This is a genomic window from Plantactinospora sp. CA-294935 (genome assembly GCF_050936445.1).
Classification (GTDB): Bacteria; Actinomycetota; Actinomycetes; order Mycobacteriales; family Micromonosporaceae; genus Plantactinospora.
Genome location: NZ_JBNJMU010000001.1, coordinates 9,243,167 through 9,300,837 on the forward strand (window position 1 = coordinate 9,243,167; position 57,671 = coordinate 9,300,837).

At 72.1% G+C, this 57,671-nt stretch carries 45 protein-coding genes, 1 tRNA gene and 3 pseudogenes (2 of these 49 running past the window's edge); 24 read left to right on the plus strand and 25 right to left on the minus strand.

The features are described 5' to 3' along the window. The 5 genes and pseudogenes from ACQEVC_RS40125 to ACQEVC_RS40145 all read right to left on the minus strand — a co-directional run. Positions 1–1,914, minus strand: partial view of an alkaline phosphatase D family protein gene (locus ACQEVC_RS40125; RefSeq protein ID WP_432888875.1) — the 5' portion only. Its footprint begins 606 nt before the window's first position; only the first 1,914 of its 2,520 coding nucleotides appear in the window; the start codon lies at positions 1,912–1,914; its stop codon lies off the left edge, out of view. Positions 1,915–2,108: 194 nt separating this feature from the next. Continuing rightward, positions 2,109–4,226 (minus strand): annotated as a pseudogene (locus ACQEVC_RS40130) (DNA gyrase subunit A); the annotation flags it as partial. A 393-nt stretch (positions 4,227–4,619) separates the two neighbouring features. Further along, positions 4,620–5,501, minus strand: a pseudogene (locus tag ACQEVC_RS40135) (LAGLIDADG family homing endonuclease); the annotation flags it as partial. A gap of 12 nt (positions 5,502–5,513) precedes the next feature. Beyond that, positions 5,514–5,921, minus strand: a pseudogene (locus ACQEVC_RS40140) (DNA gyrase subunit A); the annotation flags it as partial. 77 nt (positions 5,922–5,998) lie between these two features. Beyond that, positions 5,999–8,056 carry a DNA gyrase/topoisomerase IV subunit B gene (locus ACQEVC_RS40145; RefSeq protein ID WP_432888877.1) on the minus strand — a complete coding sequence of 686 codons (2,058 nt, stop codon included), beginning with the start codon at positions 8,054–8,056 and terminating at the stop codon, positions 5,999–6,001. 282 nt (positions 8,057–8,338) lie between these two features. Here ACQEVC_RS40145 and ACQEVC_RS40150 point away from each other — a divergent pair, with 282 nt between their 5' ends. Beyond that, positions 8,339–9,280: a nucleotidyltransferase domain-containing protein gene (locus tag ACQEVC_RS40150; protein WP_432888879.1), complete on the plus strand. Its 942-nt coding sequence runs from the start codon at positions 8,339–8,341 to the stop codon at positions 9,278–9,280. Continuing rightward, a complete protein-coding gene (locus ACQEVC_RS40155) occupies positions 9,277–10,155 on the plus strand; it encodes a nucleotidyltransferase domain-containing protein (protein WP_432888881.1) in 879 nt (292 codons plus the stop codon). The genes ACQEVC_RS40150 and ACQEVC_RS40155 overlap by 4 nt, the downstream gene beginning before the upstream one ends. On the opposite strand, the gene ACQEVC_RS40160 is transcribed toward ACQEVC_RS40155, so the two are convergent. Further along, positions 10,152–11,171, minus strand: a complete 1,020-nt coding sequence (locus tag ACQEVC_RS40160; RefSeq protein WP_432891986.1) for an SDR family oxidoreductase — start codon at positions 11,169–11,171, stop codon at positions 10,152–10,154. The two genes, ACQEVC_RS40155 and ACQEVC_RS40160, sit on opposite strands and share 4 nt — an antisense overlap. Before the next feature lie 387 nt (positions 11,172–11,558). On the opposite strand from ACQEVC_RS40160, the gene ACQEVC_RS40165 reads away from it, so the two are divergent. The 4 genes from ACQEVC_RS40165 (at position 11,559) to ACQEVC_RS40180 (ending at position 16,597) form a co-directional block, all read left to right on the plus strand. Beyond that, on the plus strand, positions 11,559–12,605 hold the full coding sequence (locus ACQEVC_RS40165) for a helix-turn-helix domain-containing protein (protein WP_432888883.1): 1,047 nt from the start codon (positions 11,559–11,561) through the stop codon (positions 12,603–12,605). Between the two features lie 433 nt (positions 12,606–13,038). Beyond that, the gene (locus ACQEVC_RS40170; protein ID WP_432888885.1) at positions 13,039–14,286 is read left to right on the plus strand and encodes an SDR family oxidoreductase; all 1,248 of its coding nucleotides are present in this window, start codon (positions 13,039–13,041) and stop codon (positions 14,284–14,286) included. Further along, positions 14,283–15,692 (plus strand): condensation domain-containing protein, encoded by a 1,410-nt coding sequence (locus ACQEVC_RS40175; RefSeq protein WP_432888887.1) that lies wholly within the window; start codon positions 14,283–14,285, stop codon positions 15,690–15,692. Before ACQEVC_RS40170 ends, ACQEVC_RS40175 begins: the two co-directional genes overlap by 4 nt. A gap of 608 nt (positions 15,693–16,300) precedes the next feature. Then, a complete protein-coding gene (locus tag ACQEVC_RS40180; RefSeq protein WP_432888889.1) occupies positions 16,301–16,597 on the plus strand; it encodes a flavin reductase in 297 nt (98 codons plus the stop codon). 322 nt (positions 16,598–16,919) lie between these two features. On the opposite strand, the gene ACQEVC_RS40185 is transcribed toward ACQEVC_RS40180, so the two are convergent. From ACQEVC_RS40185 to ACQEVC_RS40205, 5 genes are all read right to left on the minus strand, one after another. Beyond that, positions 16,920–19,010, minus strand: a complete 2,091-nt coding sequence (locus ACQEVC_RS40185) for an NPCBM/NEW2 domain-containing protein (protein ID WP_432888891.1) — start codon at positions 19,008–19,010, stop codon at positions 16,920–16,922. A gap of 37 nt (positions 19,011–19,047) precedes the next feature. Continuing rightward, complete coding sequence (locus tag ACQEVC_RS40190; RefSeq protein ID WP_432888893.1) at positions 19,048–21,234, minus strand: alpha-galactosidase; 2,187 nt, start codon at positions 21,232–21,234, stop codon at positions 19,048–19,050. A gap of 89 nt (positions 21,235–21,323) precedes the next feature. Beyond that, positions 21,324–22,148: a carbohydrate ABC transporter permease gene (locus ACQEVC_RS40195; RefSeq protein ID WP_432888895.1), complete on the minus strand. Its 825-nt coding sequence runs from the start codon at positions 22,146–22,148 to the stop codon at positions 21,324–21,326. Further along, entirely contained in the window at positions 22,148–23,086 is a 939-nt protein-coding gene (locus ACQEVC_RS40200; protein WP_432888897.1) for a carbohydrate ABC transporter permease, read from the minus strand. The genes ACQEVC_RS40195 and ACQEVC_RS40200 overlap by 1 nt, the downstream gene beginning before the upstream one ends. Next, a complete protein-coding gene (locus ACQEVC_RS40205) occupies positions 23,086–24,381 on the minus strand; it encodes an ABC transporter substrate-binding protein (RefSeq protein ID WP_432888899.1) in 1,296 nt (431 codons plus the stop codon). The genes ACQEVC_RS40200 and ACQEVC_RS40205 overlap by 1 nt, the downstream gene beginning before the upstream one ends. A 159-nt stretch (positions 24,382–24,540) precedes the next feature. Here ACQEVC_RS40205 and ACQEVC_RS40210 point away from each other — a divergent pair, with 159 nt between their 5' ends. The 4 genes from ACQEVC_RS40210 to ACQEVC_RS40225 all read left to right on the plus strand — a co-directional run bounded on the left by ACQEVC_RS40210 (position 24,541) and on the right by ACQEVC_RS40225 (position 28,258). Continuing rightward, positions 24,541–25,287 (plus strand): SDR family NAD(P)-dependent oxidoreductase, encoded by a 747-nt coding sequence (locus ACQEVC_RS40210; protein ID WP_432888901.1) that lies wholly within the window; start codon positions 24,541–24,543, stop codon positions 25,285–25,287. A 40-nt stretch (positions 25,288–25,327) separates the two neighbouring features. Further along, positions 25,328–26,038, plus strand: coding sequence for a FadR/GntR family transcriptional regulator (locus ACQEVC_RS40215; RefSeq protein WP_432888903.1), 711 nt, complete (start codon positions 25,328–25,330; stop codon positions 26,036–26,038). Positions 26,039–26,175: 137 nt separating this feature from the next. Continuing rightward, the gene (gene dgoD, locus ACQEVC_RS40220) at positions 26,176–27,321 is read left to right on the plus strand and encodes a galactonate dehydratase (protein WP_318402273.1); all 1,146 of its coding nucleotides are present in this window, start codon (positions 26,176–26,178) and stop codon (positions 27,319–27,321) included. Between the two features lie 55 nt (positions 27,322–27,376). Beyond that, positions 27,377–28,258 (plus strand): hypothetical protein, encoded by an 882-nt coding sequence (locus ACQEVC_RS40225; protein ID WP_432888906.1) that lies wholly within the window; start codon positions 27,377–27,379, stop codon positions 28,256–28,258. A gap of 305 nt (positions 28,259–28,563) precedes the next feature. On the opposite strand, the gene ACQEVC_RS40230 is transcribed toward ACQEVC_RS40225, so the two are convergent. Beyond that, positions 28,564–30,291 carry a cellulose binding domain-containing protein gene (locus ACQEVC_RS40230; protein WP_432888908.1) on the minus strand — a complete coding sequence of 576 codons (1,728 nt, stop codon included), beginning with the start codon at positions 30,289–30,291 and terminating at the stop codon, positions 28,564–28,566. 232 nt (positions 30,292–30,523) lie between these two features. After that, positions 30,524–32,146, minus strand: a complete 1,623-nt coding sequence (locus ACQEVC_RS40235; protein ID WP_432888910.1) for a glucuronyl esterase domain-containing protein — start codon at positions 32,144–32,146, stop codon at positions 30,524–30,526. Positions 32,147–32,652: 506 nt separating this feature from the next. Here ACQEVC_RS40235 and ACQEVC_RS40240 point away from each other — a divergent pair. The 3 genes from ACQEVC_RS40240 (at position 32,653) to ACQEVC_RS40250 (ending at position 35,265) form a co-directional block, all read left to right on the plus strand. Continuing rightward, positions 32,653–33,792: a sensor histidine kinase gene (locus ACQEVC_RS40240; protein ID WP_432888912.1), complete on the plus strand. Its 1,140-nt coding sequence runs from the start codon at positions 32,653–32,655 to the stop codon at positions 33,790–33,792. After that, positions 33,789–34,451 (plus strand): response regulator, encoded by a 663-nt coding sequence (locus tag ACQEVC_RS40245; protein WP_432888914.1) that lies wholly within the window; start codon positions 33,789–33,791, stop codon positions 34,449–34,451. The genes ACQEVC_RS40240 and ACQEVC_RS40245 overlap by 4 nt, the downstream gene beginning before the upstream one ends. A 154-nt stretch (positions 34,452–34,605) precedes the next feature. After that, complete coding sequence (locus ACQEVC_RS40250; protein WP_432888916.1) at positions 34,606–35,265, plus strand: DUF2306 domain-containing protein; 660 nt, start codon at positions 34,606–34,608, stop codon at positions 35,263–35,265. 190 nt (positions 35,266–35,455) lie between these two features. Here ACQEVC_RS40250 and ACQEVC_RS40255 read toward each other — a convergent pair whose 3' ends face one another. The 4 genes from ACQEVC_RS40255 to ACQEVC_RS40270 form a co-directional block, all read right to left on the minus strand. Next, positions 35,456–36,082, minus strand: coding sequence for a TetR/AcrR family transcriptional regulator (locus tag ACQEVC_RS40255; RefSeq protein WP_432888918.1), 627 nt, complete (start codon positions 36,080–36,082; stop codon positions 35,456–35,458). Between the two features lie 83 nt (positions 36,083–36,165). Then, positions 36,166–36,354, minus strand: coding sequence for a hypothetical protein (locus ACQEVC_RS40260; protein ID WP_318402260.1), 189 nt, complete (start codon positions 36,352–36,354; stop codon positions 36,166–36,168). Between the two features lie 289 nt (positions 36,355–36,643). Further along, a tRNA-Val gene (locus tag ACQEVC_RS40265) sits at positions 36,644–36,718 on the minus strand. 50 nt (positions 36,719–36,768) lie between these two features. Beyond that, positions 36,769–37,350: a TIGR02611 family protein gene (locus ACQEVC_RS40270; protein ID WP_432891989.1), complete on the minus strand. Its 582-nt coding sequence runs from the start codon at positions 37,348–37,350 to the stop codon at positions 36,769–36,771. Positions 37,351–37,660: 310 nt separating this feature from the next. Here ACQEVC_RS40270 and ACQEVC_RS40275 point away from each other — a divergent pair, with 310 nt between their 5' ends. After that, complete coding sequence (locus ACQEVC_RS40275) at positions 37,661–38,092, plus strand: SsgA family sporulation/cell division regulator (RefSeq protein ID WP_101365276.1); 432 nt, start codon at positions 37,661–37,663, stop codon at positions 38,090–38,092. 108 nt (positions 38,093–38,200) lie between these two features. Here ACQEVC_RS40275 and ACQEVC_RS40280 read toward each other — a convergent pair whose 3' ends face one another. Both ACQEVC_RS40280 and ACQEVC_RS40285 read right to left on the minus strand, forming a co-directional pair. After that, entirely contained in the window at positions 38,201–38,977 is a 777-nt protein-coding gene (locus tag ACQEVC_RS40280; RefSeq protein WP_432888921.1) for a glucose 1-dehydrogenase, read from the minus strand. 140 nt (positions 38,978–39,117) lie between these two features. Then, positions 39,118–40,950 (minus strand): glycoside hydrolase family 44 protein, encoded by a 1,833-nt coding sequence (locus ACQEVC_RS40285; protein ID WP_432888923.1) that lies wholly within the window; start codon positions 40,948–40,950, stop codon positions 39,118–39,120. Between the two features lie 301 nt (positions 40,951–41,251). Between ACQEVC_RS40285 and ACQEVC_RS40290 the strand changes: the two genes are divergently transcribed. The 3 genes from ACQEVC_RS40290 (at position 41,252) to ACQEVC_RS40300 (ending at position 43,034) form a co-directional block, all read left to right on the plus strand. After that, a complete protein-coding gene (locus tag ACQEVC_RS40290; RefSeq protein ID WP_432888925.1) occupies positions 41,252–42,172 on the plus strand; it encodes an AraC family transcriptional regulator in 921 nt (306 codons plus the stop codon). 79 nt (positions 42,173–42,251) lie between these two features. Further along, positions 42,252–42,707 (plus strand): RrF2 family transcriptional regulator, encoded by a 456-nt coding sequence (locus tag ACQEVC_RS40295; RefSeq protein WP_432888927.1) that lies wholly within the window; start codon positions 42,252–42,254, stop codon positions 42,705–42,707. A gap of 147 nt (positions 42,708–42,854) precedes the next feature. Then, the gene (locus ACQEVC_RS40300; RefSeq protein WP_346261403.1) at positions 42,855–43,034 is read left to right on the plus strand and encodes a DUF4236 domain-containing protein; all 180 of its coding nucleotides are present in this window, start codon (positions 42,855–42,857) and stop codon (positions 43,032–43,034) included. Between the two features lie 107 nt (positions 43,035–43,141). Here ACQEVC_RS40300 and ACQEVC_RS40305 read toward each other — a convergent pair whose 3' ends face one another. Beyond that, a complete protein-coding gene (locus tag ACQEVC_RS40305; protein WP_432888930.1) occupies positions 43,142–44,059 on the minus strand; it encodes a hypothetical protein in 918 nt (305 codons plus the stop codon). A 145-nt stretch (positions 44,060–44,204) separates the two neighbouring features. Next, entirely contained in the window at positions 44,205–44,726 is a 522-nt protein-coding gene (locus tag ACQEVC_RS40310) for a VOC family protein (RefSeq protein WP_318402251.1), read from the minus strand. A 99-nt stretch (positions 44,727–44,825) separates the two neighbouring features. On the opposite strand from ACQEVC_RS40310, the gene ACQEVC_RS40315 reads away from it, so the two are divergent. Then, positions 44,826–46,913, plus strand: a complete 2,088-nt coding sequence (locus tag ACQEVC_RS40315) for a tetratricopeptide repeat protein (protein ID WP_432888932.1) — start codon at positions 44,826–44,828, stop codon at positions 46,911–46,913. Here ACQEVC_RS40315 and ACQEVC_RS40320 read toward each other — a convergent pair. Beyond that, entirely contained in the window at positions 46,838–48,382 is a 1,545-nt protein-coding gene (locus tag ACQEVC_RS40320) for a HAMP domain-containing sensor histidine kinase (protein WP_432888934.1), read from the minus strand. The genes ACQEVC_RS40315 and ACQEVC_RS40320 overlap by 76 nt on opposite strands. Before the next feature lie 97 nt (positions 48,383–48,479). Then, positions 48,480–49,136 carry a response regulator transcription factor gene (locus tag ACQEVC_RS40325; protein ID WP_432888936.1) on the minus strand — a complete coding sequence of 219 codons (657 nt, stop codon included), beginning with the start codon at positions 49,134–49,136 and terminating at the stop codon, positions 48,480–48,482. A 116-nt stretch (positions 49,137–49,252) separates the two neighbouring features. Here ACQEVC_RS40325 and ACQEVC_RS40330 point away from each other — a divergent pair, with 116 nt between their 5' ends. The 4 genes from ACQEVC_RS40330 (at position 49,253) to ACQEVC_RS40345 (ending at position 55,120) form a co-directional block, all read left to right on the plus strand. Beyond that, complete coding sequence (locus ACQEVC_RS40330) at positions 49,253–50,347, plus strand: LolA family protein (protein WP_432888938.1); 1,095 nt, start codon at positions 49,253–49,255, stop codon at positions 50,345–50,347. A gap of 226 nt (positions 50,348–50,573) precedes the next feature. Next, a complete protein-coding gene (locus tag ACQEVC_RS40335; protein ID WP_432888940.1) occupies positions 50,574–51,506 on the plus strand; it encodes an ABC transporter ATP-binding protein in 933 nt (310 codons plus the stop codon). Between the two features lie 50 nt (positions 51,507–51,556). Then, positions 51,557–52,498 carry an ABC transporter permease gene (locus ACQEVC_RS40340; RefSeq protein ID WP_432888942.1) on the plus strand — a complete coding sequence of 314 codons (942 nt, stop codon included), beginning with the start codon at positions 51,557–51,559 and terminating at the stop codon, positions 52,496–52,498. A gap of 396 nt (positions 52,499–52,894) precedes the next feature. After that, on the plus strand, positions 52,895–55,120 hold the full coding sequence (locus ACQEVC_RS40345) for a HelD family protein (RefSeq protein ID WP_432891992.1): 2,226 nt from the start codon (positions 52,895–52,897) through the stop codon (positions 55,118–55,120). Positions 55,121–55,264: 144 nt separating this feature from the next. Here ACQEVC_RS40345 and ACQEVC_RS40350 read toward each other — a convergent pair whose 3' ends face one another. Then, positions 55,265–55,666, minus strand: coding sequence for a hypothetical protein (locus ACQEVC_RS40350; protein WP_318402239.1), 402 nt, complete (start codon positions 55,664–55,666; stop codon positions 55,265–55,267). Between the two features lie 216 nt (positions 55,667–55,882). Between ACQEVC_RS40350 and ACQEVC_RS40355 the strand changes: the two genes are divergently transcribed. Beyond that, positions 55,883–56,281: a hypothetical protein gene (locus tag ACQEVC_RS40355; RefSeq protein WP_432888945.1), complete on the plus strand. Its 399-nt coding sequence runs from the start codon at positions 55,883–55,885 to the stop codon at positions 56,279–56,281. A gap of 114 nt (positions 56,282–56,395) precedes the next feature. Here ACQEVC_RS40355 and ACQEVC_RS40360 read toward each other — a convergent pair whose 3' ends face one another. Continuing rightward, on the minus strand, positions 56,396–57,334 hold the full coding sequence (locus ACQEVC_RS40360; protein WP_432888947.1) for a sporulation protein: 939 nt from the start codon (positions 57,332–57,334) through the stop codon (positions 56,396–56,398). Between the two features lie 252 nt (positions 57,335–57,586). Here ACQEVC_RS40360 and ACQEVC_RS40365 point away from each other — a divergent pair, with 252 nt between their 5' ends. Beyond that, positions 57,587–57,671: the beginning of an LLM class flavin-dependent oxidoreductase gene (locus tag ACQEVC_RS40365; RefSeq protein WP_432888949.1), read on the plus strand. 803 nt of this gene lie beyond the right edge of the window; the window shows 85 of its 888 coding nt (coding positions 1–85); it begins with the start codon at positions 57,587–57,589; the stop codon falls past the right edge of the window.

Here is a 57,671-nt window from a genome sequence, read left to right on the forward strand (position 1 = left end):
GACCGTCACCCCGGCAAGCTGCGGGTCGTCCGTACCGGCCGAGACGGCCAGCGCCACCAGGTCGTTGCCGAGCACCACGTCGGTCACGCCGGCCGAGGACTGCGGCCCGGGTACCGTCCGACCCGTTCCGGCCCGGGTCGCCGCCCGGGTCAGCCGCAGGTCGAGCCGGGTCGGCGTACCGGCCCGGACGGCGACCTGCCGGGTCAGCGGCTCGTAGCCGACCCCGTTGACGCTGACGGTGTAGTCGCCGGGCGGCGCGAAGGCCAGCACCTCGCCGGAGGGATCGGTCGTGCTGGCCACCAGCCGGCCGCCGTCGGCGCGGAAGACCGCCACCTCGACGTTCGGCAGCGGGTCGCCGGTGGCCTGGTCGGCGACCCGGCCGACGATCCCGTCCCCGGCGTCGATCCGGCGCGCCCCCGGCACCCCGTCGCGCACCTCGAACGCCGCGATCGTGTACGCCGGCGAGGCCGGGTCACGGGCGTCCAGCACGATCCGCAGGTCGGCCCGCCAGCGCCGCTCGGTGACGTCGCAGATCACGTACCCCCGGTAGCTGCCGTTGTAGAACCTGACGTGCGGGTTGGCGGCCAGCCCCGCCCGGACGTCCGCGTCCCAGCCGGCACCGGAGGAGATCGACGTGCCGACGAACTCGGTGGCGACGGTCCGGGACCGGGGGTCGGCGAAGTCGGTCTTCAGGTCGTTGACCCAGTGGGTGTGCCAGTCTCCACTCAGGACGACCGGATTCGAGATCTGGTGCCGGGCGACGAAGTCGAGGATCCGGGACCGGGCCGGCGGATAGCCGTCCCACTGGTCCAGGTTGACGATTCGGCCCGGCCCGAGGTCGTAGTCGAAGGCGGCCATGATGGTCTGCTGGGCGATCACGTTCCAGCGCGCCTTCGACCGGCGCAGCCCGTCCAGCAGCCAGCGCTCCTGCTCCGGGCCGGTCATCGTCCGGGTCGGGTCGAAGACCTCGCCGGTCGGCTCCTTACGGCCGTCGCCGAGGGCCTGGTCGCTGCGGTACTGCCGGGTGTCCAGCACGCTGAACCGGGCCAGCCGGCCGAAGTCGAACCGGCGGTAGAGCAGCATGTCCGGCCCGTCCGGCCGCTGCTCGGGGCGGAGCGGCAGGTGCTCGTGGTACGCCTGGTAGCCGTTCGCCCGGCGCTCCAGGAACGGCCGCCCGTCTCCGGCCGCCCCGGCGACCGGCCCGGCGTAGTTGTTCTGCACCTCGTGGTCGTCCCAGGTGAGGATGAACGGGAACCGGGCGTGCGCGGCCCGCAGGTCGGGCGAGGTCTTGTAGAGGGCGTGCAGCCGGCGGAACTCGGTCAGGCTGCCGTCGGTGGTCTCGTAGATGTAGTCGCCGAGGTGCACCACGAAGTCCAGCTCCTGCTCGGCCATGTCCCGGTAGGCCGGGTACGGGCCGCCGGCCCAGGACTGGCAGGAGGCGAAGGCGAACCGGAGGTGGTCGACCTTCGCGCCGGGTGCCGGCAACGTCCGGGTACGCCCGACCCGGCTGGTGGCCTCGCCGACCCGGAACCGGTACCAGTACCAGCGGTCCGGGCTCAGGTGCGGCACCACCACGTGCACCGAGTGCGCCGACTCGGGCAGCGCGGTCACCTCACCGGTCCGGACCAGGTGCCGGAACCCGGGGTCGCGGGCCACCTCCCAGCGCACCCGCACCGGCTCGGCCGGCATCCCGCCGTCGACCGCGTCCAGCGGGTCCGGGGCGAGCCGGGTCCAGAGCACCACGCTGTCGTGCCGAGGCTCGCCGGAGGCGACCCCGAGAGTGAACGGGGCGGCATCCAGCTCCGCCGCGTACGCCTCGGGCAGCTCGGCGACGAGCTGGCTCACCGCCACCACCGTGGCGGCGCCACCGGCGACCGTCAGGAACCGCCGCCTGCTGATCGGAAAGACGTCCATCACTGCCGCACCTGCCCTCACCACCGACGATGTCGTCGGCCAGTGTGGAGAGGGCGGTCGCCCGGCTCTTGAAGATCATGTGAAGCCCGGCGGTACGCCGGATGGCGGATCGGCCGTCGGCACACGTGCCCCGTCGGCACACGTGCCCGTCCCGGGTCTCGCTACGGCGAGACCCGGGACGGGAGTGCCACGGCTCAGCCGCGTTCGATCAGGTGGCCCACCTTGTCCGGGCCGAACATCGCCGCTCCGGAACCGTCCCGGCGCTGGTCCGGCTCGGGCAGCGCCATCGGCTCGCCACGCTTGCTGATGCCCACCGGTCGCGGCCCGATCCAGGCGACGACCAGCTTGGACTCGCCCTTGAGGAAGCGCTGGGCGCGTACCCCGCCGGTGGCCCGGCCCTTCGCCGGATAGAGCGCGAACGGGGTCACCTTCACGCCGCTGCCGCTGGAGGTGACCACCATCGGCTCGCCGTGCTCGGTCTCGTCGGTGCGGACCGCGCCGAAGAAGACCACCTCGGCACCGGAGCCGAGGTTGATCCCGGCCATGCCGCCACCCTTGACACCCTGCGGCCGGACCAGCGTGGCCGGGAAGCGCAGCAGCGAGGCATCCGAGGTGACGAAGGCGAGCGTCTCCGCGCCGTCGGTGAGCCAGGTCGCCCCGACCACCTCGTCACCGTCACGCAGCCCGATCACCTCGAACTCGTCGGACCGGACCGGCCAGTCGGGAGCGCAGACCTTGACCACACCCTGCCGGGTGCCGAGCGCCAGGCCGGGCGAACCGGCACCACGCTCACCGAGCGGCGCCAACCCGACGACCGTCTCCCCCGGCTCCAGCGGCACCAGCTCGGCGGTGGACATCCCGCCGGAGAGCGAGACCGTACCGGCCTGCTCCGGCAGCACCGGCAGCGGCAGTACGTCGGTCTTGAACGCCCGCCCCGCGCTGGTCACCAGCAGCACCTGGCCCCGCGCGGTGGTGTGCACGACCGCGCGTACCGCGTCGTGCTTGGTCCGGCCGTTGCGGCGCCGCCCCTCGGCGGCCTCCTCCGACTCGGCGGCGGTCCGGGCGACCAGCCCGGTGGCGGAGAGGATCACCTGGCACGGGTCGTCGGCGACCTCCAGCGGCCCGGCCGGCGCCGAGGCCGCCAGCACCTCCTTGAGGTCCCCGTCGATCAGCGTGGTACGCCGCTTCGCGGCGAACTCGTCCACCACCGCGGCCAGCTCGTCGGAGACGACCTTGCGGAGCACCCGGTCGTCCTCCAGGATCTCGGTCAGCGCGGCGATCTCGTCGCGCAGCCGCTCCCGCTCCACCTCCAGCTCGATCCGGTCGAACTTGGTCAGCCGGCGCAGCGGGGTGTCCAGGATGTAGGTCGCCTGGATCTCGGAGAGCCCGAACTGGCTCATCAGCCCGTCCTTGGCCGCCTGGGCGTTCTCGCTGGCCCGGATCAACCGCACCACCTCGTCGATGTCGAGCAGCGCCATCAGCAGGCCGTCGACCAGGTGCAGCCGGTCGGCCCGCTTCTGCCGGCGGAACGTCGTACGCCGGGTCACCACCTCGTAGCGGTGGGCCAGGAAGACCTCCAGCAGGCGCTTGAGCCCGAGGGTCTGCGGCTGGCCGTCCACCAGGACGAGGTTGTTGACCCCGAAGGACTGCTCCAGCGGGGTGAGCCGGTAGAGGTCGGCCAGCAGCGCCTGGGGGTTGACCCCGACCTTGCACTCGATCACCAGCCGGGTGCCGTTCTCCCGGTCGGTGAGGTCCTTGACGTCGGCGATGCCCTGGAGCCGGGCTGCCTGCCGCTGCCCCTTGCGCGGGCCGGAGGTGATCAGCTTGCCGCGTACCTCGTCGGTGATGGCCTCGATGATCTTCTCGGCGCCGACCCCGTACGGCAGCTCGACCACCGTGATCGCCTGCCGGCCCCGGCTCCCCTCCAGCGGACCGGTCTCCACCCGGGCCCGCATCCGCACCACGCCCCGGCCGGTCTCGTACGCCTTGCGCACCTCGTCCAGCCCGAGCAGCAGGCCACCGGTCGGCAGGTCCGGGCCGGGGACGAACTCCATCAGCTTGTCGAGGTCGGCGTCCGGGTGGTCGATCAGCCAACGCGCCGCCGCGACCACCTCGCCGAGGTTGTGCGGGATCATGTTGGTCGCCATCCCGACCGCGATCCCGGAGGTGCCGTTGACCAGCAGGTTCGGGAACGCGGCCGGCAGCACCGAGGGCTCGGTCAGCGAGCCGTCGTAGTTGGGCTTGAAGTCGACGGTCCCCTCGCCCAGCTCACCGACCAGCAGCATCGCCTCGCGGGACATCCGGGCCTCGGTGTTGTGGTTGACGAAGCCGCCCGCGAGGAAGGAATGATCCTCCGATTCCACCCGTACGGAGTACACCTCGGCCGGATCGCACGGTTCCACCCCGGTCACCGTCTCGAACCGGTATCCGGAATCCATGATCGGAAGGATGGTGGCGAGTACCTCGGGATCCTTGATCCGGTCGATGATCCGCAGCCGCTCCGTCTCCCAGCGCTCGGTCCGGTCGAAATTGTGGACCGTCAGCCACTTCCGTCCACTACCGCGGCGGTTGAAGTCGAGAGCGCTGCGCACATAGTCGGCGACGAACGGAGCGTGGTCCTGGGTGAGGCGGTGTGGACGTACCGGTGAATGCCTCAACAGGCGCTGCAATGCCGTCTGCTTGGTGCGCAGGAATCCGACTCGTTGCGCGTAGGCCCGAATGTTGTTCAGGCCGGAGATGAGCAGTCGATGTTCGACCGAGCCGCTCGGCCTGATGTAGTGCCGTCGGCATGCGATCACTCCGAACTCGGCCAGCAGCTCCTGAAGCTCCCGGGCAAGCCGCTCGCTGTAGGTCGAATACTGGATGGTGAAGCTTTCCTTGGCTATCCGTACCCCACCATCGCCCTCGAACGCGGCCATAAGGAAGGCTCGCTTGACGCCCCAGCCGCCGCACCAGACGAACTCGGGAACGAACTTGTCCCGCGACTGATAGCCGACCAGTTCCCCAAGTGGGCTACGGAGGAAGGCCTCCATTCCTCCGCCGTACGGCTGGATGTCCAGCTCGAAGATGCGCTTGCGGTCCCGCCGGGTCTGGCGTTCACTGACGTAACGGGCTCCACCCACGACCTGGTCGTACGCGTGCAGCACCTCTCCGAAGAAATGCTCGTCGGTGTTGTTGAAGCCGGCGCGCTTCTCGCTCGCCCATCCCTCCGAGACCCACGCGCCGGCGAGCACACCGCGCATGTACTCCCGGGCCGTCGGCGTCACCTGTGACCAGGCGTTGCGGGCCACACAGACAACCGCGCCCGGCTTGATCTCATCGAGACGACGCCACTGGAAGAGCGGCACCCCCATGGGCGACTCCAGGCAGAGCACGAGGTGATTCTCGCTGCCTCGCAGCGAGAATCCGGCGGCCGTCGTGACCCGGACGGTCGGATGGATTCCGGAGTTGAAGACGCGGTTGACCCGGACAGCCTTACCGTCCTTGTCCAGCACCTCGAAATCGACTTCCCGCTCCGCGTCGGCAGGCAGAGCGACGAGATCACCGATCCGCGGACTCGAACCATCGGCGAGCCGGATGCGAGTATCGCCGGTGACGCAGTACCTCGCCGCAGCCGGTCCGTCGTCCGGGGACCCGAAGTTTCCATGCCCGTCGATGAGTGGGGCGTTCAGCGAGAAGTCCTGGGCCAGCCGGACCATCGCGTCGTAGATGGCCCCGTCACCGTGAGGATGAAACTTGCCCATCACGTCGCCGATGACCCGGGCGGACTTCACGTGCGCCCGGTCGGGGCGGTGCCCCTGCTCGCTCATCGAGTAGAGGATCCGCCGGTGCACCGGCTTGAGGCCGTCCCGCGCGTCCGGGAGCGCGCGGGAGTGGATCACCGAGAAGGCGTACTCCAGGTAGGAGTCCTCGACCTCGGTGGCCAGTGGGTTGTCGAGGACCCGGGCCCCCGCCTGGTCGAAGGAGGACAGGTCGACCTTGGGTCCCTTACCCGTACGGCGTGCCATGACTTAGAGCGCTCTCTTCCCTCGCCCGGCCGGTGCCCCGGCCGCTGTCGGTTCCGCGTGCCTGTCCGCCCGGCGGATCAGGCGTCGATCGCCTCCTGGTCGACCCGGTTCGCCGAGTCGATCAGCCAGTTCTTCCGGGGCTCGACCTTCTCGCCCATCAGCAGTTCGAGGACCTGCTCGGCCGCCTCGGCGTCGTCCATGGTGATCCGCCGGACCATCCGGCTGGCCGGGTTCATGGTGGTGTCCCAGAGCTCGTCGGCGTCCATCTCGCCGAGACCCTTGAACCGGGGAATCGGGGTGACCACCTGCTTCTTGGCCTTCTCCAGCCGGCCGACGGTGGCGACCATCTCCGCCTGGGTGTAGGTGTAGTGGGTCTCCGGGTTCTTCCCCTTGGTGCTGATCTTGTGCAGCGGTGGCACGGCGGCGTAGAGCCGGCCCGCCTCGATCACCGGCCGCATGTACTTGGCGAAGAGCGTGATCAGCAGGGTACGGATGTGCGAGCCGTCCACGTCCGCGTCGGCCATGATCAGGATGCGGCCGTACCGGAGCGAGGCCAGGTCGAAGGTGCGCCCGGAGCCCGCACCGAGTACCTGGATGATCGCCGAGCACTCGGCGTTGTCCAGCACCTGTTGGAGGCTGGCCTTCTGGACATTGAGGATCTTGCCCCGGATCGGCAGCAACGCCTGGTATTCCGAGGAGCGGGCCAGCCGGGCGGTGCCGAGCGCGCTGTCCCCCTCGACGATGAACAACTCGCTGCGCTCGACCCCGGTGGAGCGGCAGTCGACCAGCTTCGGCGGCATCGCCGCGCCCTCCAGCGCGGTCTTGCGCCGGGCGGCGTCCTTCTGCTGCTTCTGGGTCAGCCGGACCCGGGCCGCGTCGACGATCTTCTGGAGCACCGTACGCGCCTCGGCCTTGGTCTTGCGGTCCTCCAGCCAGGCCTTGATGTGCTGCTCGACGACGGTCTGCACCACCTTGGTCACCGGGGCGGTGGAGAGCTCGTCCTTGGTCTGCGAGGTGAACTGCGGCTCCGGGATCCGGACGTGCACGACGGCGGTGAGGCCCTCGAGGATGTCGTCCAGGACCGGGGCGTCCTCCTTCGGCTTGAGCAGGCCACGGGCGTTGCGGATCGCGTCGACCAGCGCCCGGGTGGCGCCCCGCTCGAAGCCCCGGCGGTGGGTGCCGCCGTGCACGTTGCGGATGGTGTTGGTGAAGCACTCGACGGTCCGCTCGTAGCCGGTGCCCCAGCGGAACGCCACCTCGACCTCGGCCCGGCGTTCGACGTTGCTGCGCATCACGCCGTTGGCGTCGGCGGCGTTCTCCCGGTAGGTGCCCTCGCCGGTGACCAGCAGGGTGCCGGAGACCGGCTTGTCGGCGGCCGGCGCCAGGTAGTCGACCATGTCGGCCAGGCCGTTCGGGAAGTGGAACGTCTCGGCGCTGATCGCCCCGCCGGTGGCGTCCCGCAGCACGTAGGTCACGCCGGGCACCAGGAACGCGGTGTGCCGGAGCTTGGTGCGGACCGCCTCGACGTCGAGGGTGGCCCCGGTCTCGAAGTAGCGCGCGTCGTGCCAGTAGCGGATCGACGTGCCGGTCGACTCGCCCCGCTTCATCTTGCCCAGCAGGCGCAGCCCCGGGTGCGCGGCGAAGGTCGCCCCGGCGCCGGCGCCGTCGAATATTCCCGGTACGCCGTGCTGGAACGACATCTGGTGGATCTTGCCGTCCCGGCGCACCGTGACGTCGAACCGCCGGGAGAGGGCGTTGACCGCCGAGGCGCCCACCCCGTGCAGGCCGCCGGAGGTCTTGTAGCCGGAGTTGCCGAACTTGCCGCCCGCGTGCAGCCGGGTCAGCACCAGCTCGACGCCGGAGAGCCCCGACTTGGCGTGCACGTCGGTCGGGATCCCCCGGCCGTCGTCGTCGACCTGCACCGAGCCGTCGGCGTGCAGGGTGACCTCGACCCGGGTCGCGTGACCGGCGACGCCCTCGTCGGTGGAGTTGTCCACGATCTCGTTGAACAGGTGACCCACGCCACGGCCGTCGGTCGACCCGATGTACATGCCGGGCCGCTTCCGGACCGCGTCCAGACCCTCGAGGTAGGTGAGGTCGTCGGCCCCATACAGGATTTCAGGCTGTGCAGTCAACGAGGTGAACTCCCAGAGTCGCCGGTCGTGTGCCGCTGGTCGGCGGGCTGGGCGCCGGGGCGGGCCCCACGCCGGTAGCGAGCGTACCCACTGGGCAGACCGGGGACCGACATAGTCCGACCCTGCCGGGCCGCGTGGCGAGGAACATCACCCGATTGTCGCCGCCGGGTACGACAGGAGTTGTTCGAGGGCCCGCCGCGCCCCGCCTGGCACGGCTGGTGCCGGCGGTGCCGGCGTGATCTGGGATGCGGCCGGGATCTCCGGTACGGCACGATGTCCGCCATGTCCAGGCGATCGACTGCTCCCCGGTTACCCGACGGGACCCAGGTGGTGCTCCGGCAGACCGCCGCCGACCTGGCGGGAATACGGGTGCAGCGCGGCGCCACCGGCCGGGTGCTCGGCTACGACCCGGCCGACGACTGCTACCTGGTCCAGCTCACCGACGGGCGGCGGCTGCGCAGCCCGCGCGGGCAGCTCGCGCTGCGCAAGGCGTACCAGCAGAACCTGGCGGTCGAGGCGGGGACGGCGGCGGTCGACGGCCCCGGCCTGGTCGCCCGGCACACCATCTACGCCGCGGTGGTCGGCTCCCGCGCCTTCGGACTGGCCACCGACGAGTCGGACACCGACGTCCGTGGTGTCTACGCCGCTCCCGCGACCGCCTTCTGGTCGCTGGCCAAGCCGCCCAGCCACCTGGACGGCCCCGAGCCGGAACGCTTCTCCTGGGAGGTGGAGCGCTTCTGCGAGCTGGCCCTGAAGGCGAACCCGAACCTGCTGGAGGTGCTGCACTCCCGCACCGTGCTCACCGTCACCCCGGTCGGCGAGGAACTCCTGGAGCTGCGGCCGGCATTCCTGTCCCAGCTCACCTACCAGACCTATTCCGGCTACGTGCTGAGTCAGTTCAAGAAGTTGGAGGCGGATCTGCGGCAGCGTGGCGAGCCCCGGTGGAAGCACGTCATGCACCTGCTCCGGCTGCTGATCGCCGCCGGTGACCTGCTCCGGCACGGCCGGCTGGAACTGGACGTGGGGCCGCACCGCGAACGGCTGCTGGCCGTACGCCGGGGCGAGGTCGGGTGGGCTGAGGTGGAACGCTGGCGGCTGGCCCTGCACGCCGACCTGGACGACGCCGTGACACACACTCCGCTGCCGGCGGTGCCCGACACGGCCCGGGTGGACGCCTGGCTCTACTCGGTACGCGCCCGCAGCGCCCGGGAGGCACTCGGATGACACCCTCGGAAGGCACCCGGACGACCGACGACACGGAAGGCACCCGGACGACCGACGACACGGAAGGCACCGGCCGGAGCGGACCCGCACCCGACCTGACCCGGCTGGAGCCGGCCGCGCTGCGCGACGTGCTGGCCGACCAGCCCTATCCGCTGCTCTTCGCCACCGTCTCCGGGGCGCACCTGTACGGCTTTCCGTCCCGGGACTCCGACGTCGACCTGCGCGGCGTACACCTGCTGCCGGCCGCCGAAGTGGTCGGGCTGCGGCACGGGCCGGCCACGGTGGACCGGAGCTGGATCCGGGACGGGGTCGAAATCGACCTGGTCACCCACGACGCGGCGAAGTTCGGCCACCTGCTGCTGCGGCGCAACGGCTACGTACTGGAGCAGTTCCTCTCCCCGCTCGTCGTGCTGACCGGGGAGGCGCACGCCGAACTGGTCGCGCTGGCGCCGGACTGCATCACCCGGCACCACGCGCACCACTACCGGGGCTTCGCGCACACCCAGCGCCGGCTGTTCGACCGCACCGGAGAGCTGAAGCCGCTGCTCTACACGTTCCGGACCCTGCTCACCGGCATCCACCTGATCCGGACCGGTCGGCTGGTGGCCCACCTGCCTACCCTGGCGGCGGAGCTGCCGGAGGCGCCGGACTACCTCGGCACGCTGGTCGCGGCCAAGGCGGCCGGCGAGCACGACCTGCTCGCCGGGGTCTCCGACGCGCCCGGAGCCGACCTGCTGGACGCCGACCTCACGGCCCTGCACGCCGCGCTGGACGAGGCGGGGCAGGCGTCCCGGCTGCCCGAACGACCGACCGCGGAGCCGGCCCTGCACGACCTGCTGGTCCGGATCCGGCTGGCCACCGTGCCCGGGCGTTAGTCCTCCGAGCCGGCCGGGACCAGGTCGCGGATCCGGTACGTCTCGACCAGGCGGTCGTGCAGCGCGTCCAGCCGGGCGTCGACCCGCTGCCGCGCCGGGTCGGCGTCGTGCCAGTCGACGATCTCCCGGGCGCCCTGCGCGAACGGCACGGTCGCCACGAAGTCCGGTACCAGCCGGCGCAGCTTGGTGTTGTCGAAGACCATCGAGTGCGTCTTGTCGCCGAGCAGCGCGGCACCCCACTCGGGATCCGCCGCCGCGATCGCGTCCGACGGCACGTGCACGATCCGGGCCGGTACGCCGGCCGCCGCCGCCAGCGCCTCGGCGATCTGGTTCCAGGTGAGCGCCTCGTCGGAGGTGATGTGGAAGACGTCACCGATCGCGGCGGGATGCCCGAGCAGCGGCACGAATCCCCGGGCGAAGTCCGTGTGATGGGTGAGTGTCCACAGTGATGTGCCGTCGCCGTGTACGACGATCTCCCTGCCCCGGCGCATCCGGTCGACCACGGTCCAGCCGCCGTCGAACGGCACCAGGGTCCGGTCGTAGGTGTGCGACGGACGCACGATCGTCGCCGGGAACCCGTCCTCGCGGTACGCCCGGACGAGCAGGTCCTCACACGCGATCTTGTCCCGCGAGTACCGCCAGTACGGGTTCCGCAGCGGTGTCGACTCCACGATCGGCAGCCGGGCCGGCGGGGTCTGGTAGGCCGACGCCGAGCTGATGAAGACGTACTGGCCGGTCCGGTCCCGGAACAGCTCCACACTGGTCCGTACGTGTGCCGGGGTGAAGGCGATCCAGTCGACCACCGCGTCGAACTCCCGAGCCCCCAGGGCGGCCCGGACCGAGTCCGGATCGCGGATGTCGGCCCGGAGCACGGTGACCCCGGCCGGCAGCGGTCGTCGGGTGGTGGTGCCCCGGTTGAGCACCGTGAGCTCGATGCCGCGCTCGACGGCGAGCCGGGAACAGGCGGAGCTGATGATCCCGCTGCCGCCGACGAAGAGAACCCTGCGCGCGCTGATGCCGTTACCTCCTGTGCTCCTCGCCGACCTGCCCGGAGCGCTGCCGCACCGACCACACTGGAAGGCTGCCGGTCTCGCCGCCCCGGAAGGCTGTCAGTATGGCCGCTCACCCGTCCGGGCCACAACGCGCGGAGTCGCAACGTGACGGAGTCCGGTGAGGCGCAGTCGAACCAGTGGTCGAACGGACGCTCCGGACAGGACGGGCAGACGAAGAGACAGGCGCCGCCAACGTCGCCGGGCGCGATCCCGGCCGAGGCGCAAAGGGGCGCGCTAACATGTCGATGATCGGCGATCGGTGCCGTGCCGAGGCTCCGGTCCGCACCCCGTCCGCACCGGCTGCCCGTCCTGCCGGCGGCCGGTGGCACCGTCCGCCGGAGGTACCTTCTGATGCCCGATGGCACCGACGACCTCGATCCCGGCAGCGCCCGGACGCCGGCCGACCTCGTCGGGCTGCTCCGGCAGTTGCGCAACCGGTCGGGGTTGAGTTTTCGGCGGATCGAGCGGTTGGCCCGAGCCGCCGGGGACAACCTGCCGGCGAGCACCCTCGCCACCATGCTGGCCCGCAACACCCTGCCCCGGGAGGAGTTGGTCCGGGCGCTGACCCGGGCCTGCGGGGAATCCCCGGAGTCGGTGGACCGGTGGCTGGCGGCGCGCCGACGTCTCGTGGACGCCGCCGCGACGCCGCCGACAACCGAACCGCCCGAACCGGAGCCGGCCGAACCGGAGCCGGCCGAACCGGAGCCGGCCGAACCGCCCGAACCGGCCGACCGGCGCCCCCGCCCCGGCCTGCTGCTGCTGGCCGCCGCGACCGGTGCGGTGGTCGCGATCGCCGCCGTCCTCGCCGGCTGGTGGCTGTCGCGACCGGCCGACCGGGATGGCACCGCCCGGCCGGAGCCGACCGTGACCAACCAATCCGCTCCGACCGGCGGCGACCCGGGCACGCAGGTCGCCGGCGGGCAGGGCGGGACCCGGATCCGGGTGGCGCACTCCGGGCTCTGCCTCTCCGAACGCCCCGAATTCGATGACGGACAGGTCTTCCAGGCGAGCTGCGCCGAGGCATTTCCGGTGCGGAGCCTGAGCGCTCCGATCACCGCCACCGGCGGCGGCACCAGCTATCTGATCCAGACCGACCATCCGGAGTTCGGGCTCGGCTGCATGGGCATCCGGGAGGGCAGCCGGAAGGTGGGCGCCCGGGTCGAGGACGACCACTGCGGCCAGGAGGGGGCCGGGGAGCAGTTCCACCTGGACCCGGTCGGGTCGCCCGGGCAGGGCTTCCGGCTCCGTCTCGTGCACAGCGGGCTCTGCGTCACCGTCGACGACATCGACGCCGAGTGGGCCGAACTGGTCCAGTTGCCCTGCGATCCGGGGCACACCGGTCAGGTGTTCCTGGTCGAACCGACACCGCCGGACATCCGGCCCGCACCGCTGCGCTGACTCCCTCCCTGACGGCCGTCGTCCGGCCATCGCCCGGGGTCGAGAACCGGACCGGGGTGCCGCTGGCAGGGGTCGCGACGGGGCGCTGACTCCGGCCCGGACGGCCGTCGTCGGCCGGGATCGGCGTGATACGGGCCAGCTTCGTCGACGGTCGGGGTCCGGTCGCGGACGAGCGGTCGGACGTACACCGGGCACCGGAGCCCCGAGCCGCCCGTTCGGACCCGTTCGGACCCGTTCGGAGCGGATCCGCACACCCTCGAACGGGGCCAGACCTGGCGTCGCCGGCCGCACCGTCCTTTGCTGACTGAAGCGGACGGGGCGCGGTCGGGGCGGTAGCCCGTGGGCGGGCTTCCCGGCCGTACACCGGGCGGCAGCAGGGGGTGCCGATCCGCGCGGTGGCGCGATCCGACGGCCACCCCCCGGGAGGTACCGGATGACTTCGATCCTGCTCACCGGCGCGTCCGGGGTGGTCGGTGCCGCCCTGCTGCACCGGCTGGCCGGTCACCGGGTGACCGCCCTGACCTACCGGGCGGAGGTGCCCGGCCGGGCGGTACGCGGCGACGTCACCCGGCCCTGGCTCGGCCTGCACCGTGGCCGGTACGCGGAGCTGGCCGCCAGCGTCGACGTGGTACTGCACTGCGCCGGTGTCACCGACTTCAGCGCGGACGACGACACGATGCGGACCCAGAACGTCCGGGGCACCGAACAGATCGTCCGGTTCGCCGCCGATGCCGGGGCGAGGCTGGTGTTCTCCTCGACCGCGTTCGTGGCCCGGCACGAGTTGGCCCGGCCGGCCCGGGCCGAGGAACCGGGCGGCACGGTGGACCCCCGGCGGTACCTGGCCAGCAAGCTCGCCGCCGAGGAGGTCGTACGCCGCAGCGGCCTGCCGCCCGCGATCGCCCGGATCTCGGTGGTGATCGGCGACTCGGCCGGTGGTGAGACCAGCCGGTTCCAGGGCCTGCACAGCACCACCTCGGCGATCATGCGGAGCCTGCTGCCGGTGCTGCCGTTCAGCCCGGGCGCCACCATCGACGTGCTGCCCCGGGACCTGGTGGCCGAGGCGCTGGTCGCCCTCGCCCTGCCCCCGACCCCGTCCACCGGCCCGGCACCGACGTCCGGCGCCGCGGCGCCACCGTCCACCGCCCCGGCGCCACCGTCAACCGTCCCGGCGCCACCGTCCGGCGACCCGGCACCGACGTCCGGCGGCCCGGGGCCAGTGTCCGCCGGGCCGGCGCCGGAGGACCGCACCGGACCGGTCGCCGAGTACTGGATAACGGCGGGGGCTGCGGCGCCGACCGTGCAGCGGCTGGTGGACCTGGTCGTCGCCCGGTGCGGCGAACTCGGCCTGCGGGTGTCGCTGCCCCGGTTCGCGCCGCCGGCCATGGTGGAACGGGTCATCCGGCCGGTCTTCATCGACCCGCTGCCGGCGAAGCAGCGCCGCCGGTTCGCCAACCTGATGGCCCTGGCCAGCCTCTTCGACGGCGCCGACCGGTTTCCGACCGGCCTCGGCACGATCCCGGGCGGGCCGCCCGCGCCGACCACCGCTCTGATCGAACGGGCCTTCGTCGCCTCGGTGGACTACCAGGCGCGGACCGAGGGCCTGACAACCGCTGCGCAGGTTCCGGAGCAAGGAGGTCTCGACGATGGGAAACCGATGGTGCTGAAGGCGGATCCGGCATGACCGGGTCAGACGTGGTGGCTGCTCCCCCGACCGAACACGACGGGCTCACCGGCGTCCAGGCGCCGCTGTCGTACGCGCAGCAACTGCTGGCCGCGTTCGCGGTGCACGACGGCGGTAGCGTGTTCGGCCCGAACTTCGTCAACTGGTGTGCGCACTGGCTCACCGGGCCGGTCGACGTCGACGTGCTGCGCCAGGCGCTCGACGACGTGGTACGACGCCAGGGCGCGCTGCGTACCGTCGTGGTGCGCAAGGAGGGCTTTCCGTTCCAGCGGGTACGCCCACCCGCCCCGGTGCCGCTCACCGTCCTCGACCGGCACGGGACCGCGCCGGACGACCGGGACGCCGAGGTGGCCCGGATCACCGCCCGGGCGCTGGCCAACGGGCAGCCCTGCGACCGGGTACCGCTGCTCGCGGCGTACCTGGCCCGGTTCGGGGACGCCTCGGCGCTGGTGCTGGTGATCCACCGTACGGCGGCCGACGGCTGGACGATGCAGGTCGCCATCCGGGACGTGATGGCCGGGTACGAGCGCCGGCTGCGCGGTGAGCCCCCGGACCGCACCCCGCTGCCGCAGTACGTCGAGTGCGCCCTCGCCGACGGCTCGGCCGAGCGGGAGAAGCAGATCCGGTCGGCGCTGCCGTACTGGCAACGGACCCTCGGCGACCTACCGGCGGTGGGCGTTCCGGCCGACCGCCCCCGCCCGGTCGACGGCACCGGCGGGGTACGCGCCCTGCACACCTTCGAGCTGTCCGACCGGACGGTGCAGGACGTACGCCGGGCTGCCCGAGCCGCCCGGACCTCCTTCTTCACGATGCTGCTGACCGCGTACGCGCTCAGCCTCACCGGGCGGACCGGCGGCAGCGAGATCGCGATCCCGGTGCTCGGGGCCGGCCGGAGCCGGCAGCAGTGGGACACCGTCGGCTTCTTCGTCAACGGCCACGTACTGCGGCTCGGCGTACCCGCCGAGCAGACCCTCGCGACCGTGCTCGCCCGGGTGCACCGGGCGGGGATCGCCGCCCAGACCAACGACGTACCCCTGATCCGGGTGCTGGAGGCGCTGCCGAACATCGCCGCCTCGGCCTTCGACAGCAGCACCGTGGTGCCGACGCCGATCCAGCTCTGCCAGCCGATCCCGGACTTCACCGACGACCGCGCGACCGTGCGCTACCAGCGGATGAAGCTGCCGCCCGAGGTCGTCGCGGAGCAGCCGGTGATGCCGGTGGACTTCCTCTGGGTGATGGAGCCGTACACCTCGTTCGTGGTCCGGGTGATGTACAACCCCCGGATGTTCGACGAGGCCAGCGTGGTCCGGCTGGCCGACGACTTCCAGCGGGCGCTCTGGCTGCTGGTCACCGCCCCGCGGATCAACGTCCGGAGCGCCCGCGCCGCGATGGAGGTGGCACGGTGACCGTGACGGTTTCCCGGGACGACCTGGAGATGGCGTCTGAGACAGGTACGAGGAACCAGGCTCCGCCATCGCCGAGCATGGGTGGCGCCTCTGGCGGTATTGCTGGTGTGGACACCGATGGATCTGCCCCGACTCGGATCCCAGCGTGTGCTCCTACTACCCCCGGCCGGGTAGTAGGAGCACACGATCGGCGGGTGCCGACACCGCACCCGCCGAGTTCCGCCGGGCGCTCCGGGTCGCCACGACCGATGTCAGGATTGCCCGGGAAGCACGGGCCGGGCACGAAGAAGCGCCGCCACCGCCGCTCCCGGCACCCCCGCGGCCGGACGAGTCGCAGCGCCCGTGGGTCGACTTCCCCCACTTCCGCAATGCGGGCCGGTACGACGGGTGGAACGGGCCGACCCGGGCGCACCTGGCCAACGGCCGGGCGTGCGGCCTGACCCCAGCCCAGCAGCACCCAGCACAACAGCACCGTTCCCAGCAGCACCCAGCACAACAGCACCCAGCCCAGCAGCACCCAGCCCAGCAGCACCCAGCACAACAGCACCGTTCCCAGCAGAACCCAGCACAACAGCACCGAGCCCGGCACGCCGAGCGGGTGTAGACCCGTGATCGGGCCATGGGCACGATGGGAGCGGCATGTCGCCCGACGGCGGGCGCGGGTGCACGAGCGCCAGGCGGCCGGGCGGCACCTTCCCACGGACAGGTACGCCTGTCGAGACTGCGAACACGACTGGCCCTGCGCGCCGGCCCGCCTGGCACTACTGATCGGGTTCGACGGTGACCGGACAGGGCTCATGATGTACCTCGCCGCACACCTCGCCCGCGCCCTGGAAGCGCTGCCCGACCGGCATCCCGCACTGATCGTCGGCCAGATCATCCACTGGGTTCCGCGCCGACGATGACCAGCTTGCCTCATCACCCAACACCCACCCCGGGCCGCCAGTTCTTCCCCCGTAGCGGTGGCGGCCCGGGGTGGGCCGCTGTCCTGACCGGAACGCCCCGGCCCCTGTCCTGACCGGAACGCCCCGGCCGGGCGCGCTGGTCGAACGGTCCGCCGGGCCGGTCGATTCCACCCCTCACCGGTTGGGTCCACCGTGATCAGTCCGACCGCACCTGACAACAGGGTCAGAGCGGCCGCCCGAGGAGTGGCACCAGCTCTCGCCCACCGGACGGTCCGGACCCGGATGGCGGTGCCACCCGGGCGCGGACCGTCCGTCGTCGGTGTCAGCAGGTGGCGGTCAGGCCGGCCCAGTCGGCGCGGTCGTTGTAGCCGCCGTCGCCCGCGTCGCCGACCACCAGGTCGAGGACCCGTACCCCGGTCAGGTCGACGTCGACCTGACGCGGATCGTCCCGGGTCAGCACGCCGCTGTCGTACCGGACCTGGCCGTCGCCGACCACCTGGAAGGTCGCCGTCGCGCCCTCGGGTCCGACGTTGCGGACCGCGTCGTCCAGTCCGACCAGCGCGGCGAGCCGGGTACACCGGCCACCGAGGTAGTAGCGGACCGTGGAGGGCGAGGCGACGCCGATCCCGGTCGGGTAGACCTGGCCGACCACGCTGATCGGGGAGCCGCCCCCGACGCTGGCGTCGACGGTCGGGCTCATCCAACCGCTGGTGGCGCTGATCCAGTCGTGGTGCGAGAGCACGACCTCACCGTCCGGCGGCGCCGGGGCGACCGTCAGGGTACCGACGGTCGCCTGCCGCAGCCGGCCGTGCCCGGGCACCTGGTAGGAGGTGGTGGCGGTCAGGCTGGCGGCACCGGGGGCAGCGCCGGCCGGCAGCGTCACCGTGAAGCCGAAGGTCCTGCTCTGCCCGGCGGCCAGCAGCGGTACCGTCGACCGGCCCTGCGGCCGGACCGCCCAGCCGGCGGGTGCCGCCAGGGTCACCTGCGGCGCCAGCACCGGCAGCAGGCCGTCGTTGCGGACGGCGACCTCGACCCGGGCCTGGTCCCCACCGGCGGCGACCGGCGCCGACCCGTCCGGCGTGGCGACTCCGCCGACCTGGGTCACCTGCGGCAGCCCGGCGGTGACGTGCGGTACGCCGGGCAGCCCCCGGTGCGTCCCGACCCGGAACAGCGCCGCACCGTGCGCCGGAACCGCCGCGCTGATCGTGCCGGCGCTCTCGGTGACCTGGTTCGTCCAGGCGTTCTCGACCGTGAACCGGTTGCCGGCCAGGCCGACCGCCTTCGCCGTGGTGGTCAGGGTCTGCGGGCTGTCGCCCCGGTTGAGCAGCACCACCGCCCGGTCACCGTCGGCGAGCCGCTTCACCCAGGTCTCGGTGGTGCCGGCCGGGCCGACCCGGACCGCCTGCACCCCGGCCGGGTCCTGGTTGATCGCCAGCACCTCGGGGTCGGTGAGGATCTCCACCGAGGTCTGACTGATCTTGCGTACGTCGCTGGCGATCACCAGCGGCGCGGCGGCCACGGTCCAGAGGGTCATCTGGGTCCGGAACTCCTCGTCGGTCATCCCGAGTTCCGGCCCGAGGTAGTCCGGGTCGTTGAAGTGCCCCGGCCCGGCCACCTCCGGGTGCCGCGCGTTCGCGTCGTAGTTGCGCAGCACGTCCTTGTACTTGACCTCGCCGACGAAGCCCACGTCGGTGTACGTCCGCCAGGACTGTGCGATCGCCGGGGCGTAGCTCCAGGAGTACGTGGACTGCTGCTCCTCCGGGTAGTTTCCCCAGTCCGGGGAGGTCACCGGGTTGCAGAGGTTGAAGATGATCGGCCGCTTGCTGGCGTTGTTCCGCAGCGCGGCGGCGAACTCGGTGTAGACGGTCTTCGGGTCCAGGTCGGCGGCAATCCCGCAGAGGTAGTCCACCTTGACCGCGTCGAACTCCCACGCGGCGAACTGGTCCGCGTCGCGCTGGTAGTAGCCATGGCTGCCGAGCCCGCACTTACCCGGGATGTACGGCCCGGCGTCGGTGTAGATGCCGGCCCGCAGCCCCTTGCCGTGGATGTAGTCGACCAGCGGCCCCAGCCCGTTGGGGAACCGGGTCCGGTCGGCCTGGAGGTCACCGGCCGCGGTACGCGGCTCCGGATCCTGCCAGCCGCCGTCGAGCCAGACGATGTCGTAGCCGGCCTCGGCGAAACCCCGGTCGACCAGGGCGTCGGCGACCTGCTTCACCGACTCCTCGGAGAACTCCCCGCCGAGCCCGTAGTAGGTGTTCCAGCCCTGGTAGGGGGTCGGGCTGAGCACCTCCCCGGAGGCCGTCAAAGCGGTGCCGGCGGGTTCGGCGACGGGGGCCTGTGCCTGGGCGGGGACGGGCGCGACCAGCAGACCGCCGGCGAGGGCGAGTACGCCGACGAGCGCATGTCGTCTCACATCGTTTCCTTCACTGTCGGGGAACGGGGGTGGTGGATCAGGCGCGCCGGAGGACGACGAGTTCCGCGTCGTGGTCGGGTGTCCACCGGACCGGCAGCCCGACGGTGGTCAGATGACTGCCGGAGTAGCGCCGTTCGTCGTGTCGGTAGGCGGCGGCCGGGTCGAGACCGGCCAGCGGGAGCCGGACCGGGCGGGACGGCAGCAGGCCGGCGCCGTCGAGCCGGCCGGTATGCCAGGCGAGGACCACGACCGTCTGCTCGTCGGGCGCGGTGTACTGCACGGCGCAGCGGGGCTGGTCCGGGCCGCCGATCAGGTGCACGGTGCCGTGCGTGACGACGTCCCGGATCTCCTTGTACCGGGCGATCCAGCCGGCCGCCTCGCGGCGCTGCTCCGGCGACCAGTGCCGGATGTCGGCGCCGATGCCGAGCACCCCGGCCATCGCCAGCACGAACCGGAAGGCCAGCGACCGCGGGCGCGGGTCGAAGAGTCCGGGCGAGTCGGTCACCCAGGAGCTGAGCAGGTGCGGGGCGTTGGCGTGCAGGAAGCCGTACTGGATGGCGAGCCGGTCCAGCGGGCCGGTGTTGTCGCTCGGCCAGAAGACGTCGGCCCGGGCCGCCATGCCGAGGTCGGTCCGCGCCCCGCCGCCGGCACAGGCCTCCAGCAGTACGTGCGGGTGGTCGCGGCGCAGCCGCTCGTAGATCCGGTGCAGGTTGGCCACGTGCGCGCCGTCGAGGTCGACCTGCCCGGCCGCACCGGCGGCCGCCGGCAAGCTCCGGCCCGCTTCGGTACGCGGCCGGTTGAAGTCCCACTTCAGATAGCCGATGTCGTAGCGGCGGAGCAGACCGTCCACGGTGGAGTGCACGAACTCGGCCACCTCCGGGCGGCCCAGGTCCAGCAGGTACTGGTTGCGGATCGGGGTCAGCGGCCGGCCCCGCACCTGGTAGACCCAGTCCGGGTGTTCGGCGTAGAGCGTCGAGCGCGGGTTGACGCACTCCGGCTCCACCCAGAGCCCGAAGTTCATCCCGAGACCGCGGATCTCGGTGACGAAGGCGTCGAAGCCGGCCGGGAACTTCGCCGGGTCCGGGGTCCAGTCCCCCAGGCCGGCGGTGTCGTCGTCCCGGCCGACGAACCAGCCGTCGTCGACCACGAAGGTCTCGACACCGAGGTCCGCGGCGATCCGGGCCAGCGCGAGCTGGTTCTCCGCGTCGACCGTGAAGTAGGTCGCCTCCCACGAGTTGTAGAGCACCGGCCGGGGCGTGAGCCGGTCGGCGGCGAGCCGGCGCTGGTAGTCGTGCCAGACCCGGGCCAGCCCGCCGAGCCCGTCCGGGCTGTAGGCACCGGTGACCGCCGGCAGACTGATCCGCGCCCCGGCGGGCAGGTCGAGCGGGCCGTCGACGAGGCGCCGGCCGGCGCGTACCCGGGTCAGTCCGCCGGTGTCCCGGGTCGCGGTGATCTCCCACGAGCCGGTCCAGTCCACCGCCACCGCCCAGGCAGAGCCGGTCGGCTCGGCCTGGTCCCGGACGACGAGCCACGGGACGTACGCGTGCCCCGGTACGCCCTGCGCGCTGCCGACGGTGAACTCGCCATGCCCGAGGTCGACGTGGTCGAGTTGGAACTCCTGCGCCCACTGCCCCCACTGGTAACTCAACCGTGCCCCGTGCGGAGTGGGTACGCAGAATCCGGCGGAACCGGCCCGGTGCAGGCGCAGCGGTTCCGGCCCGGTGTTGGTCAGCTCGACCCACCGGCGCAGCACGTCGGTGCCGTCCGGGATCTCGTAGTGCAGGGCGGCGTGCAGCCCGGTAACCGGGTCAGCGAAGGTCACCACCAGCCGGCTCGGCCCGCCGTCGCCACCGGCTCCGGTCTCGCCACCGGCTCCAGTCTCGCCACCGGCTCCAGTCTCGCCACCGGCTCCGGTCTCGCCACCGGCTCCAGTCTCGGCGCCGAGATAGTCGAAGCCGACCCGACGGTCCCCGCCGGCGGTCTCCACCACCAGATCGGCCCCGGTGAACGGTCGGGCGGCGTCGGTGGCGTACTCGATCGGCGCGGCGTCCCCGGCGGTGAGGAACGGCACCGGGCCGGCGTATTCCACCGGCGACGGCCCTTCGCCGACACCGTGCGGCCCCCACGCCACCAGTTCGAGCCAGCGCCCGTGCTCGGGCACCGCCACGGTGTATTCGCTCCGCGCGCCGCGCAGCGTCCAGCGCCGGGGCCGGGAAGCGTTCAACGAACCCTTTCCGGCCTCCCCCTGCGGTCCGTCGGCACCCCGGCTGGAAGGCCGGGCGGTGGCGCCGCCCTGTTCAGGTCGAGAAAGGTTCACTTGACGGCTCCGATCGCGAGGCCGGACACGAAGTGTCGCTGGAAGCGGAGGAAGACCAGCACGGTCGGCACCGCCGCGATCACCGTGCCGGCGGCGATGACGTTCCACGAGGAGACGAACTGACCCTGTAGGCCCAGCAGGGCCGGGGTGACCGGCATCCGGTCGTCGGTGCGCAGTACCGTGATGGCCCAGAGCAGGTCGTTGAAGATCCAGGTGAAGGAGAGCGCGCCGAGGGCGGCCAGCGCCGGCCGGGTCAGCGGCAGGATCACCCGGGCGAAGATCTGCCCGACTCCGGCGCCGTCGATCAGCGCCGCCTCCTGGATCTCGCCCGGCAGGTCGCGCATGAAGCCGTGCAGCACGAACGTGTAGAAGCCGAGTCCGAAGCCGACCTGGACCGCGATCAGCGCCCAGAGGGTGTCGTAGAGGCCGATCAGCTCGCTGAACTTGTTCACCGGAATGAGCAGGATCTGCGGCGGCAGCAGGTTGCCGGCGAGCATCAGCAGCAGGATGGTGCGCCGGCCGGGGATCCGGAACCGGGCCAGCGCGAAGGCCGCGACCGCAGCCAGCGCCAGGCTGAGCAGTACCGACGGTACGGTCACCAGCAGGCTGTTGATCAGCGCCCGCATCTCCCCGCCGTCGGTCCACGCCTGGCGGTAGGTGTCCAGGGTGAACGAGCGCGGCAGGCTGCCCACCCCGTTCGCGGCGATGTCGTCGAAGGAGCGGACCGACATGCTGACGACCCAGAGGATCGGGCCGAGCCAGAGCAGCGCCACCAGGCTCATCCCGAGGTGGAAGCCGCCGGTCCGGAGCTTGCGAATCATCAGTCGTCCTCCCGGAAGGCGCGGACGAGGTAGCCGAGGATGACCGCCAGCGCGAGTACGAAGATCACGACGGCGATCGCCGAGCCGTAGCCGAGCCGCAGGCTCTGGAACGCGGTCGAGTACATGTAGGTGCTGAGCAGTTCGGAGGAGTGGTACGGCCCGCCTCTGGTCAGCGCCCAGACGATGTCGAACGAGCGGAGCGAGTCGATCACGATGACCGACAGCACCACCGCGTTGACCCCGCGTAGCTGCGGGACGGTGACGTTCCAGAGCCGCTGCCAGCCGTTGGCGCCGTCCATCCGGGCCGCCTCGTGCAGCGCCGGGTCGATGGCCTTGAGACCGGCCAGGTAGAGCACCATGACGTACCCGATCTGCCGCCACAGTGCGGGCAGGATGACCGCATAGAGCGCGGTCTGCGGGTCGGCCAGCCAGGGTCGGATCAGTTGCTCCAGGCCGACCGCCCGGAGCAACTGGTCGGCGAGCCCGTCCGGCTGGTAGAAGACCCGCCAGACCAGCCCAGTCACCACCAGCGAGAAGACCACCGGGGTGAAGAGTGCGGCCCGGTAGAAGCCGATGCCGCGCCGCTCCTTCTGCAACAGCAGCGCCATGCCGAACCCGCCGAGGACCGAGAGCCCGCCGAAGAGCACCAGCCAGATCACGGTGTTGAGCAGGGCGCCCCGGAAGACCGAGTCGCCGGCCAGCTCGGTGTAGTTGTCCAGGCCGATGAACTGTGGCGGTTCGAGACCGTCCCAGCGGGTGAGCGAGAAGTAGAAGCCCTGTAGGGCCGGCCAGAAGACCCAGATGCTCTCCACCGCGAAGGGTACGAGCACGAAGGCCACCAGCAGCGGCGACAGGCGCCGGGCCGGGCGCCGTCGGGACGACTTCCGGTCCGGTGCCCGCCGCTGCCGTGGGCTCTCGGTCGGGGCGAGTGCGGTCATCAGCCCTTGAAGACCTTTTCCGCTCCCGCCTGCCACTCGCGCAGGATCGCGTCGATCTGGTCGGGCTTGTCGATGAACTTGGTCAGCGCGGTGTCGGCGGTCGGCTGGAGCGCGTCGCTGGAGTCGCGGTTGAAGAACTGCGTCAGCTCCTGGGCGCTGTCCAGCATCGCCTTGCCCTTGGCGACCAGCGGGGAGTCGGCGGCCTTGGCCTTCGGGTTGGCCGGCAGCACGATCCCGGAGCTGTGCGTGATGTACTCCTCCTGCGCCGGTGCCGAGGCCAGGTAGCTCAGCAGCGCCTTGGTGCCGGTCGGGTTGCCGGTCCTGGCACTGGCGAAGAAGCCGTCGGTCGGGCCCTCCTCGGCGACCGGCACCGCCGGGTCGATGATCGGGAACCGGAAGAAGTCGAGGTCGCCGAGGGCGTCCTTCGGTGCGGCGTCGGCGAAGAAGGTGCCGATCAGGAACATGCCGGTCTTGCCCGCCAGCAGCGCGGCGGTGGCCTCCTGGAACGGGTACGCCTTGCCCTTCGGGTCGAAGTACGGCAGCACCTCGCGCCACCGGGTGAAGACCGCCTTGACCTTCGGGTCGTCGAAGCGCTGCTTGCCGGCGAGCAGTTCGCGGTGGAACGGCGCCCCGTTGATCCGGATGTTCAGGTAGTCGAACCAGGCCGACGCCACCCACGGGGTGTCGCCGAGTCCGATGCCGATCGGCGGGACGCCCTTGCCCTGCAACGTCTGGCAGAGCGCGACGAACTCGGTCCAGGTCTTCGGCTCCTGCACGCCCCACTTCGCGAAGTTGGACTTGCGGTAGAAGAAGCCCCACCAGTAGTTGGTCATCGGCACGAAGACCTTCTTGCCGGAGGCGTCGGTGGAGATGGTGCGCAGCGCCTCGGGGTAGTCGGTCAACCCCTGCCAGACGTCGGAGACGTCCAGCAGCAGGCCCTTGCTGGCGTAGTCGTTGGCGACCGAACCCGCGTACCAGGTGTAGAGGTCCGGCGGGTTCGCCGAGGTCAGGTACGTCGGAAGCTGGGTGCGGTAGGTCTCGGCCGCGACGGTGTTCAGCGTCGCGCTGCCCTTGCCCTGCTTGTTGAAGGTCTCGATGATCTTCTCCATCGCGACCTTCGCCTGCGGCGAGGAGAGGTTGGACTGCACGGTGACCGGGCCGTTGCTCCCGCCGCCACCGGACGAGGTGCTGGCGGAGCTGGCGCAGCCGAGCAGGCTGCCGGCACCGAGCGCGCCGAGGCCGGCGAGTCCGAGGTGGCCGAGGAACCGGCGACGACCGGGGTCGAAGTCGCTCACGGGGAGTATCCCTTCCTCATCGACCCGGGGGCCGGGTCGCGGGTGTATCGCTCAGGTAAACGGTGTGATCCAGAAGGTTGCATCCAGGGGTCGCGCCTGTCAAGATTTCTTCCTAATTAATGTTTTGATCTGCGGCGGCGACGGGTGGTGAGCCAGCGAATGCGTCGACTGGATGGCAAGGTTGCCCTGGTCACTGGGGCCTACGGCGGCATCGGTGCGGCCACCGCCCGGCGGCTCGCCGCCGAGGGCGCGGCGGTCGGTCTGGTCGACCTCCGGGCGCCGGAGCAGGTCGCCCAGGAGATCGCCGCAGCCGGCGGCCGGGCCTGTCCGATCGTCGCCGACGTCTCCGACGAGACCGACTGGGCCGGCGCGACGACCACACTCCGTGATCACTTCGGCCCGGTGGACATCCTGGTCAGCAACGCCTACTTCAGCGAGGTCGCCCCGGCGCACGAGACCAGCCGGCAGTCCTGGGACCGGCAGCTCGCGGTGAGCCTCACCGGCGCCTTCATCGGCCTCAAGGCATGCCTGGACGACCTGCGCGCCGGCCGGGGCGCGGCCGTCCTCGTCTCCTCGGTGCACGCGATGGTCGGGCTGCCCGGCCACCCCGCGTACGCCGCCGCCAAGGGCGGGCTGGTCGCGCTCGGCCGCCAGCTCGCCGTCGAGTACGGCCCCGAGGTGCGGGTCAACACCGTCCTGCCCGGCCCGATCCTCACCGCCGCCTGGGACAGGGTGTCCGAAGTGGACCGGCAGCGCAGTGTGGCGGAGACTGTGGCCGGCCGGTTCGGCACCCCGGACGAGGTGGCGGCGGCCATCGCCTTCCTCGCCTCGCCGGACGCCGGCTACGTCACCGGCACCACCCTGGTGGTGGACGGCGGTTGGACCGCGGTGAAAGCCTCGGCCTGACACAGACCACCATCGGACGAACGAGAAGGCGCGGAGAGCATTGGCACAGTACGCACGTCGCGGTGTCCACGGTCAGACCGTCGAGGTCATCGCCCGGCGCATCCTCGCCGGTGAGATCGCCGAGGGCGCCACTCTGAACCTGGCCGCACTCCAGCAGGAGCTCGACGTCAGCCTCACCGCGCTGCGCGAGGCGCTCAAGGTCCTCACCGCCAAGGGCATCGTGGACGCCCGGCAGAAGCGGGGCACCTTCGTACGCCCCCGGGCGGACTGGCACCTGCTCGACGGTGACGTGATCCGCTGGCAGTTCGCCGAGGGCGCCGGGCAGCACCTGCTCGACCAGCTCCACGAGGTGCGTACCATCGTCGAGCCGGCCGCCGCGCGGCTCGCCGCCGACCGCGCCACCGGCGCCGACCTGGCCGCCCTCGACGAGGCGCTGGCCGAGATGTCCGCCGCCACCGACCCGGTCACCGCCGTCCGCGCCGACCTGGGCTTCCACCGCGCGCTGCTGGCCGCCACCCACAACGAGCTGGTGCAGCGCATGGAGGTGGTGATGGAGACCGGACTGGCCGAACGGGACCGCCTGGTGCACGGTGTGGCACCCGAGGACGACCCGGTGCCCAGCCACCGCGCGGTGGTGGACGCGATCCGGCGCACCGACGCGACCGGCGCCGAGCAGGCCATGCGCGACCTGCTGGACAAGGCCATCCGGGACGTCCAGAAGGTACGCCGGCACCGAGGCGACAGCGAGTGAGCATCGCAGGGCCGGCCACGGCCCGAGGAGCGGAGCGAGCGCGGAGCCGAGCCGGGCGAACACCGAGGCGACAGCGAGTGAGCAGCACTGCCCGACGGTGCGCGAGCACGGGCTGATCGATTACAGAGAGGCGTCCAGTGAAGATCGTCCGAATCGAGACCTTCCTCGTCCCACCCCGGTGGCTCTTCTGCCGGGTGGAGACCGACGAGGGGCTGGTCGGCTGGGGTGAGCCGGTGGTGGAGGGCCGGGCCGAGGTGGTCCGCGCCGCCGTCGAGGTGCTCTCCGAGTATCTGCTCGGGGAGGATCCGCTGCGGATCGAGCAGCACTGGCAGGTGCTCACCAAGGGCGGCTTCTACCGGGGCGGTCCGGTACTCTCCAGCGCGGTCGCCGGCCTCGACCAGGCACTCTGGGACATCGCCGGCCAGGCGTACGGCGCACCGGTGCACGCGCTGCTCGGCGGTCCGGTCCGGGAGCGGGTCCGGATCTACTCCTGGATCGGCGGCGACGAGCCGGCCGAACTCGCCGACTCCGCCGCCGCACAGGTCGAGGCCGGCATGACGGCGATCAAGATGAACGCCTCCGGCCTGCTCGCCGCCATCCCCAGCGCCACCGAGGTGGCGGCCGTGGTGCGCCGGGTCACCGCCGTCCGGGAGGTGCTCGGCGACGACCGGGACATCGCGCTGGACTTCCACGGCCGGGCGAGCCCGGCGGCGGCCCGCCGCATCCTGCCGGAACTCGCCCCGCTGCGGCCGCTCTTCGTGGAGGAACCGGTACTCCCCGAGCACAACCACCAACTCGGCGATCTCGTCAGCGCCTCGCCGGTGCCGATCGCGACCGGCGAGCGGCTCTTCGCCCGGCACGAGTTCCTCGGGCCGCTGCGCGCGGGCGTGGCGGTGGTGCAGCCCGACCTTTCGCACGCCGGCGGCATCTCCGAGGTACGCCGGATCGCCGCGCTGGCCGAGACGTTCGGCGCGGTGCTGGCCCCGCACTGCCCGCTCGGGCCGATCTCGCTCGCCGCCAGCCTCCAGGTCGCCTTCGCCACGCCGAACTTCCTGATTCAGGAGCAGAGCATCGGCATCCACTACCACTCCGGCTCGGAACTGCTCGACTACGTGCTGGACCGGGAGCCGTTCCGGTTCGTCGACGGGCACCTGCGCCGGCCGGAGGCGCCCGGGCTCGGCATCACCGTCGACGAGCAGGCCGTACGCGCCGCGGCCCGGCAGGGGCACGCCTGGCGCAACCCGGTCTGGCGGCACGACGACGGCTCCTTCGCGGAATGGTGAGCCGGGACGAGGCGCGGCGAGCCCGCGTACTGGGACGACCGGCCGGCGGGACGGAATGCTGAGCCGGACGGACGGCTCCGCACCGGTCGCCGTACCGCTGCGGGTCGCCGTCGACCACCGGCACGGTGGACGGTGGACCAGCCTGGCCGGTGGCGGGCGCGAGTGGCTCTGGCGGGGCGGCGCGACCGGCCGGGACCGGGTCGCCCCGGGCGACGCGTTCGTCGACGCGGGCGGCCTGGAGGAGTGCGTGCCGACCGTACGCGGCACCCCGGACCACGGCGACGCCTGGTCCCGCCCGTGGCGGACGACCGGTCCGGGCAGCGCGGTCGTCGACTGTGCCGAATTCACCCTCGCCCGCCGGATCACCGAGGAGGCGGGCGCGGTGCAGGCCCGCTACCGACTGGCCGCCGAGCCGGGTTACCGGTTCGTCTGGGCCGGGCACGCCCTGCTCGACCTGTCACCGTCGGCCCGGCTGGTCGCCCCGCCGGGCACCCCCACCCGGCTCTATCCGGAGGCCGCCCACCTGCTGCCACCGGGGACGTGGCGGACCGGGGACCGGTGGCACACCGGCACCTGGCCCGACCCGGCCGGGTTGCCGCTGGACCGGTTCGGTCCGGACGACGGCACCGCGGTCGGCGCCGTCCTGGTCGGTGCCGACGACGTACGGGTGGTGGACGGCGCCGATGTGCTCCGGCTGCGCCTGCACTGTCCGGACCAGCCCCGCGCCACCGCGCTCTGGCGCAACCTACGGGGCTGGCCGGCTGCGGCGCCGTACCGGAGCATCGGGGTCGAGCCGATGCTCGGCCGGGTCTTCGACCTGGCCGAGGCGGACCTCGACGCCACGCCCGGCGGGAACGCCGCGGTGGTACCGGCCGGCGGTGAGGTCGAATGGGAGGTGGTCCTCACCGCTCAACGCTCGCCCCGCGCCGACCGCTGACGCCCCGCGCCGAACATGCCGTGGGAGGTGGTCCTCACCGCTCAACGCTCGCCCCGCGCCGACCGCTGACGCCCCGCGCCGAACATGCCGTGGGAGGTGGTCCTCACCGCTCACCGCTCGCCCCGCGCCGGCCGCTGACGCCCCGCGCCGAACATGCCGGCCGCCTCCGTCCGCCAGATCCGGTCCAACGGTTCGGCCACGTCGCCCACCGCGCCAGGGTGCAGTACCTGCGGGCCCGAAGCGTTCTCTCCGATCGAATGTCCGGGCCGGGCCCGCGCGCGGCGGCCCCGGCCAGAAGAGGGTGCTCAGCTACAGGCGGTGCCGTTGAGGGTGTAGCCGCTCGGTGCGGCGCTGTTGCCGCTGTGGCTGGCTTGGAAGCCGATGGTGGTTGAGCCCCCCGGTGGGATGGCGGCGTTGTAGCCGACGTTGGTTGCGGTCACCTGACCACTGGCTGGTGAGTACGTGGCGTTCCAGCCGGAGGTGATGGTCTGACCCGATCCGAGGGTGAATCGCAGCGACCAGCCGTTGACGGCGCTCGTGCCGGTGTTGGTGATGGTGATGTTGCCGGCCAGGCCGGTGTTCCACGCACTGACCGCAGTGGTCACCTGGCAGCTTCCGGCGCCGCCGGGCGGGTTGGTGGGCGGGGTGGTGGGCGGGGTGGTGGGCACGGTGGTGGGCGGGTTGGTGGGCGGGGTGGTGGCAGCAGGGCCCTCGCTGACGGTGATCGTGGAAATGCTCCGCGCCGGGATGTTGACAGTCACCTGTCCGCCGCTCACATTCGCCGGCTGTGACTGCGCGCTCAGGTTCTGTGAAGTGACGGAGTACTCGGCCTTCGAGATGTTCTGCGGGACCTGGACGACGGCGTTGTCGACCGCGCTGTTCGAGCGGTTGAGAATCACCAGCGTGACCTTGCCCTCGCCCTGGTAGGCCGTGACCTCCAGAGAGGAGGCTCTCGAACTCTTCGAGAGGTCGACCCGCCTGTCGCCGGGCCGGACGTGCTTCGAGTACTGCGAAAATGCATAGCCGCGCTTGAGGACCTGACCCTTCGTGGTCCCGTACTGCGAATCGCCGTCACCGATGAAGGAGTAGAAGCGGCGGCCGTACCACCAGATGTACGCGCTCCAACCGGATTCCATCGACCTGTGCACGGTCCGCATGATGTCGTCCAGCGTCTCGTTCCAGACAGCCGCGTTGCTGGGGTTTCCCCAGATGTTCGAACCGCTCCCGTCGGCCGCGTGCAAGTTCCACTCGGTCATCCACTGGTTCTTGCCGTACTGCGCCGCCAGCGGGTAGGCGGACAGGTTGCCACTGTTCTCGGCGTCGTACAGGTGGCCGCCGACGTAGCCGATGTTGTTGCGCGCGGTGGCATCCTGCAGGGTGGGGTCGGAGTACGCGCGGTTGAATCTCAAGGATTCGGCAACCATGAGCCTGGTGTCCCTGACCTTGGCACCCTGGTCGCGGACGAAGTTCCGCAACTCGGTGCCGGTCCAGTCCATCGAATCGTAGTCAGGGTGCCAGTCCGGCTCGTTCTGCACCGAGGTCACGTCGATCGTGACGCCCTGGCTCTTCATGTACTGCACGTAACTGTTGAGGTGCTCGGCATAGTCGTCGTAGTAGTCCGTCCTGAGCTTGCCGCCGCCGACCCTGCTGTTGTTCGTTTTGAAGTGGGCGGGGGCGGTCCAGGGCGAAGCAAGAATCTTGACATCGGAGCCGTACGACTTTGCCGTTTGCAGGCTGCTCGCGTACAGGCCCCACTCGCTCGACACGGGCGACACCACGGTCCGCACGATCGACATGCCGAGTTGCCCCTGGCCCATACCGACGAGCGTCTGGGTTTCGCTGGTCGTCCAGGGGCTACCGGAACCACCGAAGATCGGGGTCGCCGCCCCGAACCCGTCGATCGTCTGGTACGACGAGGCGGTATTGACGGTGATATCAGGCGTCGCGGCCAACAGCGGCGGGGCGGTCAGGACTCCCGCCACGGTGACCAACGCGGTCGCCGCGGCCACCACCAGAATCTGGGACTTTTTCACGGTCTACTCCACTAGCTCGTGCGGCAACAGCCTTGCGGAATCGATGGCAGGGCGCGCTGTTGAGCCGCCGCAGTGTGTGTACGGGGTTGCGGCAGGTTGAAGCGATGTCCACCAGAGACGATGAACCTTTTTCAACCTCCCCTTGCGGTCCGTCCGAGGGCGAGGTCGGACGCGGTGTGTGAGCGCCGCGCGGTTCAGGTTGAAAAAGGTTCAATCTGCCGAGTCGCTGGCGTCAGCCGGCGGTGCAGGATCTGATCTGTGGTCGGGCTGAACTGTTGCCGTTCGTCATGGTGGTGAAGCCGAACGTGTTGCCGCTGCCGTTGGCGCGTACGGTCATCACGCTCCCGCTGCCGTCCCAACTGAAGCTGCCGCTCCAGGTGGTCGTGACTTGCTGCGGCGGGGTGATCGCGACCACGACCGTCCAGGTGCTGGCTCCGCTGACGGTCACCGAGGTGTTGTACCGGTCACCCCAGACCGTGCCGGGCGTCATCGACGCGGTGCAACTGTCCCCGGTCGGCGGGGGCGTGGTCGGCGGCGGGGTGGTCGGTTGTCCGGTCGGCGGCGGGGTGCTGGGCTGACCGGTCGGCGGCGGGGTGCTCGGGCCGTCGGTGAGGGTCGGCGTCTGCCAGTCCCGCCACTGCGCCAGGTTGCCGGCCGCCCTGCTCGAAATCCTCATCGCGCCCGGGGCGTTGCCCGTCTTCAACAGGTACTTCTGGATGTGCTGCTGCAACGGGGTCCGCCATTCGGCCCGGTTGGCACAGTGGCTGCCGTCCTGGACGTCGGACCAGTAGGTGATGTTGTCGCCCGCGCCGAGGGCCTTGTAGACCTCCGCTCCGCCCAGTGCCGCGACGCTGGCCGACCGGGGGCCCAGGTTGGCGATGTGCGGGTTGTCCATGATGAACAGCCCACGCGGGGCGATCATCGCCACGATCTCGTGGGTGTCCACCGGCAGGTTGTTCGGGTTACCCGTGAACGAACCGAAGGCGTCGCCGAGCCACGGCTGCTCGCCGTACGCGCTGCTCAGACTCTGCGCGCCCTCGCCGGGGATGCCACGGAAGATGGGTACACCGGCGCTGCCGGACTCGATCGGCATCGTCAACGCGATGCGCTGGTCCAGCGCGCCGACCGCGAACGCGCCCTTGCCGAACCGAGAGCACCCCGTGACGCCGATGTCGGTCCGCAGGATGTTGCCGCCGGAGGACTGGATGACGTCGATGATCCGGCTGACCCCCCACGACCAGGCGGCCAGCAGCCCGGTGCTGCTCGTGTTGCCGTAAACGCTGTAGAAAGCGCCCTGCTTGTTGTTCCGGGGCGTGCCCTCCCGACCCACGGCGTACGGGTCGTAGTTGATGACCGCCGCTCCGGCGGAGCGGATGGCGGCGGTGTCCGCGCCGAATCCGCCCAGCACCACGACGGCCGGGAACGGGCCGGTGCCGCTGGGCAGTTGGACGCTGGCCGAGAAGCTGGAACTCCTGCCGTTGTCCGACACGTTCACCGTGATGTTGCTGTTCGACACGGTACCCGTGACACTTGCCGGCTTCGCCGGCTTGTCGCCGTAGACGTAACGCTCGACCAACTCCTTGACCTGCGCGCGCTGGCACCGCCAGTCGGCCTTGCTGGAGATACGCGAGCCGTCCAGTCTGCGGAACGGGTCGGGCAGCCGGGAGTTCGCGGTCAGCGAACCGGGCAACGACACCGAACAGTCGGTGCCCTCGTCCTCGACGGGTGAGGCCGCCGCGAGGGCGGGCGTGGTGGTCTGGGCTACGACGGTTGCCGCCGCACCGACGGCGAGCGCCGCTACCGCCAGCGCGACGACGGCGGATCGGAACCTGGAGCGACCTGAGTGGATGACCATCTGGCCTCTCCTCTCGTCAGGGGTGGGTGGGAGGGTGGGCGACCGCATCCGACAGAGCAGTGTCCGGACGCCAAATATATTGGCGATGGTCGATGTGATCGATAACATAACTCCACCTTCACGTGCTGGCAACCCTGGCTGCCGGGTCGACCCGGCGACCGAACGCGGGCGGCATCCGACACGGCCGAACCGAATGCGCTCCGCACACACCCTCGGCCCGCACGTGGTGGCCGTGCCGGCTGGTGGTGGCCGTGCCGGCTGGTGGTGGCCGTGCCGGCTGGTGGTGGCCGTGCCGGCTGGTGGTGGCCGTGCCGGCTGGTGGTGGCCGTGCCGGCTGGTGGTGGCCGTGCCGGCTGGTGGTGCGCGCGTCGTCCGCCCCGGTCAGTGGCTGACCTCGCTTCGCGGCGCTCCCGCGGGAGCGCCCACCCCGAAAGCACTCCGGCGGGGCGAATCGGTCGTACTTTGGGCTGATCTGGAAGTCGCACCACCGTTCGTACGATGGTCCCGTGCACCCTCGTCTGCGCGCCGTGCTGGCCGAGCCGCGTGCCCCACATGCCCCGGCCCGGGTGTGGCGCGACTGGGCGTTGCTCGCCGTCTTCGTGCCGGCGATCGTGCTGGAGGGAATCTTCCGGCCCGACCTGCCGTGGCGGGTCGGCTGCGTCGTCATCGCGCTCTCGCTGCTGCCCACGCTGCTGTGGCGGCGCACCCACCCGCTCGCGATGGTGGCGATCGCGTTCGGCTTCACGGCGGTCGCCCCGTTCGTGCTGCCCGGCGACGCCTGCCACATGTACGCGACGAGCTTTCTCGTCCTGCTCTGCTACGCGCTGATCCGCTGGGGCTCCGGCCGGGATGCCGTGCTCGGTGCGGCGTTCGTGGCGGCCAAGGTTGCCGCCGCCGGCCTGGCCGGCTCGATCGGCGGCGGTGAGGTGGTCGCCGGCTTCGCGGTGATGTTCGCCGCCGCCACGCTCGGCGCCGCGGTCCGCTTCCGCGCCACCGTCCGGCTGCGCGAGCTCGACCGGGTCAAGCTCCTGGAGCGCGAGCGCCTCGCCCGCGACCTGCACGACACCGTGGCCCACCACGTGTCGGCGATGGCGATCCGTGCCCAGGCCGGCATCGCCGCCTCGGCCAGCCAGCCGGGCGCCGCCGTCGAGGCGCTCCGCGTGATCGAGGCCGAGGCGTCCCGCGCGCTCGCCGAGATGCGCGCGATGGTCCGCGTCCTGCGCCGCGACCAGCCCGCCGAGCTGGCGCCCAGCCCGCGGGTCGCCGACATCGAGCGACTCGCCGGCCGCTTCCGCGCCGGGCCGGACGTCGACGTGAAGCTCCGGGGTGAACTTGACAACCTCCCGCCCACGGTCGGCTCCGCGCTCTACCGCCTGGCCCAGGAGTCGGTCACCAATGCCCGCCGCCACGCCCGGCACGCCACCCGCATCGAGATCAGCGTCGCGGCCGACGACACCTCCGTGCGCCTGCGGGTCAGCGACGACGGCGAGACCGGCGTCGCCCGCCCGGCCGGCTCGCCCGGGTTCGGCCTGATGGGCATGATGGAACGCGCCGACCTGCTCGGCGGCACCTGCGAGGCCGGCCCCAACCCCGAGCGCGGGTGGACCGTGACCGCCGTGCTCCCGCGCGCGGGCGTTGGCGCGTGACGGTACGCGTGCTCGTCGCGGACGACCAGGAGATCGTCCGCACCGGCCTCACCATGATTCTGAACGCGCAGCCCGGCATCGAGGTCGTCGGCGAGGCGGGCGACGGTCGCCGGGCCGTCGAGCTCGCCCGGCGGCTCCGCCCCGACGTCTGCCTCTTCGACATCCGGATGCCCGGCATGGACGGCATCGAGGCCACCCGGGCGCTCGCCGGGCCATCCGTCGCGGAGCCGCTCGCGGTGGTCGTCATCACGACCTTCGATCTCGACGACTACGTGTACGCGGCACTGCGCGCGGGCGCCCGCGGCTTCCTGCTCAAGGAGGCCGGCCCCGATCTGCTCACCCAGGCCGTGCACGCGGCCGCCAACGGGGACGCGCTCATCGCACCGAGCGTCACCACGCGGCTGTTGAAGGCGTTCGCCGACGCGGGTCCCGCCGCGCCGCCGAAGCAGCCGATCGAGGCGCTCACCGACCGGGAGGAGCAGGTGCTGGTCGCGGTCGCCCGGGGGCGCACCAACAAGGAGATCGCCGACGAGCTCTACATCACGCTGAGCACCGTCAAGTCACACGTCACCAGCCTGATGACCAAGCTCGGCGTGCGTAACCGGGTCGAGATCGCGATGTGGGCGTACCAGACCAACCGCAACCGGGCGCGGGGTTGACGGCGCACCCCGGTCCACGGCCACACCCTGCTGCTCGCGTCGCGCCTCGTCGGCGACCGCCGAAAGTACGACGACGGCGTACGACCATGGGCCGGTTCGATCGCGGCCCATCTGCCGATGAGCCGGGGCGGGTGCGGCGGCCACCATCGATGGCATGACGAGGCGTGAGTGGCGGCTGCCGGCCGCGTTGATCCTGCTGGCCCTGATACCGATAATCGCCGGCGCGGCACGGGTGACCGAGCTGAGCACCGGCCCGGAGGTCACCCCGGCGAACGCCCGCTTCGTCGCCGACCCGCTGCCGGTGGTACTGCACATCGTCGGCGCGGTGGTCTACACGATCCTCGGCGCCTTCCAGTTCGTACCCAGCCTGCGCCGCCGCCGCTGGCACCGCCTCGCCGGCCGGCTGCTCGTTCCCTGTGGACTGACGGTCGCCCTCACCGGCCTGTGGATGGCGTTCGCGTACGACCTGCCGGCCCACGACAACGACGTGCTCGCCGGCCTGCGGCTCGTCTTCGGCTCGGCCATGGCCGCCTCGATCCTGCTCGGCCTCGCCGCCGCCCTGCGCCGCGACTTCACCCGGCACCGGGCGTGGATGGCGCGCGGCTACGCGATCGGCCTCGGCGCCGGCACGCAGGCGTTCACGCATGCGCCGTACGTCGCGGCGACCGGCGAACAGCCGGACGGGAACGTCCGCGCCGGGCTGGTGCTCGCCGGTTGGCTGATCAACCTTGCCGTGGCCGAATGGTACCTACGCCGCCCGGCCCGCACAGCGCGTTCTCGACCAGTTCGTCGGTCGCGTGTCGCTGCCGGATGAAGCCCTCCGGGGCGTTGCCGAGCCGGCCGTCCACCGACGGTGCACGCCGCGCCGGCCGCCGCTGGTGGCCCCGATGCCCGTGACGTGGCAGGCGTCCCCGCCGGGTGTCCCGGGTGGACACCTCGGCGGTAGTCGATCACGGGACACCCGGCGGTAGTCGATCATGCCCCCGCCGAACGCAACAGGGTTCTCAACGGGTCTGTGTTGAGGTGTCCGGCAGGTCGGCTCGGCCGGTCACCAGCTTGCGGGCCGTACGGCGGGCTCGGCGGGTGGTGGACTCCAGCGCCTCGTCAGGGTCGCCGAAGACGCCCTCGGCGAGCAGAGCGGCAAAGCCGTGTGCCGTGGCGCCGACCCCGTGGACGAGGTCGAGCGCCTCGTCAGGGTCGTGGACGAGCCGCCCGGCGGGCTGGCTGAGCAGATGCAGAACCCGGTCACCGGCCCGTCCCAGATCCGGATGGCGCTGCTTGTTCAACCCGGCGGCGAAGGTGATGTCGAACAGCGCCTTGCTGTTCGCGGCGAATCGCACGTACGCGGCAGCGAACGCGGCGAGCTGCTCGGTCGGGTCTTCCTCGGCGGCCATGGCGGCGGAGAAGCGCTCGTACTGCTGCTCGTAGCCGGTGCGCGCCAGCTCGGCCAAGAGTGCCTCCCTGTCCGCGAAGTGCTTGTACGGTGCCGCCACGCTGACGCCGGCCCGGCGGCTCGCCTCGGCCAGGGTGAATCCTTGGGCTCCCCGCTCCGCCACCAGTTCCAGAGCAGCCCGGAGCAGGGCGCTGCGCAGGTTACCGTGGTGGTGGCCGGTCGGCCGGGCACGTGTCATAGCCAAGGTTAACGTTACTCACCTCGCTCTTGCCGCACCTTGGTTAATGGCACTAACCTGGAACCATCCGAGCGGGTCGTCGGTCATCGCGAGCCCTCCATCGCCGACATGACCGTGGAGGCGATGGTGTACGAGTCGTCCCGGTGCAGTGTCCACTCGCGGTCCCCGGTGACGATCTGGATCCGGCCGTCCGCGAGCACCCGGACGGTGAGGCCGAGTGTTTCGGCGTCGCGCTCTGCGAAGACGGTGACGAGTGCGGTGGCGTCGGTCATGGTTGTCTGGCCTCCCGGCTAGCCGCGTGTTGGTCCACGCTCCGTTATCTCACCCTGGACCACCGCGCCACGGTGCATCTCGGAGTTCCGGCTGGCGTCGACCTTGAGGTAGCTGGCGTCGACCTCGAGGTGGATCGAGAACGTCCTGACGGGCGAGTCAGCCTGATCATCGCCGACGACACCGTCCGGCCCGTCTTCACACCCCCCGTCGCCAGCAACGACGAAGGGCTGGCCCTCGACGGACCAGCCCTTTCGGACAGCAGAAACGCGGTTCGCGCACTGCCAAGCGTGGTGGGCGATACTGGGATCGAACCAGTGACCTCTTCGGTGTGAACGAAGCGCTCTCCCGCTGAGCTAATCGCCCTCAGCGCGGACGACTGTACCTGATCCGCCGGAGTCCGCGCGACTTCGGGGTCAGTGCGTCGCGATGTAGTGCATGAACCTGGCGATCAGGTCGATGCCGAGACTGGCCCGTACCGACAGCCAGACCACCACCGCCACGAACACCAGCCCGACCGAACCGAGCACGATCCGGACCAGGAGGGACTGTTCACGTACCCAACGCGCCCAGCCCTGTACGTGCCGACGGGTGAAGTTGAGCAGCCGTTTGGCCCAATGGAACTCCACCGCCCAGATACCCAGCCCGCCGATGACGATCAGCCAACCGGGCCCCGGGAGCGGAATCAATGCGAGACCGAGTGTGACGACGATCGCACCGGCGAGCGCCACGAACACCTTCAACGCGATCCGACCGGTCGGATTGGCTCGGATGATCTCCAGCGTCCGGCGTACCCGTTGCCGCCGGTTCTGCGTCACGAACGGCTCGAGCGACACCTCCGCGTCGGCGCCCGCGGGTGACTCCGTCGCAGGTCCGGACCGTTTCCCCCGTGGGACGCGCTCGTCGTCGGGCACGTCGTACCTCCGCTCTTCGACCGCCCCCGCGACGCCGGAGCGGACCCCGGGGCCGGCCCCGTTCACCCTCGACGCGCTCGGCAGAGCCGCTTTCTCCATTGAGGATGGATTCGTAGCCATTTCAACCCCCAGTGTGGCCCGGCCCGTCACTCAACAGGACGACTGGACGTTACCGGAGTGAGTCGACGGCTGAACCATCCGGCGTCGGGTGGGATCGAGTACCTGGGCAGAACTGGACATCCTACATAAAGATTCGATTTCGATCGGCGGCTAGGAAGCCTCTTCCCACTACTGGGTGATATCAGCGTATGGCGGAGCGTAACCATGAGTAGCACCTGAGGATGGGAAAGGCGGGACACATACGTCCCGCAGCGGTGCCGGGGGGAGAACGTCCATGAGTGTCATCCGACCGACCACGGTCGAGGTCGAGACGTCGTTAAGGCTCGTTGCACCTGACGCCACGGCTCTGCCCGTGCGTGCCAGCCTGCGCTACGACCCAGCCGACCCGTATGCGGTCCATGTCCTGTTCCATGCGGAATCCGCCGGTGGCGAAGCGGTCAGCTGGTCCTTCGCCCGGGAGCTGCTCGTCACCGGCCTCGACGAGCCGGCCGGGATCGGCGACGTCCGGGTCTGGCCCTGGGCCACACCCCGGGGCGACTTCGTCGCGCTCGCGCTCTCATCACCGGACGGTAACGCACTGTTCGAGGTGCCACGTAGCGTCCTGGTCAGGTTCCTGCGCCGGACGTACGTGGTGGTCCCCCGGGGCCGGGAAGGAGACCACCTCGACGTCGATACGGCGGTCAACCGACTGCTGGCCGGTCGCTGAGCGTTTCCCGCGACTGCGTGCGCGGGGCACGTCACGTCGCTGGAACGCCACGCCGCGCGGACCCTGCCGAGGTCCGCGCGGCGTTCGCGATGCCCGACGTCGGTCTGGTCAGCCGTGCGTGGTGATGCCGCCGTCGACCGGTATGACCGCTCCGGTGAGGTATGCCCCGGCCCGCGAGGCGAGGTAGATCGCCGCTCCGGCCATGTCGTCGGGTCGGCCGATCCGGCCGAGCGGCACCTGGTGCTCGATCGTCGCCCGGGTCGCCGGGTCGTCCAACGCGAACGCCATCATCTTGCTCTCGAACGGACCCGGGGCGATCGCGTTCACCGTGATGTGCTCCGGGGCGAGCTGATGGGCCAGGCTCCGGGTCAGCATGTGCACCGCCGCCTTGGTGGCCGAGTAGGCGTACACCTCCATCCACGGCACCCGGATGCCGTCGATCGAACCGATGTTGATCACCCGGGCCGGGTCGTCGGCGCTGGCCGAGGCACGCAGGGCGGGCAGCAGCGCGGTGGTCAACTGGAAGACCGCCTTGACGTTCACCGCCCAGAGCTTGTCGAAGGCGCTCTCCGGGTACGCCTCCAGCGGTGCCCCCCAGGTCGCACCGGCGTTGTTGACCAGTACGTCCAGGGCCGGCACCCGTTGCAGGACCTGCTCGGCGAGCCGACCCGCACCGGCGGCGCTGGAGATGTCCGCCGGGATCGCCTCGCAGCGGCCGAACCCGGAAAGCTGCTCGGCGACCTCGGCACAGACCTCCGCCTTGCGGGACGAGATGATCACCTGGGCGCCCGCCTCGACAAATCCCCGGGCGATCATCAGCCCGATTCCCCGGGTGCCACCGGTGACCAGCACCGCCTTGCCCTCGACCGAGAACAGACCTGGCATGCACACCCCTGAAGGTCGTGGGTCGATCGGCGCCGGGATGCGGACCGACCGGATCGGTTTACTGTGCGGTAACTTAGCCGTGACCGTACCGACCGGACAACTCCGGCCGGTACGGCTCCGCTACGGCTCGGTACCGACGATCACGGCTCGGTCCCGGCGATGGTCACCCGGGACAGGTCGACCGGCACCCGGCCGGGGTTGTCCAGCTCGATCGCCGGGCGGATCCGGGCGTCCGTGGGCGAACGGTCCAGGTTGCGGTGCCGCACCGTCAGCGGCGGCGGGGTGCTCGGCGCACCGATCACGAAGAGGGTCACCGAGTCGGCCGGGAAGGTGTGCGACAGGATGCCGTTCGGCGCGCCCGCCACCGGCGGCGGGACCAGGATCCGCTGGTCCGCCTCCCGGACGATCGCGCCGAGGTTGCCGGCGCCGTACCGGTAGACCTGGGTGCTTCCGGCGGTCCGGCCGCGCAGCGACAGCGAACTGGTCCGCTCCACCCCGCTCTTGTTCACCACCATCACGGTCAGCGCGCCGTCCGAGCCGCGCTCGGCCGCGTACACCGAGAGCTGTTCGGAGTCGGCGGAGGTCGCCCGGACCCCGACGTCACCGAACCGGCCGCCGGCGCCGTCGTAGTTGCGGTACATCCGGAAGGCGTACGCGCCCGGCTGGGTCGCGGCCGGCGGCGCCCAGAGGGTGGCCAGGTCCAACCCCTCCCGACCGAAGATCCCGAGTACGTCGGCCTGGGCCAGCGCCCCGTTGACGTGGTCCAGCGCCCCCCAGTTGTACTCGGTGACCGCCGTCCTCGTCCCCGGATAGTTCGCCGCCACCAGCTCCTTCATCCGGGGCACCAGCCGGACCTGGGTGTTGATCCAGCTCTCGTCGGTGTAGGTCGGGTCCCAGAGCGCCCGGGTCGAACGCAGCCGCAGCGCGTTGGTGGCCGGGTCGTTGCCGTTGCCGAACGCCACTCCGGCGGCCTGCGGATAGAAGTGCATGTCGAAGTAGTCCAGCACCCGCTGCCCGTGCTGCTCCTCGTAGTCGCGCATCTGCTGGAGGTACCAGGTGGCGAAGGGCAGCCCGTCCCTGGCCGGCCGGTCCGGCGGGTCCGCCCAGCACCCCGTGCGCCCGCACTCCTGCTGGTCGAGTCCGGAGTAGTCCCAGGAGGTCCAGCCCCAGCCCACCGGGCCGAGCGTCGCCGCCGACGGGTCGACCTCCTTGACCGCCGCACCGATCGCGTATGCCTGGTCGCGCAGCTCCGCCGAGTTCGCCCCGGTCGGGTGCACGTCCCGGTGCGTGGAGTGCCAGATGTCCGGCTCGTTGTCGAGGTTGTAGAACTTCACCCCGCCCTCGGCGGCCGTGCCGTACGCGGCGGTGAGGTGCCGCAGCCAGTCCCGGACGTACTCCGGGCCGATCTCCACACTGGTGTCGTGCGGGTCGTTGCCGGTCACCAGAGAGCCGTCCGGCCGCACGCCGTTGCCGCAGTCCGGACGCCACTCGTCGGTACGCTCCTGCGGGCCGTACTTGGCGACCGAGAAGCCGCACGAGCCGTCCCGGGCCTTCGGCGCCCACCCGATCAACGGCACCGTCAGCACACTGTCGGTGCCGGTACGCCGGTCCTGCTCGACGAAGCGGTCCGTGGACGAACCGTCCGGCAGCGCCTCGGGGTCGGCGTTCTCCTCGGCGATGTTCTCGAAGAACCAGTCCGAGGCGCGGTTGGTGGTGTCGTAGCGGTAGTGGTACCGCGTGGTGGCGTTGCCGCCCCAGCGGCGTACCGGCAGGGCCAGCTCCTCGGCCAGCGCCTCGTCGGCGAAGTTCATCCCGTAGATGTGCGGGCTGATCGGGTGCCGGTCGGCGGCGACGTCGACCTTGAGGGCCGGGCCGGGCTCGGCGAGCGCCGGGGGCGGGGCGACGACGACCGCCGCACCGGCGGCGACGAGCGTCGCGCTGACGGCGATGGACAGGACGGATCTACGACGCATGCGGGATCTCCGGAACTGCTCGGCTGTCCGGCCCGACGGGACGGACGTGGCGGGTTCGGTGTGTCTCGCGTGCACCCGTCACTGACCCGCGCGCGGTGGTCGTAGCCCGGACCGGGGACAGGCTACCGATCGGCCGACTCCGCGGTCAACGTCGTACGTCGATGTCTGGCTGTCCGATCTCCGGCCCCGCCCGCCGGCCCGGCCACCGCCGCCACCTGCCCGGTTGGCGGCGCGGTCGGGTTCCGGACCCGGGCCGCCCGAGGGGTGCGCTGCGGGCCGGCGGCGGCTAACGTCGCAGGTGATGGTCCGATTCGGTCAGCTTCCCGGTGATCCGGGCGCGGTGCCGGCCCAGTCCGGCTGGGCCGGTATCCGCACCCTCACCCTGCGCGACTACTTCTTCGATCCGTCCCGTCAAGGACCGCTGCTGGTCGATCGGCACCTGCTCATCCTGGTCACCGTCGGACACGGTACGCAGGAAATCGACTTCCGGACGTACCCGTGCCGGCCGGGATCGCTGCTCTGGGTGCGGCCCGGGCAGGTCGTCCAGCACGGCGGGCAGGGCGGACTCGACGCGGTGATGGTCTGCTGGACCCCGCAGACCATGCGCGATCTGGACGTCTCGCCGATCGGCCCGCCGTTCGCCGCCGGCTTCTGGCAACTCGCCGGTGAGGACGAGGACGCGGTGATCAACGAGGTCAGTCAACTGGTGGTGGACTGCCAGCGGCACCGGGGCGGCGCCCTCGCCACCGACCTGCTGCGGCACCAACTCGCCGTACTGCTGCTGCGGCTGGCCCTGCTGCCGCGCGACCCGGCCGACCCCGCTGCGGTGCCGGCCCCGCCACACACCCGCAACGGCGGCGCCCCGGACGGTACGGACCCGACCGGCACCTTCTGGCGGCTGCGGCACGAGGTCGAGCGCTCGTACGGGCAGACCCGGCGGGTCGAGGACTACGCCGGCCGGCTGGACTGCTCGGTGCGTACCCTGACCCGGGCCTGCCTGGCAGCCACCGGCCGCAGCGCCAAGCAGGTGATCGACGAGCGGGTGGCGCTGGAGGCCCGGCGGCTGCTCGCCGCGACCGACCTGTCGGTGGCCGAGGTCGGCCGCCGGCTCGGCTTTCCGGAGCCGACCAACTTCGGCCGGTTCTTCCAGCGGGAGGTCGGACGCAGTCCCGGCGCCTTCCGGGCCGGCCTGCCCGGCCGGAGCCCCGCCGTCCAGGGCTGACCGCCGCCGCCCCCGCACCACTGCACCGTCATCGGCCCGCCGCCGTCGGCCGGCCACCGCGACCGTGGATGATGGAGGCGTGCAGATCTCGGCGCGCGGTGACTACGCGGTACGGGCCGGACTCGGTCTCGCGGCGGCGTACCCGGCGCTGATGTCCGCCCAGGCGCTCGCCACCGAGCAGGACCTGCCCCGGAAGTTCCTGGAGGCGGTCCTCGCCGACCTGCGCCGGGCCGGGATCGTCAAGGCCCAGCGGGGTGCGGAGGGCGGCTACACCCTGGCCCGGTCGCCCCGGGAGGTGACCGTCGGCATGATCCTGCGTGCCGTGGACGGTCCCCTCGCCGGCATTCGCGGGCTGCGCCCCGAGCAGACCCGGTACGACGGCGCGGCCGAGAACCTGCCCCGGCTCTGGGTGGCCGTCCGGGCGGCGGTACGGGACGTGGTCGACGAGGTGAGTCTCGCCGAGCTGATCAGCGGCCGGATGCCGGCGCACGTACGCAAGCTGACCACCCGGCCGGACGCCTGGCAGCCGCGCTGAGGGCCGGGCGGCGCCGGCCGTCCCGGACCGTCCCTTGCGGAACGTCGGCGGCCGCCGCCGGTGCCGGCCGCACGTTTGCCGGACATCCGTGACGGGAACTTCCTGGCAACCCCAGAAGAGAGCAGTTGTCCCGAAGGGAGCATGGCCGTGGGTCTGATGTTCCGTAAGCGCAAGAAGATCGGTCCGTTGATCCTCAACTTCACCGAGAACGGCTTCTCGTCGTGGAGTATCAGGATCGGTCGCTGGTCGTGGAACTCCCGGGCCCGCGCGCACCGGGTCGACCTGCCCGGCCCGCTGTCCTGGAAGCAGGACAAGTCACGGTCCTGAGGAAGCGGTGACGGACAGGGATGCCGGCAAGGCCGTCGGCGTCCCTGTTACGTGCTCAGCCCTGTTACGTGCTCAGGCCCTGTTACGTGCTCAGCCCTGTTACGTGCTCAGCCTGACGGTGTGGCGGTGATGGTGACGTCGCCGCCGAGCCGGCCCGCCTCGGGTTCCCGGCTCACCAGCCCGGCGGCCAGCAACGCGGTGAGCACCCGGTTGGTGTCCGCCGGCCGGTAGACCGTCCGCTCGGCGGTGAACTGGCGCAGCTCGGTGACGGACGCGGCGCCGACCGACGCGAGCCGGGCCAGGAGTTCCCGCCGCAGCGGCCCCGGGTGCGGGCTCAGCGAGATGTCCAGCAGGTGCCCCTCCGGGTCGCCGGGATCCCGGTAGCGCACCCCGGCGTACTCGTCCACCGCCCACAGCGCGTTCTTGAAGGCGTCCAGCCGCTTGCCGGCGGCAGTGGCGAAGACCAGCACCTCGGCGCCGGCGTCGGCGACCAACTCCACCTCGGTCACCAGCGGCAGCCCGGCCTCGGCCAGTCGACGCCGGTGGTCCGCCCCGGACCAGACCGGCGGATCGAGCACCAGCAACAGCTCGGCCGGCCGGCCACCGGCCACCGCCGCGAGGACCTCCGGGTCCGGCTCGGGACCGCCGGTGGCGTCCAGGTAGGCGAAGACGGGAGCGCCGTTCGCGGCGGCCGCTCGCAGTGCCACCGGCAACCGGTCGACACCGCCCGGCACCAGGTGCGCGGCCAGCCCGGCGGGCAGCTCCGACTGGGCCGCCGCGTGGCGTGCCGCGAGGTCCTGGTCACCGGCCCTGGCGAGGGTCAGCGCCGCCATCCGCCGCCCGCGCAGCAGGTCGGCGAACTCACCGAAGACCCGCAGCGCGGCGTCCGCGGCACCACCGTCCGCTCCGGGGTACCCCTGCGCGAAGGTGGCCCGCCGGGACCGGTGCAGCGCGGCCGGCACCCAGGAGTCGAGCTGGCGTACCAGCAGTTCCCGCTTGACGGCGCCGATCGGGTCGGTGGACATGCTGCGGTTGTACCCTGCCCGACCCGCCCGTGTCACCTCGGCGGTCGTCCCGGCCCGGCCGCAGCCGGCCGATGCCGGTCAGGACGGAGCCTCGACGGTGTGGTGCCGCTGACCGCCCGGCCCGGCCGCCGCCGCCCGGTACCGGTCAGGACGGGACGGAGACGCCGACGCCGCCCCGGGTCTGTCCGCCGTACCGCTGCTTCTCCCGGTCGAGGTCGAGCCGGGAGATCCGGCGGCGCGCGGCGAGGGTCTGCTCGTCGAGCCGGTCGCCCGGGACCAGCCACACCACCTCGAACTCCAGCCCGTCCGGGTCCCTGCCGTAGAGGCTCTTGGTGCTGCCGTGGTCGGAGCTGCCAGCCAACGCGCCCGCCTCGGAGAGCCGGCCGGCGATCGCCGACAACTCGTCCAGGGTGTCCACCTCCCAGGCCAGGTGGTAGAGCCCGACCGTGGTACGGCCGGCACCGGACGGGCCGGCGGCGGCACCCACCTCGAACAGGCCGAGGTCGTGGTCGTTGGTGGAGTCGGGCGCCTGGAGGAAGGCAGCGCCGTCGAACCCCTCCGGTGTCATCGGCACCTGCCGGAAGCCGAGGACGTCCCGGTAGAAGGCGACGCTGCGGGCGAGGTCGCGAACGAACAGTACGGCGTGGTTGAGCCGGTGGATCGCCATGGCTCCACCGTAGTCGCCGCGGCGGATGCCCGAGATGACGACGAAACTGCCCGCACCTGCCCTCTTGTACTGAACGTCGCCGGGCGAGCACGATGGGGCGTGGCTTCCGGCTTCGGTGAACTCACCCAGCAGGCGAACGCGCTCGTGGCAGCCGGTGACCTGGCCGGGGCCCGGAACCTGCTCGGCCCGCCGCTGGACGCCGCCGACCCGAGCCCCGGACACGCCTCCGCCGAGTTGGCCGAGGCGGCCGGCCTCCAGGCCCGGGTGCTGGTGGCGCTCGGCGACCCGCACGCCGCCCGGGGCTGGGCCGCGTTCGCCTACTCCGCGACCACCCGGCTCTACGGCGCCGCCGACCAACGGACCGTGGCGACCGCAGCCACCCTCGCCGCCGTACTGCACCGGGTCGGCAGCCACGCCCGGGCCGCCCGGCTGTACCGGGACGTGATCATCGAACTCACCGCCAACGACGGCCCGGAGTCGCTGCGGGTACTCGCCGCACACGCCGACCTGGCCACCGTCGAGTACGCCCAGGGCGAGTGCACGCTGGCCCGGAACCGGCTGGAGGACGCCTGGGAACTGCACCGGGAGGTCTACGGCGACGGACACCCGGGCGGGATCCGGATGCTCGCCCGGCTGGGCGCGATGCAGCGCGACTGTGGACTCTTCACCCGGGCGCACGAGCACCTGGCCCTGGCCCGGGAGTTGTGCCGGGAGCACCTGCCGGCCGACCATCCGCTGGCGGCCCAGGTCGCGGCGCTCGCTCGGGCGGCGGCCGATCCCGACCACGTCTGCGCCGATTCCGGGCCGGAGTCCGAGGACGAGCCGCACCCGCCGACCGGCCCGACGGGCGCCCCGGAGTACGCCGTGCCGTGGCACCCGGAGCCTCGGCACGCCGAGCCGGCGCCGTACGCCGAGCACTCGGAGCACGCCGGGTACGGACAGCACGCACATCGTCCGCAGCACGGCGAATATCCGCAGCACGGCGGCCCGCAGCACGCGGAACCGTCGTACCCGGCGGTACCGCCGCCACCCGCCGCCGCACCGGCGCGGCCCGCCGGACCGGCGTCGCCGCCGCTCGGAGCGGTGTCGCCGTACCCGGCCGCGCCCGGTCAGCGGCCCGGGCGGCACGACCAGCCGTACCAGGACGGGCCTGCCGGGTTTCCGGACGGCGGGGAGCACCCGCCGGACGCCGAGCTGCCACCCCGCGACGAGTTGCCACCGCTGCGCTTTCCGCCTCCGCCGCCCCGGTCCGCCGGAGCCGGCACCGACACCCCGCAGGTGCCGCCGCCCCGGCTGCCGCCCGCACCGCTCGTCGAACCCCCGCCCCGGTGGGGCACCCCGCCGCCGGCCGGGCCGCCGGCCCCGCCACCCCGGAACGCGGCGAACCGGTCCGGATCCGGATTCGCCACCGGTGCCGGGCCGACCGGCGACGCGGACGACGATCCGGAGCACGGCTGGTGGCCGCCGGACGTGGCCCGCCGCACGCGGGACGGCGACGACGGCCCGGAGGCCGGGCGGCACCCCACGCCGGCCCCCGCCGAGCCGTGGCGGCCGGAGAGCCGCTCCGGCTCCATCCCGGTCGCCGAGCGGCCGCACCCGGAACTCCCGGACGGTCACGCCGTCGACCTCGGCGACACCGGGGGCGTACCCGAGGTCCGGCACCTGCCGGAGCGGCGGTCGTCCCGGTTGCCGGTCCGGATCCACCGGCCGCCGCCCGCTGGTCGGCGGCTGTCGACCGCGGTCGTCGCCGGCCTGGTGGTGCTGGTCCTGCTCGGCACCGCCGCCGTGGTGCTGGGGTTCGGGCTGACCGGGGACGACGAGCCGGAGTCACCGGCGCCCGGGCCGGCGACCAGCGCTCCGGCCGCGCCGCCGAGCACACCGCCGCCCGCCTCCCCCGGCACCCCGCCCGGCGCGGTGACCCTGGCCGACAACCGGAGCAGCGTGACGCTGGGCTGGAGCTATCCGAACGGTGCCAAGGGTCTGGTGGTGCTGGCCGGCGGGCGGGCCGGTCAGGAACTCCGGCCGTTCCAGGAACTGCCGGCCGGCTCCACCGGATACGTGGTGTACGGCCTCCAGACGCAGGGCAACTACTGCTTCTCGGTCGCGGTCGTCTATTCCGAGAGCGTCGTCGGCGAGGCCGATCCGGTCTGCACCGACCGGCCCGACAGGTCGCCGTCGGCGCGCTGACCTCCGGCCACCGGCTGCGGCGGTACCCGCTCGTCGTGGCCGTCCGGGACCGGGCGCTCGGCCGGCAGGCGTACCTCGACCCGCAGTCCGGGTCCGGCGTCGCCGAGGGTCACCGTGCCGCCCTGGCGGCGTACCAGTTCCCGGACGATGGCCAGGCCGAGGCCGGCGCCGCCCGCGTCCCGGGCCCGGGCGTCGTCCAGCCGGGTGAACCGGTCGAAGACCCGGTCCCGGTCCCCGGCCGGGATTCCGGGCCCGTCGTCGGTCACGGTCAGCAGGTGGTACGCCGGACCGGTCCAGCCGCCGGGCCCGGCCTCCAGCACCACCTCACTGGTGGTGTACCGGAGCGCGTTGTCCAGCAGGTTGCCCAGGATCCGGGTCAGTGCGTCCGGCTCGGCCAGCACCCAGAGCGGAAATCTCGGTGCCACCACCCGCAACGGCGGCGCCGGGTACCGCTCGGCGACCTCGGTCAGCAACTCCCCCAGCTCGACCGGCTCGGCGGCCCGGGGTGGCCGGGCGGCCGCCTCGTCGAAGCGGGCGAGCAGCAGCAGATCGTCGACGAGCCGGCTGAGCCGCTGGGTGTCGGCGAGCAGGTCGTCGGCGACCGCCGGCCACTCCGTCGCCGGGCCGAGCCGCTGCGCGACCTCGAGCTGGGTCCGCATGTTGGCCAGCGGGCTGCGCAGCTCGTGCGCGGCGTCGGCGACGAAGGCACGCTGCCGGGACCGGGCCGACTCCAGCCGGCCCAGCATCCCGTTCAGGGTCACCGCCAGCCGGTGGATCTCGTCGTGCGAGGCGGGCAGCGGCAACCTGCCCGGCCGGGCCCCGCCGGTGATCTCCTCGGCACCCGCCCGCAGCGTCTCGACCGGGCGCAGCGTGGCGCCGACCACCCGCCAGGCGACCGCGGCCAAGGCGACCAGGAGCAGCGGAAAGCTGACCAGCAGGATGCTGCGGACCACGGTCACGCTGTGCCGTACGTCTGCGGTGGACTTGGCCACCAGCACGGTCTGCGGGTCGGCGGCCGGCCCGGCGGGTACCGCCACCACCCGGATCGGGCCGTCCAGGCCGAGCCGCCGGCCGGGCAGGTAGAACCGGTCCCGCTCCCCGGCCTGGAACCGCCGCAGTTCGTCGGGGTAGAGCATCGGAACCAGCCGGTCGGCGTCGATCGAGGCGGCCCGGATCCGGCCCTGCCCGTCGAGCACCTGTACGCGTACCTGGCCCCCGGCGACCGGAAGCGGGTCCGGCAACGCGTTCTGGCCGGCGAGCCGGGCCACCGCCTCGGCGGTCCTCAGCGCCTCGGTGTCGACGGTGCGCTGGAGCGCGTAGCCGAGCGCGCCGATCAACACCAGCCCGCCGACGGCGAGACCGGCGGCGAGACCCGCCGCGCTGATGATGGTGAGTCGGGCCCGCAGGCTCAGCGTCAGCCACGGCCGTCGCCAGGCGCGCCGCCCGAACCGCCCCTTGAGTCGGATCATGGCGGCCCACCGGTCCCGACCGCTGCCCGCCCCGGCCGGCCGACCGCCCCGGCCGGCACCCCGATCCCGGCCCTGCGGTGACCTCGCTCGGCCCGGGTCATGTCACCAGCCGGTAGCCGGCCCCCCGGATCGTCTCCAACCGGTCCCGGCCGATCTTGCGGCGCAGGTAGCCGACGTAGACCTCGACGGCGTTCGGCGCGGTACGCAGACTCGCGTCCCAGACGTGGTCCAACAGTTCCGTCTTGGAGACCACCTCACCGGCCCGGCGGAGCAGGTATTCCAGCAGGGCGTACTCCCGGGCGGTGAGTTCCACCTCGACCCCGTCCCGGGTGACCCGGCGGCGGGCCGGATCCAGAGTCAGGTCACCGGCGACCAGCACCACCGGGCGGCGCGGCGCACCCCGGCGGAGCAGTGCGCGCAGCCGGGCCAGCAGCACCACGTAGGAGAAGGGCTTGGTCAGGTAGTCGTCGGCCCCGCAGTCCAGCCCGTCGGCCTGGTCGTACTCGCCGTCCTTGGCGGAGAGCATGAGCACGGGCAGCCAGTGCTTCTCGGCCCGCAACTGCCGCACCACCCGGTAGCCGGAGAGCCCGGGCAGCATCACGTCCAGGATCATCGCGTCGTATCCGCCGTGCCGGGCCAGGTCGAGCCCCTCCGGCCCGCTGGCGGCCACGTCGACGACGAAGCCCTCGGCCTGGAGCCCGCGCTGCAACGCCGTGGCCAGTCGGGCCTCGTCCTCCACCACCAGCAACCGCACCGGACAAGCGTGCCATCCCCGACCCCGGGCAACCACACCCGGCTGAGTGAGGCCACAGCGGTTCTCAGTGGTTTCACAGCGCAACGGGCGCAGGATGGACACCAGGAGGTACGAACATGTCGGTTTTGCAATCCCGGCCCGCGCTGCGGTGGCTGGTCCCGACCGGGGCAGCCCTGGCAATTCTCGGCGGAGGTGCGGCGGTCGGCACCTTCGCCTCGGCCGCCGAGCCGAACCTGCCCGAGCGCAGTGCCGCCCAACTCCTCGTCGACCTGCAGACCGCCCGCCTGGACGGTCTCTCCGGCACGGTGATCAAGCGCGCCGACCTCGGACTGCCGAGCCTGCCCGGCATCGGCGGACGAGGCAGCGCCGAGCTGACCTCGCTGGTCTCCGGTACGCACACCCTGCGGGTCTGGCACGCCGGCCCGGACCAGACCCGGGTCGCGCTGCTCGGCACGCTCGGCGAGACCGACGTGATCCGCAACGGCAAGGACGTCTGGATCTGGGACAGCCAGGCCAACAAGGCCGAGCACGCCACCCTGGACCGCTCCGGCCCGACCGCCCGGCCCGACCACCTGCCGATCACGCCGCAGGAGGCCGCCGAGCAGGCGTTGGCGGCCGTGGATCCGAGTACCGAGGTCAGCGTCGGACGGTCAGCCTCGATCGCCGGCCGGGACGCGTACGAACTGGTGCTCGAACCCCGTGACGCCACCTCGCTGGTGGGCCAGATCACGATCGCGATCGACGCCGCCGAGCACGTACCGCTGCGCTTCCAGGTCGTGCCGGAGGGCACCAGCAAGCCGGCCTTCGAGGTGGCGTTCACCCAGGTCGACTTCGAGCGCCCGGACCCGGCCCAGTTCGCCTTCAACCCGCCGCCCGGCGCGGTGGTGACCGAGGCGACCCGTCCGGAGGGCCGTCCGGAGGGCCGACCGGCCGGGCTGGAGCGGCCGACGGTGGTCGGCAGCGGATGGACGAGCGTACTGGTCGCGAAGGTTCCGCAGCTCGCCGGGACCGCAGGGGCGGAGACCGACGGCGCGGAGGCCGACCTGCTCCGGGGCCTGCTGGGTGGACTGCCCGAGGTGAGCGGCGAGTGGGGCAGCGGCCGGCTCGTCACCGGCAAGCTCTTCAGCGCCCTGCTCACCGACGACGGCCGGGTGTTCGTCGGCGCGGTGAAGCCGGAACGGCTCTACGAAGTCGCGCAGAGCACCAGGTGAGCGGCTTCCGGGCGGCGCCCTCGTCCGGCGCGGTGGCGGCGGGAGGGCGCTCGTCCGGTGCCGTGGCGGGAGGGCGCTCGTCCGGTGCCGTGCCGGGAGGGCACTCGTCCGGCGCCGTGCCGGGAGGGCACTCGTTCGGCGCCGTGCCGGGAGGGCACTCGTTCGGCGCCGTGCCGGGAGGGCACTCGTTCGGCGGCGTGGTGATCTGGGGCGGAGGGGCCGGCCGGTGCCGGAGTTAGCGATCCAGAGCGCGGGACTGACCAAGCGGTTCGGCCGCCAGGTCGCGGTGCACGCCGTCGACCTGGCGGTTCCGCGTGGCGCCGTCTACGGCTTCCTCGGCCCGAACGGCTCCGGCAAGACCACCACCATCCGGATGCTGCTCGGCCTGGTCCGGCCGACCTCGGGCGGGCACACGCTGCTTGGCCGGCGGATGCCCGACGGGGCGGCAGAGGTACTGCCCCGGATCGGGGCGCTGGTGGAGGGACCGGCATTCCACCCGTACCTGTCGGGCGCCGAGAACCTGCGCCGGCTGGACGCGGCGGACCGGACCGCCGATCCGGGCACCTCCACGGCACGGATCGGCGCCGCACTGGACCGGGTCGGGCTGACGGCGGCGGCAAGCAAGCGCTACCGCGCGTACTCGTTGGGCATGCGGCAGCGGTTGGCGCTGGCCGCGACCCTGCTGGTCCCCCGGGATCTGTTGCTCCTGGACGAACCGACCAACGGGCTCGACCCGCAGGGCACCCGGGAGGTCCGGGCGCTGGTCGGCACGCTGGCCGCCGAGGGCGCTACCGTGCTGCTCTCCACCCACCTGCTCGCCGAGGTGGAGCAGGTCTGCACCGACGTGGGTGTGATGCACCAGGGGCGGCTGGTCGCCCAGGCACCGCTGGCCGAGTTGCGGGCCGCGGCCACACCCCGGGCCCGGGTGACGACCGACCGTCCGGTCGCGGCCGCCCAGGTGCTGCGCGAACTGGGCCTCACCGAGATCACCGAGGCGTCCCGGGAGGTCAGCGCCGTGCTCGGGCCGGTGCCGCCGGAGAAGGTGGTGGCCGCCCTGGTGCACGCCGCCGTACCGGTACGCGGGTTCGCGGTGGACGCCCCGGACCTGGAGGAACTCTTCGTCTCGCTGACCGGGGAGGGCTTCGATGTCAGCGGTTGACGCGCCGATGCTGGCCGGGGGGTCCGGGCCGCCGGTCCGGGAGGGTCGCGATGTCAGCGGTTGAGGCACCGTCCGGGGCGGGCGGCGGAGTAGTGCCTGGCCCGGGTGCCGTGCCGGGCGGGATGGTGCCGGATCCGGCCGGGACGAGGCGCCCGGGCCGGCGTTCCCTCCGCGCGGGCCGGGCCAGGTTCTTCCGCTCCGAACTGCGGCTGGTCTTCGGTCGTCGGCGCAACCAGGCCGGGATGGCGGCGCTGGCCGCCGTACCATTGATCATCGCGATCGCGATGCGGGTCACCGACGGTCCCACCGAGGCCGGACGCGATCCGGGCTTCTTCTCGGCGATCAGCGGGAACGGGTTCTTCGTGGCGCTGGCCGCCCTCGGCGCGGAACTCGGGCTGTTCCTGCCGATCGCGGTGGCGGCGATCTCCGGGGACAGCGTGGCCGGCGAGGCCAACCTCGGCACCCTGCGCTATCTGCTGACCGTACCGGTCGGGCGTACCCGGCTGCTCACCGTCAAGTACGGCGCCGTCGTCGTCTTCGCGGCCACGGTGACCCTGCTGGTCGCGGCGGTCGGCCTGGCCGCCGGGCTGGCGCTGTTCGGGGGCGGGCCGGTGACGCTGCTCTCCGGCAGCCAGGTGAGCCTGGCCGAGGGGCTGCTGCGGTTGCTCGGCGTCTGTGCCTATCTGACGATCGGGCTCTGCGCACTGGGCGCGGTCGGGCTCTTCGTCTCCACCCTCACCGAGCAGCCGATGGGTGCCACGATCGCCACCACGATGCTCGCGGTGACCAGCTTCGTCCTGGACAGCATCCCGCAGCTCGACTGGCTGCACCCGTACCTGCTGACCCACCACTGGCCGGCCTTCGTCGAACTGCTCCGGGATCCGGTCTCGGTCGACGCGCTCCGCCCCGGCCTGCTCTCGGCGGCCGGGTACGCGGTGGTGTTCCTCACCGCAGCATGGGCGCGGTTCGGCGGCCGCGACGTGACCGGCTGAGCCGGACCGGAGTCGTGGGCGACTGACGCCCGGCCAGCTTCCTCGGGCCGCTCGATCGGCTCCCGCCCGCCTGAACGACGCCGCCGAAGACCGGTGTAATCCGGAGGATGGTGCGGCTGATGGATGCCGGCGAAGAAACGCGCTATCGTTTCTCAGTTCAGAAATAAAAAAGAACGGCACAATGCCGTCCTGCGCAAATTCTAACAATGGGGAGACGGTTTGTCAAAGCAATCCGGTGTTTCGGCCGACCAGCGTCTCGACGAGCCGGTCGACGAGTCGATCGGACCTGCCGCGCCCTCCCGCGCCGACGGGTCGGTGCCGGGCGGGCGGCCCCGGCCCACCGAGCCCACCGAGCCCACCGAGGACGATCTTCCCGGCGAGCAGCGGTACGTCTCCATGCTCTACGGGCGCCTCGACGAACTGCGCACCCAGGCCACCCGGCGACTGCGCACCGCGCTGGGCAACGCCGGCGGCACCCAGCAGGAGCGCTCACAGCGCGACGGCACGGTACGGATGTACGCCGAGCAGATCGACCGGCTCGGCGCGGTCGAGCAGGGCCTCTGTTTCGGTCGGCTGGACCTCGACGACGGCACCCGCCGCTACATCGGCCGGATCGGCATATTCGACGGCGACGGCGATTACGAACCGGTGCTGCTGGACTGGCGCGCTCCGGCGGCCCGACCGTTCTATCTCGCCACCGCAGCCGCCCCGGACGGGGTACGCCGGCGCCGGCACATCCGGACCCGGGACCGCGAGGTGGTCGGCCTCGACGACGAGGTGCTGGACCTGAACACCGCCGGGCAGGCCGGCGACCGGGGCGGGTTGACCGGCGAGGCGGCGCTGCTGGCGGCGGTCAACGCCAGCCGTACCGGCCGGATGACCGACATCGTCCGGACGATCCAGGCCGAGCAGGACCGGGTGATCCGGGCCGACCTCGACGGGGTGCTGGTGGTGCAGGGCGGCCCCGGTACCGGGAAGACGGCGGTGGCGCTGCACCGGGCCGCGTACCTGCTCTACACGCACCGGCAGATCCTCTCCACCCGGGGCGTGCTGCTGGTGGGCCCGAACCCGACCTTCCTGCGCTACATCTCGCAGGTGCTGCCGACGCTCGCCGAGACCGGCGTGCTGCTGCGTACCGTCGGCGAACTCTTCCCCGGGATCACCGCGACCCGCGCCGAGCCGGCGGAGGTGGCCGAACTCAAGGGCCGGCTCGACATGGTCGAGGTGCTGGCCGCCGCGATCCGGGACCGGCAGCGGGTACCGGACGAGCCGATCGAGATCAGCATCGAGCGGGACAGCCTGGTGCTGGATCCGGCCACCGTCGCCGCCGCCCGGGAGCGGGTCCGCCGCACCGACCGGCCGCACAACCTGGCCCGGCCGCTCTTCGACATCGAGATCATCCACGCCCTCGCCGACCAGCTCGCCGAGCGGCTCGGCGCCGACCCGCTGGGCGGGGAGAACCTGCTCGACGAGGCCGACCTCGCCGAGTTCCGGCGCGAGCTGCGGGCCGAGCCCGAGGTGCAGGCGGTGCTGGACTGGCTCTGGCCGGTCCTCACCCCGCAGCAGGTGGTGGCCGGGCTGTTCGCCTCGGAGCAGCGGCTCGCGGTCGCCGCGGCGAACCTCGACGAGGCCGAGCGGGCGGCGCTGCGGCGCGAGCCGTGGGGCGGCTGGAGCCCGGCCGACGTACCGCTGCTGGACGAGGCGGCGGAGCTGCTGGGTGAGGACGACCGGGCGGCCCAGGCCCGCGCCGCCCGGCAGCGCCAGGCCGAGATCGAGTACGCCGAGGGCGTGTTGGAGATCGCTGCCGGTTCCAAGTCGATCGACTTCGAGGACGAGCCCGAGGCCGAGGACGGGATGCTGGACGTCACCGACCTGCTCGTCGCCGACCGGCTGGCCGAACGGCAGACCGACGGGGACCAGTTGAGCACCGCCGAGCGGGCGGCGGCGGACCGGAGCTGGGCCTTCGGGCACGTGATCGTGGACGAGGCGCAGGAGCTCTCCCCGATGGCCTGGCGGGTGCTGATGCGCCGCTGCCCGAGCCGCTCGATGACCCTGGTCGGCGACGTCGCCCAGACCGGGGCGCTGGCCGGCGCGTCGTCCTGGTGGCCGGTGCTGGAGCCGTACGTCGGCGACCGGTGGCGGCTGGAGGAGCTGACGGTCAGCTACCGTACGCCGTCGGAGATCCTGGCGGTCGCCGCCAAGGTGCTCGCCGAGATCGACCCGGCGCTGACCCCTCCCCGGGCGGTACGCGACACCGGCGAGCAGCCCTGGGACTCCCGGGTGCATGCCGCCGAGCTGGCCGGGCGGCTGGTCGAGGCGATCCGGGCCGAGGCGGCCGGTGTCGGTACGGGCCGGGTCGGGGTGATCGTGCCGGCCGGGCTGGTCGACGAGTTGGGTCGGGCGGCCACCGAGGCGGAGCCCGAGGTGGCGCTCGGCGACGACCCGGAACTGACCAGCCAGGTGGTGCTGCTGACCGTCGCCCAGGCCAAGGGGCTGGAGTTCGACTCGGTCCTGGTGGTCGACCCGGACCGGATCGTCGCCGAGTCCCCCCGTGGGCGCAGCGACCTCTACGTCGCGCTCACCCGGGCGACCCAGCGGCTGGGCATCCTCCGGGTCGACTGAGCCCGGCGCGGCGGCCGGGTCACTGAACCTTTTTCAACCCGAACCGCGCGGCGCGCACGCACCGCGTCCGACCTTGCGGTCCACCGACCGCAAGGGGAGGTTGAGAAAGGTCGGGCCCGCTCGCCGTTGCGGGCCGCCCGCCGTTCACTTGTCGGTGAAGTTGCCGATCTGCCGGGCCTGTCCGGAGGCGTCGCTGGTCGACCCGGCCGCCGACGGGTTGGTCCCGCCGGTCGTCGCGTCCCCGGTGGTGGTGGGTGCCACCTTTCCGCCCGGTCGGCGGGGTTGGCGCCGTACGTTCGCCGGTCCGGCCCGCCGGTCCGTACCGGTGGTGGTGCTCACCCCCCGGTTCCGGGTCGGACCGCCGTTGCGCAGTACGTCCGGATCCCGCGCCCGGTCCGCCGGGTCCTCGATGTCGCGTTCGTGCGCCTCGCGCCCCTCGTCGACCGGGAGGGTGACCTCCTCCATCGCGCCGGGCCCGTACTTGCCGCGCCCCATCCGGTCTTCGGTCCGCCGTGCCGACTCCCGCCGTTCGTCCTCGCCGCGCACGTCCACCACCTCGCCGAGTTGTCGTTGTCCGGGGTGTCCCCGGTGCCCGGGTCGGCAAACGCCACCGGCCGCCCCGAGCGGCCCGGGGGCCGGTAGTCGACTGGTCAGCGGCTGTTTGTGGCAGGGCCGGTCGGGTAGCCAACGGGTGCCACCGGCGCGGCGGTGCCGTGACCGGGGGCGGTCGGAAGAGATCTCATCGAATCCGAGGAGGAAAAGATGAGCACGCAGACCCCGTCCAGGCAGCCGATGGGCCAGCAGGTGACGGACATGCAGTCGGCACCGACCCGGGAGATGGGTGCCCAGAACATCTCCAACCAGCAGATACAGCAGACCCTGTCGGAGATGCAGCGCCGGATGGACGAGCCGGCACGGCGCAACCCGGGTAGCGAGACCAAGCCGGCATACAAGACGACCGAGTTGTATATCTACCTGGCCGCGGTGGGTGGCGTTCTGCTCGCCTCCGAGTTGGTCGGTCGGAACTCGGTTGGTGTGGACGTGTTCCGCGCGGACAACGCGTGGTTCTTCATCACCCTGCTGACCATCGCCTACCTGGGTAGCCGTGGTCTGGCGAAGCTTGGTAGCGCCTGGCGACGGGCCGATCGGGCGAACAGGTAACGACGCTGCCGGCGCCTGACACGTCGGGCGCAGCGGAGTGTCCCGAGCAGTGGCGACCTGCCACGGGGGTCGCGGTCCCCGCCGGAGACGGCGGGGACCGCGACCTTTTGCCCGCTACTCGCCGAAGTCGCCCTCGAAGGCGTCCTCCAGCATCTCGCCGGCGATCATGCCCCCGGCCAGACCGAGTCCGGCACCGGCGACCATGCCGCCCATGCCGTGCCCGCCGTGGTGCCCCTGCTTGCCGGGACGTCCGTGATGTCCCATCCCGCCGTGCCGGCCGTAGCTCTGCACCGTCTGGGCCAGCCAGCCCTCGACCCGCTGCCGCCAGTCGACCTGGTCGACCCCGGCGTGCTCGGCGGTGTAGCGGCCGACGGTGTCCTGCCCACCGCTGAACATCCCGCCGCGCTTGTCGCACTCGATGATGACGTCCACGCCGTGCTGGTTGGTGACGAAGGTCAGCTCGACCTCACGGATCGCGTGTGCGTACTGCGGAGCGGCGAAGAACTCGATCTCCTGGTAGAACGGCAGCGTCTGCTGTACGCCGTAGATGTGTCCGCGCTCCAGGTCCGCGCTCTTGAACTGGAAGCCGAGCTGGGCGAACGCCTCCAGGATCTTCTCGTGCACCGGCAGCGGGTGCACCGCGAGGGCGTCCAGGTCGCCCTTGTCCACCGCCCGGGCCACCGCCAGCTCGGTACGCAGCCCCATCGTCATGCCGCGCAGCCGTTGACCGTAGACGTCGGTGATCGGGGTCTCCCAGGGCATCGGGAGCTGGAACGGGATCGCGATTTCCTGCTTGGCTTCCAGGCGCATCGCACCACTGACCGGGAGCCGGTAGAACTCCATGGTGCCGGCGTACTCGCTGTCCCCGGCCTCCATCTCGACCCGGGTGACCAGTGCGACGGTGACCTGCTCGATGTCGGCCGCGGAATCCCCGCCGCGCAGGTTCACCTGCCCGTCGAGCACCAGGCCGGGCCGGGTGTTCGGGTTCGTCAGCACGGTGTCCACGCTCGGACCGCCGACGCCGAGGGCGCTCAACATCTTCTTGAAGACCATAGAGATACTCCTGTTTACGGCGGATAGGTGCCGCGGGTGTGTCAGCGCGCATTTTCCACGATGGATCAACACGCCACTCCGGTGACAGTATTCACCGTAGCTGTGAGGTGGCTGGGAGCGTTCGCCCGTCATCAGTTCGGGTGACCTGCCCGGACACGAATTCGGCTCGGCCGACGCCTGCCGTTCACGCCGATGTGCCGCCGCACGGCGCGGGCGGCCCGGCGGCGGCGCGGGGACGTAAGCTCTGGGATCATGCGCGTGGGCATCGTGATCCTTCCCGACCAGCGGTGGTCCGTGGCCGAGCGCCGGTGGCGCCAGGCCGAGGAGTGGGGCTTCG

What these genes read in the sequence shown, in the direction of transcription:
- ACQEVC_RS40355 (WP_432888945.1), top strand. Translation starts at nt 55,883, where the DNA reads ATGAGCACGCAGACCCCGTCCAGGCAGCCGATGGGCCAGCAGGTGACG.
- ACQEVC_RS40280 (WP_432888921.1), bottom strand. Translation starts at nt 38,977, where the DNA reads ATGCCAGGTCTGTTCTCGGTCGAGGGCAAGGCGGTGCTGGTCACCGGT.
- ACQEVC_RS40155 (WP_432888881.1), top strand. Translation starts at nt 9,277, where the DNA reads ATGACACCCTCGGAAGGCACCCGGACGACCGACGACACGGAAGGCACC.
- ACQEVC_RS40330 (WP_432888938.1), top strand. Translation starts at nt 49,253, where the DNA reads ATGTCGGTTTTGCAATCCCGGCCCGCGCTGCGGTGGCTGGTCCCGACC.
- ACQEVC_RS40255 (WP_432888918.1), bottom strand. Translation starts at nt 36,082, where the DNA reads ATGACACGTGCCCGGCCGACCGGCCACCACCACGGTAACCTGCGCAGC.
- ACQEVC_RS40275 (WP_101365276.1), top strand. Translation starts at nt 37,661, where the DNA reads ATGAGTGTCATCCGACCGACCACGGTCGAGGTCGAGACGTCGTTAAGG.
- ACQEVC_RS40210 (WP_432888901.1), top strand. Translation starts at nt 24,541, where the DNA reads ATGCGTCGACTGGATGGCAAGGTTGCCCTGGTCACTGGGGCCTACGGC.
- ACQEVC_RS40285 (WP_432888923.1), bottom strand. Translation starts at nt 40,950, where the DNA reads ATGCGTCGTAGATCCGTCCTGTCCATCGCCGTCAGCGCGACGCTCGTC.
- ACQEVC_RS40360 (WP_432888947.1), bottom strand. Translation starts at nt 57,334, where the DNA reads ATGGTCTTCAAGAAGATGTTGAGCGCCCTCGGCGTCGGCGGTCCGAGC.
- ACQEVC_RS40170 (WP_432888885.1), top strand. Translation starts at nt 13,039, where the DNA reads ATGACTTCGATCCTGCTCACCGGCGCGTCCGGGGTGGTCGGTGCCGCC.
- ACQEVC_RS40320 (WP_432888934.1), bottom strand. Translation starts at nt 48,382, where the DNA reads ATGATCCGACTCAAGGGGCGGTTCGGGCGGCGCGCCTGGCGACGGCCG.
- ACQEVC_RS40175 (WP_432888887.1), top strand. Translation starts at nt 14,283, where the DNA reads ATGACCGGGTCAGACGTGGTGGCTGCTCCCCCGACCGAACACGACGGG.
- ACQEVC_RS40225 (WP_432888906.1), top strand. Translation starts at nt 27,377, where the DNA reads ATGCTGAGCCGGACGGACGGCTCCGCACCGGTCGCCGTACCGCTGCGG.
- ACQEVC_RS40290 (WP_432888925.1), top strand. Translation starts at nt 41,252, where the DNA reads ATGGTCCGATTCGGTCAGCTTCCCGGTGATCCGGGCGCGGTGCCGGCC.
- ACQEVC_RS40200 (WP_432888897.1), bottom strand. Translation starts at nt 23,086, where the DNA reads ATGACCGCACTCGCCCCGACCGAGAGCCCACGGCAGCGGCGGGCACCG.
- ACQEVC_RS40250 (WP_432888916.1), top strand. Translation starts at nt 34,606, where the DNA reads ATGACGAGGCGTGAGTGGCGGCTGCCGGCCGCGTTGATCCTGCTGGCC.
- ACQEVC_RS40345 (WP_432891992.1), top strand. Translation starts at nt 52,895, where the DNA reads ATGCTCTACGGGCGCCTCGACGAACTGCGCACCCAGGCCACCCGGCGA.
- ACQEVC_RS40310 (WP_318402251.1), bottom strand. Translation starts at nt 44,726, where the DNA reads ATGGCGATCCACCGGCTCAACCACGCCGTACTGTTCGTTCGCGACCTC.
- ACQEVC_RS40340 (WP_432888942.1), top strand. Translation starts at nt 51,557, where the DNA reads ATGTCAGCGGTTGAGGCACCGTCCGGGGCGGGCGGCGGAGTAGTGCCT.
- ACQEVC_RS40165 (WP_432888883.1), top strand. Translation starts at nt 11,559, where the DNA reads ATGCCCGATGGCACCGACGACCTCGATCCCGGCAGCGCCCGGACGCCG.
- ACQEVC_RS40235 (WP_432888910.1), bottom strand. Translation starts at nt 32,146, where the DNA reads ATGGTCATCCACTCAGGTCGCTCCAGGTTCCGATCCGCCGTCGTCGCG.
- ACQEVC_RS40195 (WP_432888895.1), bottom strand. Translation starts at nt 22,148, where the DNA reads ATGATTCGCAAGCTCCGGACCGGCGGCTTCCACCTCGGGATGAGCCTG.
- ACQEVC_RS40150 (WP_432888879.1), top strand. Translation starts at nt 8,339, where the DNA reads ATGTCCAGGCGATCGACTGCTCCCCGGTTACCCGACGGGACCCAGGTG.
- ACQEVC_RS40260 (WP_318402260.1), bottom strand. Translation starts at nt 36,354, where the DNA reads ATGACCGACGCCACCGCACTCGTCACCGTCTTCGCAGAGCGCGACGCC.
- ACQEVC_RS40305 (WP_432888930.1), bottom strand. Translation starts at nt 44,059, where the DNA reads ATGTCCACCGACCCGATCGGCGCCGTCAAGCGGGAACTGCTGGTACGC.